Raw genomic sequence first — 43,536 nt, forward strand, 5'->3', positions numbered from 1 at the left:
GCTATACAACGTGACAGGATCGAGGCAGCAGGGCTCCAACGTCCTTGTCTATGATTCCGCAACGCCCAACAGCGTCTCGTTCACCGCATATTCGCTGACTAACGGCAACACGTTCATGTTCGAATCGGTATGCACCGATTCCTCACAACAGCACATTGTAACCGTGAGCAACCAAATGCCCGTTGTGGTGAATGCTGGGGTGATTCAAACCAGCAAATCTCCCACAAGGGTGATGACCAACCTAGTCACATGGACAAACAGCAATGGATACTCATCGATACAGTGGCAGGACATAACAGAGCTCGACGTTTTTCATCTTATGCCGAATTACGACGGCTCGCTTTCCAGCGACGGTACACTTTCCAATCTCGCCGCCATAATAAGCAACGCCCATTCCCACGACGTAAAGGCACTTGTTGCAATAGGCGGGTGGGGGGTAAGCACAGATGCGATAAACAGCACGATATCGAACCCAACATACAGGGACAATCTTGTCAACAACATAGTCAATGAGGTGCAGGCCAACGGCTACGATGGCGTGCAGATAGACTTCGAGGGCAGCTTCAACAGGGATGCATTCACCGCATTCATGCAGCAGCTCTCCGCAGCGCTCTGGTCCAGGAACCCGAACTACGTAATAAACGTGGAATTCGCCAATTGGGACATATCCAGCTTCAACCTTCCTGCGCTTGCGCCTTATGCAACGCATTTCGACATGATGTTCAACCCCTCGATTAGCGAGCTGAACTACTATGCCGGACAGGTTGGCAAATCCAAGCTATCAGCAGGCTATGATCTAACGGATCCGAGCGGGGCGCAAAACATAGCCCAGAATCTGGTCACTGATGTACAAAACGGATACGGGATATTCTTCTGGCAGGCGCAGTTCATGAACTCTACAATATACAATGACATATCTGCAGCACTTGCCTCAAAATAAGCAGGAAAAGTTGACTGCACAAGATGGCCAGGAGCCTACCTCCATGCGTACAATGTACCGGATCTCTTGGACAATATTCCGTTCAGCGGCTTGTATGCCGTCTTGAAACCGTTGCTCTCAAGCATCGTCTTCATCGCATTCTCCGTGCCGTATACGCTTATCATCAGCTTGTGTATTCCCGAGAGATCGCCGCTTTGCATGTTGCTGAAGAGCTTTTCCTCGCTTCCGCCTATGTCGCATCTCATTATGATGGGCCAGTGGAAGCTGGAATTATGCGTAAGGTAATGCCTTAGTGCTGTCGGATTTTCAGGCCTCAAGCCTACCGCAGTATTCTCTATTTTCCTGCCGTGTGCGTATCCCTCTATGCTCCTCTCGGCCCTTTTGTGGTCGTGGCCGAGGACATATACCCTTGATATGTTTTCGAATTTCGCCAGGTACATCGCGGAATTGGCAGCATCAGGCCCTATCTCTATCGCGACTGTATTGGGCTTGAGGTCCTTTGTAAGCCATAAGTACAGAGAGCCTATAGACTCCTGGTCTAAGGCTGCGTCTTCCCTTGTGCTGAAAATCTCTTTTAGTGCCAATTTTACCCCCTCATGGCCATGAGCCTTGGCATCGCCCTATGAACCATGTCCTTACCATATACTTGTTGTCAAAACCCCTATATATACTTTTCCCATTTGCGGCATAAACCCATGTTCTGCACCGGTAAACCAAACTAATGGGTCAGCCTTATAAACCTGTAATCTAATTGGTAAATGCAATGGCGGTCTAATGTCGGAATACGACGAGCAGGAGGAGAAGCGCAGGAAGGCAAAGCAGAAGGAGCGCGAGCAGGCCGAAGCTGCGGCAAGGGCCGAGATGGAAAAACAGAAGAAAAGCGAGCTTGAGCTCAGGATGAAAAAGGAGGAGGAGCTCAAGAGGAAGGTCAAGGAGGACCTCCAGGTGCAGCAGGAGCTGGTGAAGAAAAGGCAGGATGAGGCCAAGCAGCAGCAGGAGGAAAGGCGGAAAAGGCACGAGGAGGACCTCAGGCGCAGGGAGGAGGAGCAGCGCAGGAGGAACGAGCGTGAGATGACGAACCAGAAGCTTATGGGAATGATAATGAAGGAGAACGCCAAAAGGAAAAAACTGGAGGCGGAGAAGAGGATGAAGGAGGAAATAGAGAAGAGAAGGCTGGAGGAGGAAGCGCGCATTAAAAAATACGAGGAGGAGAAAAAGAAGGCCGAAGAGCGCAGAAGGAAGCAGGAGGAGGAGGAAAAAAGAAGGCAGGAGGAGCAGAGAAGGGTAATGGAGGAGCAGGAAAGGAGGAGGCGAGAAGAAGAGAGGTAGTTGCGGGATGGGGGGCAATAGGCACGTAATGCTGAACCTCATAACGTGGAGCGCAGATAACGGATACGATTCCATAGACTGGAATGCCATAACCGAGCTGTCCGTATTCAGGATGGTGCCGGCCAAGGACGGATCCATACAATATGACGGCGATGCCGTGGATGTGAAAAAGGTAATAGGGAATGCGCACGACAACGGAGTCAAGGCAACGGTGGCCGTTGGCGGGGCAGGCATATTCCCGAACATCGTGAACGGCATACTCTCAAGCCAATCGTCAAGGGCGGCGCTGGTTGACAGCATAGCCAACGAGCTGGAAGAGAAAGGCTACGATGGCGTGCAGATGGACTTTGAGAATACGAGTCCGGGCGATTTCGACAAGGAACAGTACGCTACACTTGTTAAGGAATTGCACGATGCGCTGAACCGATTGGGAAAGGACTACACGATCTCGGTAACGTTTGCAAGGTGGGAGGACAAAAGCATAGATCCAAAGCTGCTGGAGCCATACGCAAACCATCTTCTGCTGATGTTCGACCCCTCAGATAATGACATAATCAGCTATTCATCGAAGCTGAAGGACAAATCCAAGTTGTCCATAGGGTACCAGCTCTTCGAGGAAAAGCCAGCCGAGTTGTCGAAGAAACTGAGTAAAAACATGGGGGACGGATACGGGGCGTTCTTCTGGGAGGCAAGCGCATCATCCGGCGGGTTTTACGATGCGATAAAATCCGCTCTCGGAAAATGAATGCGCATTCCCGATGGGCAAAGTGCTTTAAGCAAATTGATGTTAATAAATATGGAGAAAATGAAAATGACGAAGAAGGGGAGCATACTCCTGGTCCTGTTGCTGGTTGCGTTCATAATATACGACATAAAGATACTGTCAAGCGCGCAGGTTTACGTCCTTTTCCTCATGGTTTCAATAGCGGTTTTCATATACGCCTCGTACAGCATATCTGAACTGTTCCACAATTACAAGAGGCTTGCAAATGAATACCAGGAGGAGGTGTTCTTTTCCTCTTTCGTGACAAATTCCGAGATCTGGATATTCGTAAACGGGTTGCTGCTTGCGATAACCGCTGCGTTCATACTCGACATCCTCGGGTTCGCAATAGGTCTTCCTATACTGCTGTTCTCTTTCTTCATAGTTGACAGGCTCCCGAAGAGCGACACAGACCTTGAAAAGGCATACAAGGAGGAGATGCGCCACGAAAGCGGCCAAAGGCACGCAAACATGAAAAAGGAGGACAGGGGACTTGGGAAGAAAAGGGATCTTAACACGATAATAAAGGTGCTGCTTTTCATATTCGCGGTGCTTCTCATGTTCCTGTACATCGTCAAGTCCGCCACAATCCCGGATTACGTGAAATACACGATTCTACTTTCGCTGGGGCTCGTAGGGGCATTGCTGTTTGAGGGCCTGCTGATCAAATACACCAAGAAGATCAAGGCATTCTACATAATACTGTTCATAAGCTTCATAGTATTCGAGATACTGAGCCTAATAACGAGCTATGCAGCAAGAAACTATTACATAACGCAGACAAACGACGCAGTGCTGTTCGGTTCCATACTGGTGTTTTTCGTAATAGTGTCATTGTATCTTTCAACTTATGTGCAAAATAATGATAAGGGTAACTAATCCTTGCGCATATGGTACTCGGAGTGGATAACTACACTGTCCCTATCTTGCCCTGCTGCATTGTAGCTCACTGTGCCGCTCCTGCCAAAATCCATGCTAATTGCAGTTAGGTCATTCGCATCACAGTATCTAGCAAGCAAACGTGCCATCCTAGTAGCTTCCTTTACCGCCGCCTCGTATTTCTCAGGGTGTACATTCTCAGATGTTTTTGTTTTCAACACATTATCACCAGGAAAGATATATTTAAACCGAATGCTTTTAATTACAATGTACTGCTAACCTGAACAAGGATTCAAGCACCAAAATAATCCGGGCCTGGTGGGATTTGAACCCACGACCTTCACCTATCTTCTAATCCAAACCGCTTTGAGAAGTTTAGAAGGGTGCCGCTCTATCCAAGCTGAGCTACAGGCCCATCAAAAACGCATAAGCGCATCTTTTGCATATATGTTGAAGAACTTAACCGTATTATCGGCGAGCAATCCCGCGGCCTTGTTGAAGTCTATCCCTTTTGCCGCCGAAACTATCCTTATTGAGGTTTCTACGTCCTTGGGCGAGGATCCAACAACAGGCGCATCGCTCTCTGCCATTATATTATCTATTGCTATCTCCTTTATAACCTTATTTCTTTTTGATGTTTGGACCGGCGGCACTGATATCATATACCCCTTTTTCTCCACTTCCTTGGCCTGCTGTGCATTCCCTTCGAAGAAATGTATGTGCACCATCCGCATTTTCTTGCTGTCCAGTATGTCAAGTATGTCGGAGATTGATCCCCTGGAATGTATGCTCACCGGCAAGTCCAGCTGCTTGGCTACGTCCAAAAACCTTCCAAACACCTCCTTCTGCCTTTCCACAGGAACGCTCTCCTTCACCCTTCCGTAGTCAAGCCCTATCTCGCCTATCCCGACTATCTTGTGCGCATGCTGCCTTATCATGCTGATGTTGAATTCTATCTCCTCGTCGGTGGCATCAGCATGCTCCGGGTCTATCCCGAGGAGCGCGAAGACGTGCCTGTTGTCCGCGAGCTCGACGCACCTGATGTTCGACTTGGTGTCGACCCCGTTGGTCATCATGAACTGCACGCCATGGATTACAGATTCCCTTATTATGCCCTGGTCTTTTATCAAGTCAAGATGGCAGTGTGCATCCGCCATCTTTGCGCTCTGCTTGTACAAGCGCCTCTCCTTGACAACCTGCGCAGTTCTCATAAAAGAAACCTATATACTTTTGTTGCAAAAGATTAAATACGTAAATTGCGATATTAGGAGCGCATGTGGTTCAATGGCAAGAATGAAGCAGATCATACAGCGGCTTGAGGTTATAATAGCGCTCCTGGTTGTTGTTGTGGCAGCCCTTGCGGTGTATATCGCATACCCGTCAATAAAGCTGTACACGCAAGGGCAGCCCTTCGGAAAAAGGCTTACCGGAATAAACTCGCCCCTTAACAGCCAGCAGCTTTCGGTGATAAACTCCGCCCCTGACAGCAATTACGAAATAGCCGGGGAGAAGCTGCTCAATTTGTCAATACCCGGGGAGCAGGGCCAGAACAACACGTACGTTGGGCCGCTGTTCCAGGTCTCGCTCAACCGTCCACCTCAATACAATTCCCTTGTCATAGACGGCAAGCCCAGCGTGGTCTACATAGGCGCCATATCCTGCATATACTGCGCCGAGAACAGGTGGGCTATGGCTCTCGCGCTCTCTAGGTTCGGATCCTTCGGCAACCTGTACGTTGGATACAGCTCGATGGGCGACGGCGACGTCCCAACCCTGTACTGGTACCCGCAGAACTACACTTCAAACGCGTCGGTTATTTACGGTAACGACTATCACAGCAACTACATAAACTTCTTCAGCGCGGAATACGATTCCCCTATAAGCGCAGGATTCGAGTTCCCCACGCTGCAGGACCCGATATCGTATTTCGTTGAAGGTGCAAGCAACCAGAGCTACAAGGCAGCCATGCAGTTCATGGACGCCAAGCACATATTCCAGGGCACCCCGTACACGTTCTGGGGCACCTCCGCAAACATAGGCGCGGATGCGGTGGTATTCGGGAACGGCACCAGCCAGTCAGCAATATCAAATTACCCCCCACTGACGTACATGACGCACAGCCAGATACTGGGCCTGCTCAAGCAGGCAAACAGCACTTTCGCATACGAGGAGTATGCGGCCGCGGACGTATACATTGCAGAGACATGCCCATCAATAAACAACAGCGCGCCAATATGCTCTCTTCCCGCAATAGCCGCGATGGAAAGAAGGATGGGGCTCGCATGAACTTTGCAAAATCCCTGAGAAGCATATACGGGCCAAAGTACATAGCAGCAAATGTCGCCATAGCAGTAGCATACTACTACCTGATAGAATACCTGCTTTCGGTGCAGCAGAGGGGCATCCCGGTAACATCCGTGCCTGTGTATCTGATATACGCCCTGGTAATAACGTCATCCATCACCTTTACTATAGCGATCTATTCCATAAGCAACACCAGGAAGAACTATGCAAGGGTTTCTGCTTCGTCCGTAAGCGCTATTACCGCGGTTGCCGGCGGCATACTATCGGGCTGCGGATGCCAGGCGGCAATCCTGTTCAACGTGCTTTCCATATCGATTGGCACCGGGGAGGCGACAATGATAAATACAATAGCATCGGAGAACGCGCCGATAATTTTCGGTGCGATGATAATAATAAATCTCTTTGTTTCTGGATATTATCTTGAAAAGCTGTCCAGCGACTCATGCAAAATAAAAAGGGCCTGAATGGTTCATATGAAAGCAAAAAAGAAAACAAGAAAGGCGCCAAGATCAAGCCGCAGGGCAAGGCCGGCGCAAAAGCCCGGAATTGCGCGCTATGAAATTCCCATAGGGGAAAGGGAGCTCCTCACCAGCATAATATCCAAAAAGGCAAGGGGCCGCACCACTGAATACCCGCTTCTGCTCGCATCGGTGCTCTCAACAGTCACACCAGGGCTGAGGAGCCTGTACTACAAGAGCGGTATATCCGCAGGCCGCGCCCTGTACGACATACGCAACAGCGAGAGGCACTACATATGGTACGAGGAAGGCGTTTCGGACCTTGTCTCGTTCCTGCAAAATGCTGGATACAAGGGAATAACCTACAACATCTTCAATGACAGGATAGACATAAGGCTCAGCAGGGCCGAGGCACTGGACCTTAGCATACCGATTCATGTGTTCGAGGCCGGGCTCATGTGCGGGTTCCTCACGGCGGCGCGGCAGCAGCACGTCAGGGTCGAGGAGGAAAAATGCATCTGCAATGGTTCCCAGTCATGCAATTTCACCACCTCGAACGTGCTTCCCCTGCACCAGCACGGCGGCAAGGAGGTCCTTGACAGGTTCGCGTCATCGATAAAGGAGCGCATGGGCGCCAAGCAGCGCATGCAGGGAAACTTCCCCGAGGAGTACTACGCGCTGTCGTCCTCGATATTGCTTAGCGGCGAATATTCGGAGCACATGGGGAGTATAGTGTATTACCTTGGCAACCAAATAGGCTCAATGGTATACGTGCCAGATCAGAGGCGCCTCAGAAAGGCAACGGAAAGGCTCTACTCCATTCTAGGCCTGGGATCCATCAGGTTCATCTCATCGAAGCCCATGAAAATCGAGATTAGGTTTGACAGGACAAAGGCTAAAAAGGAGTTTGTTGATATATCTATCGCCTTCCTGAAAGGCCTGATGAAGGACAGGCTCAAGAACGGCCTTTCGGTGAACGTTTCAAAGAGGGGCGGCTCGTATATAGCACGCATAGTTGAATCCGGCGTTTGATGGTCCTTATGGCTCTTGAATTTGTAGATGCGATAGAGCAGTTCATACCCAGCATAAGCCAGCCCTCCAAGCCGCTATCGCTCAAGGAAAAGATGTACTGGACCGGAGCCATACTTATCGTATATTTCATGCTTTACAACATATACGCCATAGGCGTGAACTCGCAGTCGGTGCAGCAGCCCTTCCTCCAGCTCATAAGCATAATATTCGCGGCAAAGATAGGGAGCCTTATAACTGTAGGGATAGGGCCCATAGTGCTCGCAAGCATAATACTCCAATTGGTCTCCGGCTCCGGGCTCATAAACATAGACCAGAACGATCCCGTCCAAAAGGGGCGCCTGCAGACCCTGCAGAAGGTGTCTGCAATAGGAATAGCGGTAGTTGAGTCGTTCATATTCGTATATACCGGATACGTGCCGGTATCATCCCCTGCGCTCATAGGAATAGTGGTGGCGCAGATGGCCGTTGGCGCAATAGTGATAATATACCTCGACGAGATGATGACGAAATACGGCATCACCTCCGGGATAAACATGTTCATAGCAGCTGGCGTGTCATACGCGATAGTCGCGGGAACACTGAGCATACTGCTCCCTGAGGCCATAACCGCGCTGCAGGCTGGCGGCGCCGCAGCCATATCCAACGCGCTAATAGCCTTCGGCCCTCTGTTCTTCGCCATAGTGGTATTCCTGGCGAGCATATATGCATATGAGATGAAGGTTGAGCTGCCGCTGAGCTTTGAGCAGTTCAGGGGAGTCGGAGGAAGGTTGCCAATACCCTTCCTTTACGTGAGCGTATTGCCGGTAATACTCGCATCCTCGCTTGAGCTGAGCTTCACCGTGTGGTTCAGGTTCATAGCCAATGTGAAGGGATCGCTGGCCAATTTCGCCCACTTCATAGCATATTACCAGCCTGTCGCATCAACCGGGGGTGCGTCATCTCTCCAGCTGACAGGCGGCATAACATATCTCATATCCCCTACTTTCCCGCTTCCCTATTCCGCAAACTACGGAGGCATAGGAGGCTATGGCACATACTTCACATACCTGGTTAGCCATACCACTTCGCTTTTCCTGCCATGGGGCGGTGTGGTGCAGGTCCCCGAGTGGATACACGTCATCGTATACACCGTGGTGCTGATAATCCTGTGCGTGATATTCGGGAAGTTCTGGGTTGAATTGACGGGCCAGAACCCAAGGGCGCTGGCTGAGCAGCTCGGGGAAACCGGGTGGCAGATACCGGGGTTCAGGAGGGATCCGAGGATAGTCGAGAACGTGCTAAACAAGTACATACCGACGCTTACGGTGCTTGGGAGCATATTCGTAGGGCTGCTTGCCGCGTTGGCAACCCTTACCGGGGCCATAGGCACCGGCATGGGGATACTGCTTACTGTTGGGATAATCTACATGCTCTACCAGCAGCTGGAGCAGGAGCGGCTCTACGAAACATATCCGTTCCTCGAGAAGATTGCCAAGTGATTCCGATTACAAGGGATTCGATGCACATCTATGACAGGATAAAGCCAACGCTGCACGTGCACAAGACGGTATACAGGCCGATGGAGGATGCGCGGATGCTGGGAAGGTGCGTCGAGCAATACGCGTTCGGCAAGATGCTCGACATGGGCACCGGAACCGGAATACAGGGAATAATAGGCGCGATGAAAGGATGCGAAGTCACATTTGCGGACGTGAATCCCAATGCCGTTGAGTGCGCCAGGGAAAACGCCGCAACCAATGGAGTATCCGGAAAGTTCGTTGTATCAGACCTGTTCTCCAACATAAAGGGGAGATTCAACACGATATCCTTCGATCCGCCGTACCTGAGGTCAAGGACGCTGATTACCGGTAAGACAAACCCGTCAACGGACGGCGGGCTCAGGGGGAGAGAGGTGATAGACCCGTTCCTTAGGGCGTACAAGAGGCACGTGATGAAAGATCACGTAATACTGATGGTGGAAAGCTGGTGGAACGATTTCAAGGAGGACATGGAAAGGCTAGATGCCGAAATAGTTGCAAGGCAGCATTATCCTCTTCTGGGCGACATAGTGGTAATGAAATTCGAATAAAATAAGTTCGCCCTCGCCGGAAGCCTGTCATAAGGAGTGAATCTCAGATGATATAAATGATAATAAATGAAATACTATCTAAATAATGTGTATTTTCTAATCGTCTTGAATCGTCCAGTAGGAGTTTCTTCAACTATATAAATGGAATTTAATCTATGTACTTTTTTGATATTTTTAGAACTTACTTCGTTAAATGCATTATGAAATTTGCTCTTTTGCACTTTATTTCCAACTGCAATGTGTGGAACCCATAATCTAGGTTTATAATCATTTGCAAGTTTCTTACCATAAGATTTAAGGATATTGTTTATTATCCGATTTAGGCTAGCCAATTCACTTGTTTTCTTAATTTTGTAGTATATCCACTCTTTTGACCAATTGGTTAGCCTGGTAATTTCTATTTTGATTGGCTTTTTTTCAGAACTTATTTTTTTAAGCTCTTTTTCGATTTTTTGTAGATTTTTCGTTTCTCCGCTTTGAAAAGTTATATGGGGATAATTGTCTGAAACATTTTGGACTCCATTGTACTTCCTCTCGAAATCTTTGAATAGTTTTGTAAGCTTTTTATCGTCATTTATAATAGATAATATAAAGATTTTTGGCATTTTATTCCCTTTTTAATCCACTAACTAAATAATAAATTCTCATTAAAGACGGGCGTTCGACTCTTAGGTTATTAAATCCTTTATCGTCCATCATTGCTTTGATATATTCTTCACTACGCGGTACTCCCAACCTGCTTTTTTCGGTTGGATTTTTTAGGTTTCCAGAAACAAGTAGTTTGAATCTCTCGATCGTAAGTTCTTTTGTTGTTAGATTAAATGGTCCTGAAGTACCATGAAATAATCCGATTGGGTTCCTGTAATTTGGAATCTGGAATACTATAGCACCATCTTGCTTAAGAATTCTATGAGTTTCTTCTATATACCTATTTAAGGCTTTATTATCAACAAAACCAAAAGTCCCATACGAATAAACTAAATCAAAACTCTTATCAGGATAGTTTAGGGTTCCATCTCCCGTAACTTTCTGTATTGTTATATTCTTTAGATAATTTAAATTCCTAATTGCTATACTTACCATTTCTTCGGATACATCTAATCCAATTGCCCTCTCGTATAATGGTGCAAAATGTTGAACCAATCTACCTACTCCACAACCAATTTCGAGTATTGATTCTCCACGTGTTGGTATTTTACCTGCTTTCATAAAGTTGAGCAGTTCCTTTACAGGTGTAAAACCAGAGGTAAAGAATGTAAGTTCATCCCCTGCGAAGTTACCAGAAAGCGAACTCAAACATATCTCCTGTTTTCTTGGCTCGTTTCTGGTAATCCGTCTCTGCAATGCCCAAATCTTTAATCAAATCTGCAAAGCATTCATTAAAGAACTGGTGGGTAGTTTTCGCCTTAGAATAATTACGTTTAATTATCCCATAAAATGGCTCTGGTATATCCATAAAAGCGATGGGAAGCCAAATTATTTAAAGCAACCGAATGCGACAGATTAGTCTAACAACCGATTATGCGACAATACCGAAAAACAAGGAGATGCAAAGCTAAGCTTACAGCTCTCCTACCCTGAGTCTCTGCGCCCTCTTCAATCGCTTTCTTCGCTTCTTCAGCCATTTCCAGCGCATTCTTCCCTTCTTTTTCCATTTCCTAGGTATGCTTCCCAGATTAGCACCAAATAAAAGTCTAATACAGACTAGACATTAGATTAATAATAGATAAATATTTAACCTGAATTAATAAATAGATACCAGTAACGGTGCATTGATGAATAAAGCTATCATAATCTATGTCGTGGCGCTCGTGGCCGTAATAGCGGTGACGTACGGACTTACGGGATTCAGGTTCCTGGGCCCTACAAAAGGCACAACCTCAACCATAGCAATACCCGTTGCAAATACATCAACCTCGACAGTTTCACAATCCTCAACACCCTCTACTTCGATAAACTACACGCAACCAACAGAGCAGGAGTGCTCCAGTATACAGATCAGCGAGCTGGCCTTCAACGCAACGTACACCGAGCAGTGCAGGTCAACCGGTGGGCTGCTTGGCCTGTGGGTTGCGGCAGGAAACAGCGGCAGCGCATCCGTAAAAATCGTCGGCACCGACGGGAAAACGTACCTCAACAGGAGCTCGGCATACAAGTGCATGGAATTCCTGCAGAACTTCACGCTTCCTGCGCAGTCTTATAACGTGACTTTCAGGACAGGCCCTGGCGGCGGCTTCTGCGGCACACCAAAAATGGCGATAAACACGACAACCACGCCATCAATATTGGTTTACGACTTCATCTACAACGGGAATTTCAGCGACGGAACCTATATCGGATGGAACGTGACGAACCCCGGATTCGGCAGGGCGCCGCTCAACATAACATACGCTGATTCGAAGCTGTGCTACCAGGGAATACCATGGAACAACTACGCCGGCGATTACTTCGCAACCACGTACAACTGCGGAATCAGCGTCGCCCCGGGCAACATAACCTCCTCATTCTTCACCGTAAGCCCGTCGAAGCCCTTCCTCAATTTCAGGCTCATAAGCCCGCAGTCCAACAACCTGTACATAGAGATCCTCAGGGCCAACTTCAGGACCGTAAACGGAAGGAGCGTATATGTGAACAGCACCGTAGTAGCTATTGCTCACTACAACACATATAACATCTCGATAACGCCCAATTCGGGGGCAACGTTCGCGAATGTCACTCTGCCGCTAACGGAGTACATACTGAATACGGTGCAGGTTAGGGTTGTCGCGGCAGATACGTCGAACAAATACATGGCTGCAGGGGACTTCAACATGTCGAGCAGGCCAAGGCAGGACAAATGGGCCTCAGCGAACATAACCACTTCCGGCTGATAAGCTGCATACTGATATTCGGTGCAATGCATTGGAGATATACAATACCTTAACGCACAAGAAGGAAAGGTTCAGGAGCATCACCAAGGGAAAAGTTGGGATGTACAGCTGCGGCCCGACGGTATACAACTTCGCCCATATAGGAAACCTAAGGCCCTACATATTCTCCGACATACTGAAAAGGATGCTCATGCGCGACGGCTATTCCGTGACGCATGTCATGAACATAACGGATGTCGGCCACCTTGTAAGCGATGCCAACCTCGGAGAAGACAAGATACGCCTTACTGCGGAGCACGAGCACAAGAGCGCGCACGAGGTTGCCGAGTTCTACACAAAGGAGTTCGTCAAGGACATAAGGAGGCTCAACCTCATGATGCCTGACGTCATGCCAAAGGCCACGGCGCACATAAAGGAGATGCTTGGGCTCATAGCAACGCTTGAGGAAAAGGGATACCTTTACAACGTCAGGACTGGCGTGTATTACGACACGTCCAAATTCAAGGATTACGGGCAACTCATGGGCCTGACGTTCGACAAGCTTAACGATTACCTTATAGCCGGCGCAAGGGTCGAAAGGGCGGCAGGGATAAGGAACACTACAGATTTCGCCGTATGGAGGTTCGCGAAGGGCGATGAGAAGGAAATGGTGTGGGAAACAAAGTACGGCAGGGGATTTCCAGGCTGGCACATAGAGTGCAGCGCCATGAGCATGAGATACCTCGGGGAGCATTTCGACATACATACCGGGGGAGTGGACCACCTGCCAATACACCATACGAACGAGATAGCGCAATCGGAGGCCGCAACAGGCATGAAATTCGTGAATTTCTGGATCCATGTCGAGCATTTGCAGGTAAACGGGAAGAAGATGTCAAAATCCCTAGGCAACGTATACACGCTCCAGCACCTGGTAGACAAGGGCTATTCCGTCAACGCCTACAAATACCTCATAATATCCGGATACTACAGGAGCCAGATGAATTTCACTTTCGAGGCCCTCGAGAATGCCACCAATACGCTGAACGGCATATACTCATTCATAGAAAAGGTGTCCGAGGCTTCAAGGAAGGGGCATGGCAACGGCAATAGCGAATTCACCGGTACGATTGAAGGGATAAGGGACGCATTCTTCTCCGCCCTCAACAACGATCTAAATACCCCGCTTGCGCTCTCAAAGCTGCACATGCTGATAAGCGAGACCAACAGGGCATACGAGGCAGGGTTGAGCAAATCCGGCGCGAAGAAGGCCCTGGATGCGCTGCTGGAGTTTGACGAAATACTTGGGCTGGATTTCGGCAAATACACCAAGAAGAAGGAGCTGCCTGAAGGCGCAAAGGACCTAATCGACGAAAGGAACAGGCTCAGGTCCGAGAAAAAATTCAAGGAAGCGGACAGGATAAGGGAAAAACTGAGGAATGAGTACAGGATAGATATCGAAGATACCGAAGGCGGCACTGCATGGCATAATATATGACAAAGCCCTAATACGAATAGGAACTTGACGTATGGACATGTCAAATTTGCAAAAGGTAATAATCGGAATAACTATCGGTTTTGTAGTTAGTATTATTTTAGCCGTCACAATTTTTATGTCACATTTCTTTTATACATACTCTCCTAATTGCATAATACAAAATTCCTCAGCAATCCTTTATGAATATTCCCTATTTTCTATTCTTATAGCTTCTTTAGTAGGTAGCTTTATAGCTGGATTTATATCGAATAAATTAAGTTCAAGTGTAATTTCAAGTATATCTATTGGTATTATAAATCGTATTTTCATGTTTGATATTCTTTTAGTTATTTTTTTACACGCTAACACTAACTTAAATTCTACAGGACTGCCCAAATGCGTTGCAAGTATTAGTTTTCCCTTAATAGCATCATTACAACAATATTTTTCATTTTCTCCCATCGGTTTGATTTTATTTTGTTTCGTGTGTGCTATTAGTGGTATTATCGGTGGTGGCATTAGCAACTTAATAAACCGAAAGCTACCTCAATGACTGATTTATAGGGTGTGAAATGGCCATCGGCGATAAATATGTAAATGTCAAAGCCCAAATATGAAACATACCGATAAGTCTATATTCTTTTAATTCGTTAATTATTGATAGGCAATAGGAGTGGTAAACATGACAAGCAAAAACAGCAACATGAACAGTGTCAAGGTCCAGACGGAGAACTGGATCAAGGAGATAACGTCTCCAAGGCCATTGTACATGCCGCAACCTATCGACAACGCCACCAGGGAAACCCTTGAAAAGTGCGCAAGCGTTTTCAAGGGCAAGTTGGAGGAGCCTGACGTGAAGCTCTATCTCGGGTCCATATTCAACCTCACGGACAACAGCAGGGAGGCGATTATGGAGTCTGCCGAGACCCTGAGCACGGTAGGCAAGAACGACGCCAGGAGCGCAAAGGAGATAGGCGGCCACCTCGCCGGCATAGCAAGCGAGAGCAGGAATCCCGACGTGGTGAAGGAGGCGGCGCGCAACGTGGCCTCAAAGTACATGGCCGCGGAAATGTCCGGGAAGAACGTGGCATCCGAAGAGGCGGTAAGCGAAGCAAAGAGCATATACGAGTGGCTCAAGGCAAAGAATGAAGGCATAAGGTCTGACCTCAAGGAGAGGATGCAGAAGAACACGGACATAGACGGATTTATAAGGTACTGACAGGAACAAGCTGCTATTCGTGCGGTTTGCACCCGACTGCAGTGTCGGGCCAGTTGCACGAGTCTTTTTTATTTTCCTAGATATACGTACTTCTGGGGACCTGAAACGACCTGCTCCAGGCCGTTGCTGTAGTTCGTGTTTATGCCCCCTGCTGATTCCGCTGTATCGAACCCGAAGTTGTAATACGACGGAAAGGCCATATAGCTGCCGGATGAAAGGTTATAGTAATTCAGGGACAGAGTGGCATTGATGCTGCCGAATGTGGTCTCTGTTCCGGAGCCCACGCCACCGAATACGAGCTCGGCATCCTGCGCAACCAGTGTATTCCTTGATTTTATGTAATCGTTTCCATCCACTGTGAAGTATGCAGTGCTTACGTTTGTGTCGTTTATGGTGAAGCTGTCGTTTCCTGAAACCTTCGAGTATGCGCTGTACGGAGTTACGTACTCTGCATCCTTGCCCGTGGTTGTCCCAACGTATACGAGCACGCCCTTTCCGGGAACTACGAAATCAGCCATGTACAAGTCTGCCGACAGCGGAAGGTGCATTCTTGTGGCACCAGAAGTGCAGACAACGTATCCGGAATCCTGCTTGCAGTAGCTTCCGGAGTTGTTGATTATCAATATGCTGCTTACGTTGCCGGTAAGGTTCGTTATGGATCCCAAGGACGTGAAAGTGCCCGTATTGCCTATGAATTCAATTCCGTGCTGTATCCAGTATTCCTTTGTGGTGCCGTCCTTGTCATGCACCACAAGCACCCCGTTGAGCTGCAGGCTGGACGAGTTCTGCGGTGCCATGCCCTGCTGGTTATAGGAGCCAATCCTGCTTATGCTCACGCTGCCCAGCAGTATGGTGGTATCTATGGTGTATGTCTTGGGATTGGCGTCGCCGTATATCCCGTAGGATGCAAGCCCTATGGGTGCGCAGCCGTTGGAAGGGCTGCCGGGGCCGCCGCAGCTCGATATCTCGTAATACGGGTTTATGTGGTTGCCCATGTACTGCAGCTTGGGAAACGCAGGCTCCATCGCCTTGAGTATGATGCCGATTCCTGAATTGTTGTTTGCAGAAGGGCCTCCGAAAGATAGCGACACCAGGAACGGCAGCATGAACAGGCTTATTATGCCAAGCGCCACCGGCCATATCACCCTGTTGCCCTTCGGGTGCGCCTGCTCCCCATTCCTGGTAGGCCCTAGCGCATGCGTAAGCGTATCGTCCATTTTATCACTCGGTTAAGGCTGTTCCGCAAAGTACTGAATCCTGCAATCGTTCGGTGCTTTGCTCTATCATTCGCTTACGAGCCCTGAGATATAAATAGGTTCTTCCCTGTGTACGCCAATCGGCGTTGTCATGCAAAACTATATATATTAGGAAACGCTCAACGCCGACAATCATGGGAAAAACAATGCAAAACAGCTGTAACAAGATTGTTGCACGATCAAGGATTTGCTTCATCCTTCTTTTCAAGCAGCTTTTTTCCTGTCTCTGTCCTGTTCTCCAGCTGCGTCCTGATGTTCTCTATGTCCTCTGGCTTGAGCACCTTCTCGAGTATGTACTTTGAATAGTCTACCGATATCTGCGACAGGTCCATCAGCATCGCCTGCAGCTCGAATATCTTGAAAGACATCGTGTTGCTCGGCTTGAGTATCTCTATCCCTGCAGGCGCGTACCTGAACGCGACGCCGACCAGCGGCTGGAACTTGTCGAACAGCATCGTCACCATCGCGCTTGTTATGTATGTGCCCTCCTTTTCCAGCGGCTCCTCTACCGAGCCGTAGCAGTACACAACCCCCGGCTCCTTCATCAGCCTCTCGTTTATCAGATCGACGAGCAGCGGCTGCAGCTTGTCCTTCTCCTTGTGCTGCATGTCGAAATACAGCTTTACAAGCACACCTCCCTTTGCTATCTTCTCTTCAGTTACCTTCTCAACGTCTGATTTTGCCATCTATTCGCCTTTAACTATCTTAACAGCATCATCCACGGAAACGGTTTCCTCGTTCCCGTCAACAAGGTTCCTTAGCTTGAGCTTGCCCATCTTCTCCTCGCTGTCTCCAACTATCGCAACGTATTTTGTTTTTATCGCATTCGCATATGCCAGCTGGTTGGAGAGGTTCCTCGAAGCCATATTCATGTCGACCGCAACGCCCTTCGCCCTGAATGCAGAGGCAATACTTATGGCATATTTGTAATTGCCCTCCTTGACGTTGGCTATGAAAACCTTTGCATACGTGTATTCTATGGAAGAGGAAAAGTCAAGCGCCTCAAGTATCCTGTCAATCCCAAGGGCGACACCTACGGCCGTCATCGGCTTCGTGCTGAATATCCCTATAAGGTTGTCGTACCTGCCTCCCCCGCCCAAGGATGCGTCGCGCATCTCCATTTTCCTGTACTCGAATACTATCCCAGTGTAATAATCAAGTCCCCTGACCGTTGAAAAGTCCACCGACGGCTCGCCCCTGATCCCATAGCCCTTAAGCAGCTCAAGCGTTGTCTTCAGGTCCTTAGTCGCGTCCTCCCCTACCAGCTTTTCTACGTAGGACATCCTGTCCTCGTTGGTGCCTTCCTGGCCTACGAATTCCATTATCTGGTCCACAGCCGCGCTCTCTATTCCGAGCTCGTTCAGCGCCTTGACAACCCCGTCCTCGCCTATCTTCTCGAACTTGTCCAGCGCCCTCATCACCCCGATAACCTTGTCCTTCCCTACTCCGAACTTCTCTATAACTCTGTCCATGAGCTGCCTGTCGTTTATGCATATCTCGTACTTTATGCCTATGCTGTCGAGCACCGCGCCAGCGGCAGCAATGACCTCCGCATCCGCCATCGCCCTGTTGCCGCCTATTATGTCCGCATCCGCCTGGGTTATCTCCCTGTACCTAAGCCGCTGCGGCTCCTCCCTCCTCCAGCTCTTCCCTATGTAATACCGCTTGAACGGCATCGGGAGCTCCTGGTGCATGGCGATGTACCTTGCAAGCGACATCGTGTTGTCGTACCTCAGCCCGAGCTGCTCGTCCTTCATCTCGTATATCAGCTTCGTGTCGGCGCCTATCGCGTCCTTGGCCTTGAGCACCTTCAGCGACTCGAACGACGGTGTGTCTATCGTCAGGAAGCCGAACAGCCTGAAGACGTTCTCCACTTTCCTGAGCAGCTCGTTCCTGAAAAGAGCCTCGTTGGGCAGGAGGTCCCTCACTCCTCTTGGAAATGGGATGTCTGTCATTTTAATACACAAAAAAGATTACATGTTCTTGTCTATCCACTTCTTGAGCGTCTCCTTTGGAACGGCGCCAACGCTCATGGCCTTGAGCTGCCCGTCCTTTATGAGCAGCGTAGTCGGTATGCTGCTGACGTTGAATTTTGTAACTGTAAGCTCGTTCTCATCGGCGTTCACCTTCACGAACTTCAACTTTCCTTCGTATTCCTTTGCAACATCGTCTATTACCGGGCTGTACATCCTGCACGGGCCGCACCACGGCGCCCATATGTCGACTATTACCGGGGTTTTTGACTTTATGACCTCATCATCAAAATTAGGGTCTCCTACTTCTGTTACGCTCATTTTTACACCATATAATTATCTGTATCAGCTATAAATAGATTTGCGGTGGGCGCCGCAGAAAGGCGTAAAAGATGGAAAACAATCAGGTTTTTATATTAGGCAGTGCCTAAAATATCTGAATCATACAAGTGATAAAATGATTACTAAGGAGGGTTCTATAGCAAGCTCCTCGGTCTGCCTCGGAAAGGGCTACCTGCAGGTAGAGACCTGGTACAGGGGCTCAAGCCTCAAGTCAACCGCCAAATACACAGTAAGGTTCAGCTCCAACAACGGGATGGTTGACGAGATGATGGACTTCGTGAAGGATTTTTCCAGGGCCAACAACTTTTCAGTGCCTGCAATGGATACGCGCCAGGTTTCCGATTCCGGGAATGGAAAAACGGTGGACCTTCTCCTCAGCATCACCACCAATGACAGGCATTCGACCGATCTCATAGAGCAGCAGATGTCGAGGATAGGGAAGGCGCTTGAAAAGGAATACTTCTCGCCATCCTCGCAGATGAGCCTGCAGTTCGCAATGCTCAGGGACTAACCAGCCAGCGATACCCTTATGAAGCCGTCCTTTCTGGCTATTCCCTTTACCTTCATCCCTGTTTTCCTGGCTATGCCGCGCATCTCCCTTTCCGATACGGAATGGGGTGAAACGAGGCCTCTACCCATGCCCTTTGCGCCATCCCTGTCGAATTCGTATATCCTTATCTCGCCGCCCTTCTTGAGGAAGCCGCTCAGGTACCTGAGGGATGATTCCCTGTTCTTCCAGTGATGGAAGGAAAGAGTTGATATTATAAGGCCGAATTTTCTCCTGAACGGGATCTTCCTGCTCGATCCTGTCGTGAAGATTATCCTAGGATTCTTGTTCCTGATCCTGGCTATACTTACCATGTACTTTGAAGGGTCTACAGCCCCTATGTGGCTGAAGCCTCCGGCCTCCATGAGCATCGTGGGTATGTAGCCAGGGCCGGTCCCGACGTCAAGCACATCCGAGAATCCAGAACCCTTAACGTCATCAATCACGAAGCCGTAGAATCTCCTTACCTGCGGCATTTTCGAGGCGAGCCAGTATCCGAGCGAAAGCAGGAACCCGAACCTCTCCTCGCCCCTCAGGTAATAATCATCCATCGCACCACGCAGAACAATGCAAAACATGCCTAATATAACACCATAGCAACATATTTATTTGTTGGAAGGGATATGATACTCAAGCGTGATGATTTACAAGTCCGAGCACTTTGCTATGAGGAGGATCTTGAGTGCTGAAAGGTGCACATATGCGCAACATATCAAAAGCAACAATAAAGAAGATAGTGAAGAACGGCTCAAACCCGAACGTCATAATCAGCGACAAGGCCGCCGAGGCCATAGCGCGCATACTGGAGAGCAAGGCCAAGCGGATAGCAAAGTATGCAGTCAAGAGGGCAAAGGCGAAGAAGAGGAATACAATAACGGAAGACGACATAGACACCTATACAATAATGCACGGGGATTGAATGAAAGAAGGTAAGGCCCTGATATCGAACAACGGGAAAGGCAACATAAGGCTCGAATACGGGAATGGGATTGAACGCAGGATAAAGCTGTGGGAGGCCCGCAAGGATGCGGCTCTGGAAACCACGTTTGACGGAAACGGCTATGTCCTGAACCAGGTCCTCATAAAGCCGGATGCCGATACGATAAAGCAGCGGGTTGCGCTTGCGCTCAGCGAGGCAGGCATAAAGGAAACGGATGAAACGGAATACTCGGAAGTAAGGATAAACAAGCCCTGCCCTAAATGCGGGCAGTTCAGGCTTTCAAGGTATGTCGAGGCGTTCTCTAGCAGGAAGGACGTGCCGGTGATGCCGATTTACCACTGCGGCAACTGCGCCTCAAAGAGCTACTATCTTACGAAGGACTACCTAGAGCACCTGGTCCTTGAGAACAGGTCCCTGTTCTCGGAATCCGAAATTTCAGAGCTTGAGGGCGACAAACAGGCCGTGATGGGCGAACTGGAGGGTTACATAATAAGAATCTTTGCATCCAAACAGATTATGTGTATTAAGTAGAGAACGTGATGATTATGGTTGACACTCTTTTGCTTTCAGAGCTTTACGGCAAGCAGATAATAAGCAATACCGGGAGCATACTTGGATCCGTTGAGGACATAGTGGTTGATTTCGATGAGGGGAGGATAGCGAGCATGCTTCTCATGAGGTCCGAGCAGCTCATAAGGAGCGACCACACCACAAGGGACTTCGCAAAGAACAGCGTGCGGTACGAAAGGGTCAAGAGCGTGGCGGAGACCATAATAGTCGGCGCAGAGCAACAGCAGAAGAAGTGACGGCGCAGCAATCATCCTTCCGTGATTATCCTTATTTTATCCTTTTCAAACCCGAACCTCCTCAATTGCCGTATCACCGGGCGCATTGAATTGCCTTCCTCCTGGTAATTGTCAACCACGATGGCGGATTTTGAGGAGCTGCGCCTCAGGAACTCGCGGTCATGACTGCTTATGAGCAGCTTGCCCTTGAAGCCGTTGATGTAGTGCATGCTGTTCGAAAATCCAACGAAAGCAAAACCTGCCGACCTTTTCCCAAGGTACTGCTGCACAGCTGCGCCGCCGACGATTCCCGTGGTCATTATAGGTATTACGACGTGGTACCCATCTGGCACCTGCCTCACAAGCCTTTCCAGGCTGCCCTCCGGGCCGCGTATCATGCTCCTGTTCATCCTCAAATCGAGGTTGAATATCCAGGAATAGTTGACGTAATTCAGGTCGCTTTTCACGAACACGTCGAATATGCCCCTAAGCGCCTCGCGGCTCGTATCCACGCTTGTTTCCGTGGAATGCGGGCTGAACATGTTGTCCCATATGGCCGAGGTGGTGTCCTTTATCTTCTCTATGACCCCGTCATCCCTCCTAAGGATGTTGGATATGGCCCTCGCGCTGCTTGCCGCGTACTGGTGCCTCTCTTTTGCATCGCTGATCATGGGATCAACAGGATTAGTCTAGTTACCATATAAGGTTTTCCTGCAACGCATCAGTCAGTGCTTATCTCCCTTGACAGGTTGGGCCTGCTCTTGGCGATCATCCTAGAGCCGCAGTAGCTGCACCTGACGTTGTTGTCGAGCTTGTTCTTTTTCCCGCATTTCGCGCAAATGTATGCCATCTTATCACATTATCTTTTGTTTTTCAACCATTTAATCATTTCCATATGGAGCGGCGAACTGGACGTGTCTATCACCTTTATGTGCATAGTGGCCTTGTACTGCTCGTCGCTCAGCTCGACAACGGGCTCGTATTTCTTCATGTCGCAGTAATGCACCTCCATCCAGTGTATGGTGCCGTCAAGATAGTCCTTTATGACGTCCCTTGTCATCGGCATGGAGTTGAAGCTGAAAAGTATGCCGTTGCACCAGTACAGCGGCATGTTGCCTGCCGGCGTTATCCTGCTCATGAGCAGGTCCTCGTACCTTACCATAACGGTCTCGTGCACCACTATCTCCTTTATGGGCGAATATGTTATCTTGACCATCGCAGCTCACTTCATTTCCTCTATGAACCTCTTGGCGCCCTGGCCTGCAGGGGTTGTCATTGTGTACGCGCCGCCAGCATATGTCGTGCCGCAGTGCCTGCACCTCCATATCCCTGTGCCTATCCTTTTCACAGAGGTCTTGCCGCACATGTCGCACACGTACCTCGCGGTCTTCTCGTGCTTTATCTTGTTGTAGCGCTTCCTTATGCTCGCCCCGTATCTTATGCTAGAATTTGCCACTTCATCATCTCTGGCTCTTTTTGATTTTATTACTTAGCTCCCCGTGCTTATTAAATGCTACGTCTATGAGCTCCTCAATCTCGCTTACGGACAATCCGCCGCTCATGCCCTTCTGCATCGCCCTGACGTTTTCCTTGTCAACCGCTATTGTCAGCCTGGAATCCGCGGCCTTCTCCTCGTTTCCGGTAGGGTCAAGTATTATGCTGCTGCCTACCTTGGCGAAAGTCGTGGAAGTGACCATGTTGTCTATCTTCAGCTTCGTAGGCCTCTCCTCCCTTATGACCTTGCCGTCCTCGTACTTCGGTATCCCGGTATCGAGCAGAGCGCTCATCGCGGCTATCCCCCCAGCATCGAACAGGTTGCCGCTGTAATTGAGCACGTAAAGGTCAACGTACACGCTCCATGCCTTGCCCTCCTCCACAAAAAGGCTCTCGAGGTCCACGCAGTTGCCCGCGCGTATTCCCCTGTCGACCACACGCGCGAACTCTATCGCTTCGGGGCTGGGTGGCCCGGTCTCGTAGGATGCGGATGCAAGCGGCAGCAGCTCTGCCGAGCATATGAGGTTGCCCTGGTTCGGGGTGTCGTCCATGGGCTCGTCAAGCGAGAGCTTGACCCCTGCAAGCACCCTTGTCGCGCCAAGATCCACCTGCGCCGATCCTTCCGCATTCTTTATCAATCCGGTCTCTATGTCTATCTTCCTGAACGCCAGCAAATCCCTTGCATCCTCACGCTCGCCCCTTTCAAGCAGCTCCTTTATGTAGCTTGCCTTTACAATGTCTATAGCTTCCATTATAACACCATCAATTCTTCGGCTCCGAGGCATACGCCTTCCTGAGCGCCTCCTTCTGAACCTCGCTAACCTTTTTCCCAGATTCAAGCACCATACTGAGCGCCTTTGACATCTGGTCCTTTGTCATTCCGCCATCCATCTGCAGCAATAGTATCTCGTTGTTGCGCGGCGCAACCGCAATTGGCATGTCGCTGTCAGAGTAGTTGTCCTCTATCATGTTGAAGTCAATCGCAAGCTTGTCGTCTATCCTGCCCACGGATATCGCATAAGGGAGATCCCTCATGTGTATGCCTGCGCTCGCAAGTGCCACCGATGCGGCAGTAATCCCCGCGGCCCTAGTGCCCCCGTCGCCCTGCAGCACCTCTATGAATATCGCTATCTCGCTGCCGGGGAAGTCGTTGACCATGACAACGTTCTCGAATACCTCCTTTATGACCTTGGATATCTCTATTGCCCTCCTGTTAGGGCCTGTCCTCCCGTGCTCCGAAAGGCTCGAGAAGGGCGCCATCGCGTACCTGCACTTTATGATCGCCTTCGTCGAATCGGAGAGGTGCCTCGGCGTGGCTTCCCTCGGCCCGTATACGGCTGCAAGTATCTTGTTGTTGCCCCACTCTATGTATGCGGAGCCGTCGGCGTTCTTGAGCGGGGATGCCACTATCTTTATCTCCCTTGCCTCGTCAAAATCCCTGCCGTCCACCCTCTTGCCGTCTATTATCAGTTTCGGTTTGTTCAATGATGATGCCATTCTCTCACTTGTTCTGCTCTAAAAATATCTTAATAGCCTCGGTAAGCCCCTGCATGTGCGCCTCCCTCTCGATTTTCAGCAGCGCCTTCACCGCAAGGGCGGTGTTGCCACCGTTGAGCCACACGAGCCCGTTCATTCCCACGACTATGTGCGTGCCGGTAATATCCGCTATCTGCTTTATCATCGTGCTCTTCTTGCCTATTACCCTTGGTATCTTCTTGGGTCTTATGTTGAGGAGCGTGCCCCCCTTCAGCGGCTGCGGCTCCTTGAGTATTATGGTCCTCCTTCCCTCCACGTCCTTTATTATCGCGCTGAGCATGTCCCCCTCCCTTAACTCGTAATTGTCGTACTTGCTGGGTATGAGCAGCGCCTTGCCGAAATACGACAGTTCTATTATGTATACCTTGGCCTTCACTTCCGAGACTATGCCGACTACTGAATCGTCAATGCGCGGGCTCCATGAGCCTGCAAGCGGTATGACGTCGTTTGCGGCGCTGTCCTTCATACCGAGAACCTTGGAGTAGGTCTTGCCGTTGCTTATGTAAGTGTTTTGGGACCTTACGGGCGTCTCCCATACAATCTCCCCTGGCGCTACTATCTCTCTCATGCTCACAACACCTTCACTGTTGCCTTGCCCTGCGTGGCGCTGTTTATCCTGTCGAAGAACTCCGTCTGCATGCCAGCAGGGAATTCGAGCGATGCCTGCAGGCTTCCGTTGGGAAGCCACTGCTCCGACTTCAGGCCGTACTTCTTAAGCGTTCCGTACGACCTGTTTGCATATTCGGCCGGAACAACGACTTCCATCTTCACCGTGGCGAACTTTATCGGCATTATGATGTTTATCTTCTTTACTATGTCGTCTATCTGCTCCGTTGCGCTCCTGAACGGGTCTACGGAGGCCTTGGCCTCCCTCATCGCGTTCTCTATCCTCAGCGGCGGGTTCGGGGCGTTGGTCCTCGGGTCTATGGAATTCCTCGCTATTATGTCTATTACCTGCTTCCTCTTCTCCTCTATGAGCCTGTTCCTCTGCTCAGTCGTTATCGGCACCTCGCCGCTCTTCAGCATTATCTCCGCTATCTTCGCGATGTCGTTGGTTCCGAAAGCCTTTTTTATCTTGTCCTCGCTCTGCCTCTCGCCCTTGCGCGCGTCCTTGAAAACCTCCTCCGCCTCAAGAACCGTGAGCGCATCGCTCCTCTTGCCGGTTATGTAATCATAAGCGAGGTCGGAATTCACGAATATCTCGAACTCATTCCCGTCTCTGTGCAATTTCACGATTACCGTCTTTGAAGACATGACATCACAATGAAGCTAAGAAGAGACTACAGGTACTTTGCTACCTTGTCAGTCTGGAATATCTCGAATCCTATGTCCTTCTTTATTGTTGAAATATCAATATTGTTTTCGTTCAGCTTGCCCTCGTTGACCTTCCTTATTATGCTGACGCCAAGGTTTATGCCGTCTTCTACGCTCATGTCCTCCTTCCAGTTCTTGACCAGCATGTCCTCCGCAACCTTCTTTCCAGAGCCTATCGCATCCGCCTTGTATCCAAGGTACGAGGCTCCGGGCTCTATCTCGAAAAGCTTCGGGCCCTTGTCTATACCTCCTATCAGCAGCGATATCGCGTATGGCCTTATGCCGCCGTACTGCGTCGCCATCTGCATCTCCTCGGATATCTCCCTTGCTATCGTTTCAACGGATTCCGTCTCGTTGTATATCATCCTGTGGGTTTGGGTCTTCCCCCTCATTATGTTTATCACGTGGAGGCCGTCGGACACGAGGCCGCTGTAGGTTGCCCCTATGTAGGAATCGACGCGGAATATCTTCTGTATGGTGCTCGGAACCGCAAGCGGCTCAAGCACGTTCTTGTGCGCCACCAGAACCACGCCGTCCTTTACTATTATTCCTATGGATGTCGCCCCCCTCCTGACCGCTTCCTTGGCGTATTCCACCTGGAAAAGCCTTCCGTCAGGGCTGAACATCACTCCTCTATCATATGCTTGTACGTTCGGATACATTATTTCACCATTTGAGTACTACTATCAATTTAGGATCTTAGAACAAAGAGAACCCAACAATCTAGTAAGATAATATTGAGAATAGAACATTTATAACCTTTTCTCCGCAAACCAGGGCGGTGCTGCAACACTCTGCTTCGGCAGCCACGCTAGGTTTTAATGCCATGCCCCTCACAAGTATTCTGCCGCTGCCTTTGGAAGCATCATATCTGCTGTTATTGCCTCCACATGTATCCCTTCACTTCATCAGCGCCCTTATGGTCCCCGAAGACTTCAGCGTGTAGAATCCTACTTCCCTCCCGGAAATCCTCTTTATGAACGTAAGCGCTATTATGGTCTCGCCGTATTTTGCAAGGTTGCATTTCATTATGAAATTGCAGCTATCAAGGTACTTCACTATCTTCGGGTTTGACCTGAAGTAGGAGTATTCACCTATGCTACGCAGCATTTCCCTGTAAAGCTCCTGCTCGAAATCCCTCCTTTGCATGTCCTGGATGCCCATCGTGGACCTTACGAGCAGGTACCTCCTTTTCTCCCTCATCATTTTACCACCAGCGAGCCGTTCACCCTGCCTATGCTGTCCCTAGCGTCTTTCTCCCCGGATCCTATGAGCTTGGCGATCTCCACCAATTGCATGTAGGAGCACAGGTGCGCCGCGCTTCGTGCGAGCGTTACAATAGACACATCAAGCCCAGCCTTCCGCGCGTATTCCAGAAGTTTCCTTGCCATGTACATGTTCCTTGATCTCTGCAGCCCGTAGGAGGATGTTATTATGCTCGCAGGTATGCACAGAGCAATGCCCTTGTCGCGCATCTGCTCTATCGCCTTCTTGTTTATCCTGAAATCAGAGAATGCCACAGCAGCCGGGGACATGCTAAGTATGCCGAACAGGTTGCTCCTTCCCGCATCCATGAATATGCTGCCCTCGACATCCTTGTTCCTGTAGCTGCTCCCGTCAACAACGTTGAGGTCCTTTCCGGCTATTAATATCTTCCTGTAGCCCAGGGACTTCTCCAAATCGCCGCCAATGCCGCATGTGTCATACGCAACGTCGTAGTAATCCAGCAAAACACCTTTTGGTTTACTTGTGCACGGGATTCTGCCCGAAAAGCTCGGTCTCCAAAACCTCCTTGGTCTTTTGCGGGGGATACATCAGCTTTATCAGCTTTGTGTGGCCCCTTATCCCCTTGCCCGATTCGAACGATGCAACAAGCCCCTGCATCTCCAGCTCAGAAAGGTACTTCCTGTACCACCGCTCGCTCTTCGGCTCCCTGTGTAGGCCCTCCGCTATGCTCTTGTACCTGTTGTATACTTCGCCGCTGAATAGGTACGTATCAATTCCGTCGGTAAGCTTCTTGTAGGAGCCGCCGCTCTGCGTAAGCATGGCTATCGAGTAAAGGACAAGCTTGTGGTGCTCCGGAAGAGTGCCTATGAGCTCGTACACTATGTCGTTGTCCGCAAGCTTGGACGCCTCCTCCGCCTCCTTCATCGTTATCCTTTCCGATTCCTTCTCCTCCGCCAGCTCCCCGGCCTTGGAGAGTATCTTGAGCGACAGCCTTGCATCGCCCCCTTCCCTTGCGGCTGTCGCGGCGATGAAGTGGAGAACCTCGTCGCCTATTATGCTGCTCTTGAATCCCTTTGCGGCCCTTTCCCTGATTATCTCGTAAAGCTCTGTTGCGTAATACGGCGGGAATACGAGCTCGGACTCATACAAAGTTGACAGGCTCCTGGGATCTAGCGATTCCTTGAAAGAAACGCGGTTGGATATGCCTATTATGGTCACGCCGCCCGCCTTTATGTCGCTGTTTATCCTAGTAAGCGTGTATATCAGGTCGTCAAGGTCCTTCACTACGTCGACCTCATCGAGTATCACAACCAGTATCTTGTTGTCCTCCTCTATCCAGCTGGTCAGCTTCTCGTAAAGATCCACTGTCCCATAGCCGCGCTTTGCGTACGTGGGGAGATGGTCGCTGACTACCTTGTTGAGCACCCTGTATCGCGAGTTGTATATCTTGCAGTTTATGTAGCTTATCTTGGCCTTTGTGTTAGGTATGGCCTTTACCTCATCAAGGACGTACTTCGTGCACGAGGTCTTTCCGGTGCCTGTTTTCCCGTATACGAAAAGGTTGCGCCCGCGCTCCCCCTTCAGCGACGGTGCAAGCGCACGCTCTATCCCGTTTATCTCCCTGCTCCTTGATATCAGCTTCTTCGGTATGTAATGAGGGGAAAGAACCTCTCGGTTAGCAAAAATCCTTGATTCAGAGAGCATTTCGTTAAGAGATTGCACGTACCCCACCAGACGTCCAGTATATATTGATGTGCTGATTTAAAACCTTTTCTTTATTGCACAAGCAGAAATCTGCAAATTCCGATGATAATCATTATTAACAAAGGTTTAAATTTCTGACATACAAAGTAATTAGAACGCGTAGAAGGTATTAGATGCGGGCTAGATTTTGGAATGTGCTGTTGCTAATTGCCGTAATGCTAATAGTCGCAGCCACGGCGCTGCCGCACGGGCAGGCGGTCACGCTTACGCCCACAAATACAGTACTTGATTCTGGCCAGACTGAAAAGCTGATGGCTTCGCTTTCAGGCGGCACAGGGGCATTCACCGTAAACTTCTACAACGTAAGCTCGGGAACCACAAGGAATTCCCTTTCAACCCTTGCCGTTGGCTGGTCGAATTCAACCCCTTACTTCTCAAACGTGCCATACAAGGGCGTGGTGGGCGAGCCATGCGTAATGGACGCGAGCAACAACATATACTGCATAGGTGGGGACAACAATAATACTGCGTTTTACGCCCCGACCAGCAGTTCAGGCATAGGCAACTGGATAAGCACCAACAGCTATCCATTGTTGAAATGGTCAAACGGGGGAATTGTCGGGGGCTACATGGGCTGCTCCCTGTACAGCGGCTACATATACTGCATAGGCGGCCATTTCACCGCCGCAGGCTCGGTAGGCACGAACGACGTCTATTATGCACCGGTCCTCGCTGGAGGCGGAATAGGTGCATGGTCATTCACGTCCAACTATCCTGCAAACGTTTACGACCTGTCATGCCCCACATACAACGGCTACATCTACTGCGTAGGAGGGGCCAGCACGGTGGCGAATTCCATTTACTATGCGAGCGTAAGCGGCTCTGGCATAGGCACGTGGGCCGCGACAACGCCATACCCGGATGTGATGACATCTGGCGCCGGAACCAAGCACGGCGCAATCGATCCTAAATGCGTGATATACAACGGCTACATCTACTGCCTTGGCGGGTTGAACGTTGATACAACTTCAAATGTGTTCTATGCACAGGTATCGTCATCCGGTGTCGGCTCTTGGTCAATTACTAGCAACTATCCTGTAACGATATACGACAACACCTGCGCCGTTTCCGGGAATTATCTTATATGCTCTGGGGGCAAGGTTACCGGAGTGGCATCCCCGTACAGCGGGACATACTTCACGTCGCTAAGCTCAACAGGGGTAAGCGCATGGCTTCCTGCGGCAAACTACATACTCCCGTTCTACTCTGGCGGCTGTGCGACGTCCAATTCCTTCATATATTGTGTCGGCGGCGGCAAAAACGGATTTCCTTCAGTTACGACAAATACCACATATGCGCGCGTACTGTCCAACGGGATAATATCTGCGCCCATCGTTACAAACACGTTCGTGGTGAGCTCCCAAACAAACGGCAACACGTTCACGTACAACATCATAGCATTGGATACCGGGACATCCACAACGTTCAACAGCATACCAAACACGATAACGGTGAACCAAAAATTGGGCACGCCAACGCTCTCAACTGTAGGCATAGCGGATGCGGGCCAGACAACAACATTCACTGCGAACCTGCCTCCTTCGCAAACAGGAACAAGCCCATACACGTATAATTACGTGTTATCGGGTTTCCTGACAACCAATGAACTGTACAAGGGGGTATCCAGCACAACAAACACCCTTGTAGTTACAATCAACTCGCTGGTAAATGCCGCGAACGTCACTGCGAGCGTCAAGATAAACGACAGCGCAAGCACCGCAAGCACCGCAAATTCTGTTACATCGCACACGTATGTGTATACCGCGCCAATCGCCTCGATAAGCTCCAACAACCCCTCATACACTACGGGCCAGCAGGAAAACATCAACGTGATAATCACTAACGGCGCAGGCCCATACTCTGCAAATTTCGTATACAGCAACGGGATAGTCGCAAACACCGTGTCAAACCTTGGCCAGATATGGACTCTTGATTCGAACAGCTATCCTGGCGATATATTTTTACAAAGCTGCACGCCGCAAAACGGCTACATCTATTGCGTAGGAGGGGAAAACGGCTTCAACTCCGATTCGTCCAACAGCGTCTACTATTCGAAGGTGCAGTCCGACAATTCAGTTGGCGCGTGGTCAATTACTAGCAATTACCCGCAGCAGCTGCAGGAGATGCCGTGCGTATCAACAAGCACAGACGTCTACTGCATAGGCGGATACAACGTATTCAATTTCTACGACGTGAACAGCGTCTACTATTCGCCGATACAGCCTGATAATTCCCTAGGCGCATGGCAGACGACGAACAGCTACCCGATGCTGATAAACGAGCAGAGCTGCATAACCTCTAACAACTACGTATACTGCATGGCAGGGGTAAACCAGTCGACCAACTTCGTATCGTTCAACGACGTTTACTACTCGCCGATATTGTCCGACGGGTCCCTTGGAGCCTGGGCAGCAACAAACAGCTACCCAGCAAACGTTGAAGGGCTTAGCTGCGTTACCTCCAATTCCGTGGTATACTGCATTGGAGGAGACCGGTATTTCAGCTCAGACTACGGAACAAATGTGGTGGCATACGCAAACGTGCTCGGGGCAGGGGGCCTGAGCGCATGGACGATAAGCCCCAACTACTACCCGATAAACATGCCGTTCGCACCATCGTGCGTTACCAATACCGGATACATCTACTGCGCAGGTGGCGCATATTACGGTAACAGCGTAAAGCTGAACAACGCTTACTATGCAAAGATACTGGGCGGCGGCGCTGGAATGGGCGGCTGGAACGCAACTACATCGTACCCGATTCTCGGGGTTGATTCAGGAGGCCTGGACTCAACCGCAACGCATCCGTGCGTCGCTTCAGGAAGCTACGACTACTGTGTAGGGAACGACGCAACGAACGTCATCTACCACGCGAAAATGTCGAGCTACGGGATCGCGGATCTGGCAAACTATACGTTTACAACTTCGCAAAGCTCATATACGTTTAATGCAGTGGTGACAGACACGGGAACCACAAGCCCATTCGTATTCAGCTCTCCGTCAAACACCATAAGCTCTGGATCATCCCCTTCAGGGCCATTGACCGCAACGCCCAACCCGACATCCATAACCAACGCAACAATACCGATTGGCAAGACCTCATACGCGAACACCGTAATAAGCGGGGGCACAGGATCATACAAAGGTGAATGGACATGGGTGAGCACAAATACAACGGAGCAGTACCTTGGCAAAATAAACCTACTTCCAAGCGAGCCGGAAGACGGTGCATTGAACCCTGCAGGCACGATGCTGTACGTGCCAAATTACGCCGGCGCAGGAGTCAGCATCATAAACACTGCAACAAACACGCTGGCCAATACAATACTTATTGGCGATTACAACGAGCCGTTCGGCATCGCTTTCGATCCTACCGGGAGCTTCGCATACCTTACAAATTCCCTGGGCGCGATAAGCGTCATTGACACATCAACAAACACAATAGTGAAGACCATACCCAATGCCTGCGGCAGCAGCCACATAATAATGAATCCTGCCGGAACATATGCGTATTGCATAGACGGCTCAACAATGAACGTGATAAGCCTGTCTACGAATGCCGTGACAGGTATTATTCCATTGCCGGGTGGCGCAAACAACTATTTTGCCATAAACCCCTCTGGGACGCTGTTATATGCTGTGACTTCTGGCTCGAATACCGTTGAAGTGCTAGACCTTTCGACCAACAAATTAGTAAACCACATACAAATAGACGGGATAGGGACTACGGTAGCGGGCAATACCGGAGGAGTTGCATTCAACCCCGCAGGAACGCTGGCTTACGTAACCTCATGGTATACTGGTACAAAGAACTACGGAAGCGCAAACGTGGTCGTGATAGACGTCGCATCCAATTCCATAGTGAATACAATAAACCTTGGCGCTGCAGGATACACCGGGGACATAGCCATAAACCCCGCAGGTACGATGCTCTACGTGCCGCTGAACAACAACGGCACCGTGGAGGTAATGGATCTTGCCACAAACACCGTTGTGAAAAACATCCCTACCGGGGTCATAAACCCCTGGCAGATCGTAATCAATTCCGCAGGAACCGTTGGGTATGTGATAGGCGGCGCATATGGCATGAACGGGACAGTGGCTGTCATGAACCTTGTCACGAATTCGGTTGCATACACGTTCCCGACCCAAATACTGGGTGCGGATGACGTGGTATTCGGGCCTTCAGGGCAGTATGCATATGTAACAAGCAACGGGAACGACACTAGAACCGGCGCCTCGTACAAATCGCCTGGAATACTTAACATACTCGATGCATCATCAAACACCATAGCGCACCAGGTATTTGTCAGCAACAACCCCGAGGGCGTAGCAATAAACCCCGCGGGAACGCTGGCTTACGTGATGAGCAACCCTACTTCTACCCCTTCAGCTGCAAGCACGATAAGCGTTGTGGATCTTGGCACTAGCACGGTAATTGCAACGATAAGCACGGTTGTACAGGGAATACACGTGGAATTCACGCCTAACGGCAATCTAGCATACGCAAGCAACGGCGTAAGGACCGACGTGATAAACGTCGCAACCAATTCCGTGATCAACTCCATAAGCACAGGAGGCGCCGTGGCATTCACCCCGGACGGCACGTTCGGGTATACCAGCGACGGCACCGTAATAAACGTGGCCCAGAATGCGATAGTGAACACGATAAGCGGCTTCACCGGATACTATTGGGGGAGGAGCATAGCAATAAACCCGCAAGGCACGTTCGCATATGCTGTCGGTGGCTCCGGCTCGACCAGCTACCTCAAGGTGGTGAATCTTGCGACGAATTCAATAGTAAACACCATCTACGCGCCCGCGCTTGGCGGAACAACTCCCTGGGCCATTGCCATATCTCCATCAGGAGTATTGGGATACATAACGTATGGCGACAACGATTCGCTTGGCGTTGTGGACCTCATTACAAATACCCCAATAGGCGCTCCGATAGCGGGGCAAAGGGGCAACATAGCGTTCAACCCCAAGGGCAATTACGCTTATGTCGTGCAACTTGCAGGGGCATTCGACAACGGCGGCGTGATGATAGTGCCGGCTCCTGAAACCAACGTCCAAAGTATTCCTGCAAACGGCATGCTCTCACTGACCGTAACAGCTACATCCAGCACCAGCGTAGGATTCAACTTAGGCGGCACTAATTATGTTGACGTGCCTTCATTATCCCCCCACACGACATTCGGCAAGTACTTCATCTATGGATCCGTACAGGACACAGGGACTAATGCATTGGTAATCCAAACAACGTGCAATCTTACAATTGTTTCTACAGGAAGCGTGCAGAGCTGCGGGACCACAACTACTACAACAACCACCTCAACGACAACCACAACAACCACGTCAACAACGGCTACTACAACCACAGTGCCCGTGGTTTCAACAGGCGGCGGAGGAGGCGGAACAGGGGGCAGCTGCACGCCAACCGTGACGCAGGAGCCGAACAGCTGCGTGCTCATAACCTGCTTCACCAACCCCCAAACAGTCAGGTTCGTAATCAACGGGCAGCAGTTCAATATAACCGACAACTACATTACCTCGAATTACACTGCCGTTGTAGTGAACAATGTGTGCTACATACTCTATCCCGGGATACCGCAAACGCTGGTCAGCATGACGCTTGGAGGAAACAGCACGGCTTCGCCGTACTGCGCACCGGTATCAAGCACGCAGACTACAACGTCCGCTACTACATCAGTTACCTACACTACAACGACATCGTCATCAACAACATCCACAACGAGCTCGTCAACAACATCCACAACCAGCACCGTATACACAACATCGTCCACAACGCTAACAACTACATCCACATCTATACCACCGACATCCTCATCGTCCACAACATCCTCCACTACCATACTGAGCGTGTCAACGACATCCATACCGTACAGCTACTTCACGCTTACGGCGGACAACAGCAGCAAAACACCTGCATATATTCCAGACGTTTCGCCGTTCAAGGCTTGCGCAACAATAGAAAGCCCCAATGGCACGGTGAACCCGCCATTATGCGTTAATACGAGCAGGGGCGGCGTGACCATTCCGATGCTTCCTGGCAGCAAGCTGACGTATCTGTGCGCGACATCTTACGGAAAGCCAGGGTCATGGGTTGAGTGGTACCAGTGGGTTGGCTCAACGCTGAACCCAGGGGGCACTTACGCCAGGTGGTTCAACAGCTCCGCGCTTGTACCCGGATCAAACATCACCACACAAACAGGATCTACAGTAATGTTCCAATCCACGCTGGTGTCGTTCACTGCATACATACAGACGGAAACCTCCTGCTGGTTTGGACTTGAAGGCATATGCATATTCTACAACACAGTTCCGAAGCCCGCGACAAACCCGAACGCCACGATAGCAAACTGCCCGCCCACGGCAAACGGCGGCACTACAGTTTCAACGACAATCCCTGCAACCGCATCGACCACAATCCCGGTCACGGGGCAGTCCACAGTATCAACCACGGCCCAAACAACGGTACCCACAACGCCGCAGACAACAGTAACCCCGACAACTACAATAACCCAGAAGGTCTTCACCACAGGAAACTACCTGTACTGTGTCTCGCCAATAAATGATTCCGCACTGACATTCTACTCAACGCTGTCAAACAACGGCATAAGCAACTGGACGCAGACGACAAGCATGCCTCAATTCAAAAATGACGGAGGCCTGGAATGCTTCTCCAGCGGCACCTATCTTTACTGCATGAACGAGGGCATATACGGGTCCAACACCCTTGGAAACCCGGTGTCCTTCTACACGAATCTTACAACAACAGGGGTGGCTGGCTGGAGCTCCACAACCCCATACCCGACAAATGCAACGCTCCAGTCCTGCATAGTGCAGAACGGATACGTATACTGCGTTGGAGGATTCAGCAACACCAATGCAGCATGCAACAACTGCGTTGATTCGCCCAAGGTGTACTACGCCAACCTATCCGGCACGGGTATAGGATCATGGGTGCGAACAACAAAATACCCGAGAAACGTTACCGATACAACGTGCTCAACCAGCAACGGCTACATATATTGCGTAGGGGGCCTGATGGACCCGCTTGTTGGAAGCGAGCCCGGCATAATATCCAGCCTGGCCTATTATGCTCCAATATCTTCAAGCGGAGTTGGCGCATGGGTGCGCACAACGAATTATCCTCTTAACGTATCGCTTGCGCAGTGCGGCATCAACGACAGCTACATATACTGCACCACAGGGCAGAAATTCAGCGTTTCATATTCGGCATCCTACTATGCACCGATATCCAGCTCGGGCATAGGCCAGTGGCTCCCGACTACGCGCTATCCGGTAACGCTGGAATCAGCAACGAACCTCACAAGCAAGTACTACGACCCGACGTGCTACGTAATGTTCGGATACATATACTGCTCGGAAAGCCCGTTGAACAAGGCATCAAACGTGAGCAGCTACTACGCCCCATTGTCAAAGGCAGGCATAGGGAAATGGATGCCGACCGCACCGTCATATTATCCAATATACTACTCGCCAGGAAACCCAGGATTCAGGGCCTGCACGCCAGCAACAGGGAAATCGGCGATTACCGTAACTACGACAATACCATCAACTACGTCCTCCACATCGATCGCAACTACAACCTCTGTCGCCACGACCACGTCATCCCCAACAACCTCAACAATACTGACAACATCGACACCAACGACTTCTTTGGCCACAACCACGATACAGCAGAAGACGTATAATCCAATGGGTCCTAACTTCGTTGCATTCACCCCATCAGGAAACGCGGCATATGTTACTGACCTATACAGCAACACCGTAAGCATAATAGACGTTCAGACAAACACAGTTACTGGATACATACCTGTGGGGCTTTCGCCCGGCGGAATAGCGGTGAATCCCCAGGGCAACCTTGCGTATTCGGTTAACTTCGGAAGCGGAAATGTAAGCGTAATAGACACCGCGACAAACAAGGTTATCAAAAGCATAAACGTGGGCACGAACCCATCGAGCGTGGCATTCAGCCCTTCAGGAAAGGTAGCATACGTGCCGAACAGGGGCAGCGGCACCGTAAGCGTAATCAACGTTTCAACGAACACGGTAACAAGCTCGATAGGCGTTGGATCTGCACCAGACTTCGTGGCATTCGACCCCTCTGGTGCCATAGCATACGTAACAAGCGGCCTTAACAGCAACGTGATCGTGATAGACGTATCTACCGGATCAGTTCTCAAGAAGACGTACGTACCTTACGGCAATCTTGGCGCTGAGCCAGAGGGCGTGGCATTCAGCCCATCAGGCTCTTTCGCATATGTTGCGGACATGTACTCTAGCCAATTTAGCGTGATAAGCACGTCGACAGACACCGTTACAAAGACGATAAGCCTGTATCCACCTACAACTCACTCAGAGTTCGTGGCATTCAATCCATCCGGAACCCTAGCGTATCTTACCGGCGGGGGATTCTTCGGAAACGTAACTGTAGTAAACGCAGCAACCGATGCAATAGAATACAACATACCTGTAGGCAAATACCCCGCGGGCCTTGCATTCCATCCTTCAGGATCATTCGCCTATGTTACTAATGAGGAAAGCAACACAATCAGTGTCATAGAAGTTGCAACTGGGAAGCTTGCGAGGACCATACAGATCCAATAACAGCCCTGTTCTATATAATATAAACAATACCTGCCTGTTTTCCATGTATGAACTTTTGCCGCAAACAGCAGTTCTGCGATACCAAAAAGATGAAACTAAAGGTTTAAATTAATGCCTTGCCAAGTAATTAGAACGCGTAGAAGGTATTAGATGCGGGCTAGAACGAAATTTGCATTGTCTCTAATCGTAGCTGTGGCTCTGGTGCTCCTGCTGCATAACAGCGGCGTAATAAAACTATTGCCCGCAGCCAACGCAAACTCCGGCTCGGCAAACCTCCAGCTCCAAACTTTCGATGCACCGGCAAACAACACTTATCTGTTTTGCGTAGGCGGAGGATACGGCGGGCCTACATCATATTACGCGCCTCTAACGGCAAACGGGATAGGCAACTGGAGCTCCACAACGCCCGTGCCCCAAGGATTCAACACATATGGTGGATATCTTCAGACAACCTGCACCACCAACGGCAACTTCATATACTGCATCAACGACAGCGACTTCACCCCAAGCTCTTCCTACTATGCACAGCTTTCCACAAATGGCGGCATAACCAACTGGCAGTCCAGTTCCCCATTCCCGTACAACGACGTTGACATACCAGGCTGCGTGCAGTACAACAACTACATGTACTGCGTGGGCAGCGGCGCCGACAGTTACGGCACGGGGGCCTCATGCGGCTTTACGTACAAGTTCGACTGCGCATTCATAAAGCAGGTCTATTATTCGCCGCTCACTTCGGGTGGGATGACTGGCTGGAGCGCGACCACGCCATATCCAAGGGACGTATGGGGCACCGAGTGCGTTGCGGATTACGGGAACATATACTGCATAGGCGGAACCTTCGATCCTGTAGTTGTCAACAATTGCGGCTCCGGATGCCAAACTGGAGGCACGATTGTATCCAACCTTGCATATTATGCGCCCATATCAGGCTCAGGCGTCGGAACATGGTCCAGGACTACTAGCTATCCTATAAACGTTACGGAGAGCCTATACTGCGGCATCAACGACAGCTACGTATACTGCACCCAGGGCCAGAACATAGGGGTAACTTATACTGCATCCTACTATGCACCGATATCCTCGGGCGGAATAGGCCAATGGCTTCCCACAACAAGCTACCCCGTTAACGCGATAGGGGACGGTTGCTACATAAACGGCGGCTACATCTACTGCCTTCAAACGCCCGGAACTTTCGGAATCCAGAGCTACTATGCCCCATTGTCAAAGGCAGGAATAGGCAAATGGAAGCCGACTAACAACTATCCAGCTTCGGGCCTGATGCCTGCATGCATAGTCGCAACCCCGCAATACGTATCGACGCTTAAGGTTACCGTGACGCCTGCAAGCGCACTCATAAACAGCGGCCAGACAGCGCCTCAGTTCACGGCATTCGCAAGCGGCGGCAAACCCCCCTACTCGTATTCATGGTCTGTAGGATCAAACCTTGCGGTAGTCAGCGGCTGCACGACCGGCTCGACGACATGCACAGTATCAGGCACAAATACCGGCGCATCAGCAATATCATCGCTTGTAACCGTAACCGCAAAGGACAGCGTGCCTTCCACGGCAACGGCATCAGCAGTAGTCACGATAAATCCCCCGTTGCCACTTAAGGTGGTGATAACCCCTACTAGCGCAACCGTCAACAACGGACAGACAGCGCCTCAGTTCACAGCAACGGCATCTGGAGGAACAACCCCGTATTCGTATTCATGGTCGATAGGGTCCAACCTTACGGTAGTCAGCGGCTGCACCACAGGATCTACGACATGCACAGTATCGGGGACAAACCTGGGCACTTCGGCGATTTCCACGAAAGTCACCGTAACCGCAACCGACAGCGCATCCCATACCGCATCCGCATCCGCAACCATAACGATAAACCCTCAGCCGCAATTGGTTGTCACGATAAGCCCGACAAGCGCGACCATCAACAGCGGCCAGACAGCGCCGCAGTTCACAGCTACTGCAAGCGGCGGATCCCCTCCCTATTCCTATAAGTGGGTACTGGGGTCCGGCCTGGCAATAGTGAGCGGCTGCACTACATCTTCAACTACGTGCACCGTATCAGGAACAAACATAGGCACCGCTCCGGTTTCCTCCATTTTGACCGTGACCGCAATAGACAGCGCATCGCGCACCGCATCCGCATCTGCAACCATAAGAATAAACCAGTCAACGACAACCACCTCCACTACATCATCCACGACAACATCAACCACCTCATCCACTACCTCCTCCTCGACATCAACATCAACCTCAATCACTACAACCACATCGGTTACCACATCCACCACCAGCACTTCAACCATAATAACTTTCACAACAACCTCAACGTCCTCGATATACACTACATCCTATACAACAACATCCATCTGCCCGCCAGGATACACGTCAACACTGTACCCTGTAACCACAAGCGCTAACCCGACGACAGCAACGACAACGGCATTCCCATCGCCCCAATCAACCACGTCAACCATATCCTCAACGACAAGCTCCACAACAACTTCCGTATCCATTCCTACTACAACTTCGATATCAACTTCAACAACATCCTCAACCACAACCACCACAACAAGCACGACAACATCCATATAGCGCATAATGCTCGAACGCACGTGAAATACTGCATTTTTCGGGTTTTCAGCGCCAGGCCGCAAAGAAAAGCATTGATTGGCCGTTTTGATATCCAAATTCATGAAAATTCAGTGTATAAAATACTTTTTATATAAAAACGCATTTTGCGACACAAAACCGCAAAACTAAAGGTTTAAATTAATGCCTTGCCAAGTAATTAGAACGCGTAGAAGGTATTAGATGCGGGCTAGATTGTGGAATGTAGCGTTGCTAATCGTAGCTATGGCTCTAGCGGCACCACTGATCGCATCGCATATATACTCCGCATCTGCTACTCCGATAATCAACAATCCTGCGATGGTGGGAGCATCAGGATCTTCGGTACACAGGATAAACTCCTCCTTCTTCGGCATGAGCATAAACGGCGCTAATCCCCCATACAGCAACATAGGAACTCTGGGGAAGCAACCAGGGCTCAACTGGTACTACAGGGAGCCAAGCAAGAACGTTTACTCTTGGAGCGCAATGGACCAGCAGGTAGTGCAGGCGGAAAGCGCAAACGAAACGATAATCGGTTACATAGACGGCCCGCCGCAATGGGCATCATCGCAGCCCAATTCCGCATGCCCCGGAGGCATAACCGGATACTGCTATCCTCCAAATATGACCGATTACGTTAATTACCTAACAAATATGAGCACGCGCTACAGGGGCAAGATAAAATACTACGTAATCTGGATAGAGCCGGACAACAAGGCGAAGTGGAACGGCAGCGTGTCGCAGATGGTAAACATAACAAAGTCAGCATACGATACAATAAAGCTAAACGATCCCAGTGCTCAGATCATAATGCCTGCAGTTTCCGGATCCGGCGGAGTGCCTTACTTCCAGTCCTGCGGCAGATTCTGCTGGCTTTACTCATTCCTGCAGGCAGGCGGCGGCAAGTACATCGATGCGATATCCTTCCACGGGTATCTGGATAACTGCTCGTACTCGTATGAGCAGGTTCCGTGCTCGTATGGCCTAGGTTGTAGCGACGCGATTACCTGCGCAGGGCAGCCGCTAATAACCCAGATAAGCGACATACTTTCATACGAGAACAAATTCGGGATAAACAAGCCGATAATAGACGAGGAAGGCGGATGGGGCATAAACAAGGAGCTTTCCAACCCCAAGCTTGAGGCAGCATACATATCGCGATGGTACATAATTCAGGCAAGCGCCGGGGTGCGGACAGCCGTATGGTATTTCTGGAACCCGCAGAACGCCAATACTAGCTGGGACTACGGGAGCAACGTGTCAGAGGCCCTGCCCCTTCAGGCTTACAAGCAGACTTACAAATGGCTTGTAGGGTCTACGATGACCGGCACATGCTCCTTGTCCGCATCGCTATGGTCATGTCCAATGAGCCTAGGTTCCGGGCAGAATGCGCTTATCCTGTTTGCTAATTCCAACTCCTCCTCAAAAACATATTCCGTTCCAAGCGGCTATACTGCAATCCAGTATCTCAACGGGACGTCATCAAGTGTAAGCCCGGGCAGCCAGATAACTGTAACATACGCGCCTGTGGTTCTTGCCGCATCGTCAACCGCATTCGGCACACAACAGGCGAAACAGACAATTCAGTCATCAACCGCATCAACTACAGTTACCAGCACTGTTACGATAGCTGCCACAACCGGCTCAAACATACTGTACAACATACAGGTAACGGGGATACTCTACACCCCGATACAGAAGTCGGTTTCCATACTCATATGCCCGATATCAACTACGGGCTCAACTACCACAACAACAATACCTGGTGGAATATGCCTGCCTACATCAACATCCACTTCATCAACCACATCTACAACGTCATCCACCACTACGACGATATGTCCTAATGGCATAGCATGCAGGCCTACGACTACAACAGCCTCATCCACATCCACGTCAACCACGACAATACCAACTACGTCCATATGCCCGACAGGGACCATATGCGTATCGTCAAGCACATCAACTACCAGCACAACAACAATATCGTCTACGTCACTTACCACAACAACCATATGCCCGTCAGGATTCAGCTGCACCCCATCAAGCACCTCAACATCCACAACCACAAGCTCAACAGCAACCACCACATCCACGATCTGCCCGCCGGGCATAACCTGCAACCCATCAACTACATCCACATCGTCCACAACATCAACCACAAGCACGTCCACCACTACAACAATCTGCCCGTCAGGGTTCAGCTGCACGCCGTCAAGCACCTCAACCACTGCAACAACGACCTCCATATGTCCGTCAGGGTTCTCATGCATATCAACATCCTATTCCACAACAACCATATGCCCGACAGGGTTCACCTGCACCCCATCAAGCACCTCAACATCCACGACCGGATCGACAACATCAAGCACTACTACGACAATATGTCCGAAGGGAAGCGCATGCAACTCCACGTCAACCACATCATCCTCAACAACATCATCAACTACAACCATACCTACATCGTCCATCTGCCCGACAGGGACCACGTGCACCACATCCTCAACATCAACAACAACCACAACGATACCCACGACTACCTCGCTCACAACCACGACAATCTGCCCGTCAGGATTCACATGCACGCCTTCAACCACATCCACATCCTCGACATCCTCATCCACCTCAATAACTACTACAACAATATGTCCAACAGGGCTCACATGCCTGCCATCATCCACAACCACATTATCAACTACGTCATCCACCACATCAATACCCACAACGTCCATCTGCCCAATAGGGACCACGTGCACCACATCCTCGACAAGCACCTTATCGACCACATCATCCTCTACCTCATCACTATCCACATCAACCTCAACCAGTTCCACGTCGCTGACGACGCTCCCATCCACAACCACGATCTGCTTGTTCGAGAACGAACTGTCGGAAGGGTGCTCGCTATCCAGCACAACGATATCATACACAACCACGACAATCTGCCCGTCAGGATTCACATGCAACCCGTCATCCACATCCACTTCAACGGTTCCAACCACGTCAACCACATCGACCATATGTCCTTCAGGAACAACATGCGCCCCGACAACATCCACAACAACAGTCCAGACTACGACAACCGTGCCAACTACGTCCATCTGCCCGGCCAACTTCAACTGCATATCCTCAACCACAATACCCTCCACATCCACGTCAGTGAGTACAACATCCTACACAACAACCACGATCTGCCCAACGGGCAGCACATGCAACCCATCCACAACATCCACCTCATCATCATCAACGGCGCCAACCACGGCAACAACCACAATCTGCCCGGCAGGATTCACATGCCTGCCAACTACATCATCAACCACAACCACTACGTCCACAACCTCAACACCCACGACATCCATCTGCCCATCAGGAACCACATGCATACCATCAACAACGATCCCGGCAACCACAACCATACCAACAACAACATCCTACACCACCACAACGATCTGCCCGTCAGGGTTCATATGCACGCCATCAACCACTACAACTTCATCAACAACATCAACGCTCTCAACAACAACCACGATATGCCCAACAGGATTCACATGCAACCCGTCAACCACCTCAACAATACCAATTACGTACACGACAACGACAATACCGACAACATCCATCTGCCCGCAGGGCACTACATGCCTGCCATCCACTACATCCACTTCCATACCTACGACCTCGACTGTGCCCACAACTACAACAATATGTCCTTCAGGCAGCAGCTGCAACCCATCCTCAACCTCATCCACGACGTCCGTGACATC

At 50.2% G+C, this 43,536-nt stretch carries 43 protein-coding genes and 1 tRNA gene; 19 read left to right on the forward strand and 25 right to left on the reverse strand.

All coding sequences use genetic code 11. The features are described 5' to 3' along the window. The coding region (locus KGI06_04825; protein ID MDE1871531.1) for a hypothetical protein at nucleotides 1-940 on the forward strand (940 nt) is incomplete at its 5' end. Nucleotides 941-975: 35 nt separating this feature from the next. Here the strand turns inward: KGI06_04825 and KGI06_04830 are convergent. Continuing rightward, complete coding sequence (locus KGI06_04830) at nucleotides 976-1,524, reverse strand: hypothetical protein (protein MDE1871532.1); 549 nt, start codon at nucleotides 1,522-1,524, stop codon at nucleotides 976-978. Between the two features lie 190 nt (nucleotides 1,525-1,714). Between KGI06_04830 and KGI06_04835 the strand changes: the two genes are divergently transcribed. Genes KGI06_04835 through KGI06_04845 form a run of 3 tightly spaced genes read left to right on the forward strand, consistent with a single transcriptional unit; the run spans nucleotide 1,715 to nucleotide 3,911 of the window. Continuing rightward, a complete protein-coding gene (locus KGI06_04835; GenBank protein ID MDE1871533.1) occupies nucleotides 1,715-2,269 on the forward strand; it encodes a hypothetical protein in 555 nt (184 codons plus the stop codon). 7 nt (nucleotides 2,270-2,276) lie between these two features. Then, entirely contained in the window at nucleotides 2,277-3,014 is a 738-nt protein-coding gene (locus KGI06_04840) for a hypothetical protein (GenBank protein MDE1871534.1), read from the forward strand. Between the two features lie 51 nt (nucleotides 3,015-3,065). Next, a complete protein-coding gene (locus tag KGI06_04845; protein MDE1871535.1) occupies nucleotides 3,066-3,911 on the forward strand; it encodes a hypothetical protein in 846 nt (281 codons plus the stop codon). On the opposite strand, the gene KGI06_04850 is transcribed toward KGI06_04845, so the two are convergent. The 3 genes from KGI06_04850 to KGI06_04860 form a co-directional block, all read right to left on the reverse strand. After that, the gene (locus tag KGI06_04850; protein MDE1871536.1) at nucleotides 3,908-4,129 is read right to left on the reverse strand and encodes a hypothetical protein; all 222 of its coding nucleotides are present in this window, start codon (nucleotides 4,127-4,129) and stop codon (nucleotides 3,908-3,910) included. The genes KGI06_04845 and KGI06_04850 overlap by 4 nt on opposite strands. Nucleotides 4,130-4,221: 92 nt before the next feature. After that, nucleotides 4,222-4,326 (reverse strand) — tRNA-Arg (locus KGI06_04855). A gap of 1 nt (nucleotide 4,327) precedes the next feature. Further along, on the reverse strand, nucleotides 4,328-5,122 hold the full coding sequence (locus KGI06_04860; GenBank protein MDE1871537.1) for a TatD family hydrolase: 795 nt from the start codon (nucleotides 5,120-5,122) through the stop codon (nucleotides 4,328-4,330). Between the two features lie 73 nt (nucleotides 5,123-5,195). Here KGI06_04860 and KGI06_04865 point away from each other — a divergent pair, with 73 nt between their 5' ends. Genes KGI06_04865 through KGI06_04885 form a run of 5 tightly spaced genes read left to right on the forward strand, consistent with a single transcriptional unit; the run spans nucleotide 5,196 to nucleotide 9,773 of the window. Then, a complete protein-coding gene (locus tag KGI06_04865) occupies nucleotides 5,196-6,197 on the forward strand; it encodes a DUF929 family protein (GenBank protein MDE1871538.1) in 1,002 nt (333 codons plus the stop codon). Then, a complete protein-coding gene (locus KGI06_04870) occupies nucleotides 6,194-6,679 on the forward strand; it encodes a hypothetical protein (GenBank protein ID MDE1871539.1) in 486 nt (161 codons plus the stop codon). Before KGI06_04865 ends, KGI06_04870 begins: the two co-directional genes overlap by 4 nt. Nucleotides 6,680-6,688: 9 nt before the next feature. Then, nucleotides 6,689-7,705 (forward strand): 4-vinyl reductase, encoded by a 1,017-nt coding sequence (locus KGI06_04875; protein ID MDE1871540.1) that lies wholly within the window; start codon nucleotides 6,689-6,691, stop codon nucleotides 7,703-7,705. Between the two features lie 8 nt (nucleotides 7,706-7,713). Further along, the gene (secY, locus tag KGI06_04880; GenBank protein ID MDE1871541.1) at nucleotides 7,714-9,183 is read left to right on the forward strand and encodes a preprotein translocase subunit SecY; all 1,470 of its coding nucleotides are present in this window, start codon (nucleotides 7,714-7,716) and stop codon (nucleotides 9,181-9,183) included. 20 nt (nucleotides 9,184-9,203) lie between these two features. Beyond that, complete coding sequence (locus KGI06_04885) at nucleotides 9,204-9,773, forward strand: methyltransferase (GenBank protein MDE1871542.1); 570 nt, start codon at nucleotides 9,204-9,206, stop codon at nucleotides 9,771-9,773. Nucleotides 9,774-9,847: 74 nt separating this feature from the next. Here the strand turns inward: KGI06_04885 and KGI06_04890 are convergent, their stop codons facing one another. Genes KGI06_04890 through KGI06_04900 form a run of 3 tightly spaced genes read right to left on the reverse strand, consistent with a single transcriptional unit; the run spans nucleotide 9,848 to nucleotide 11,229 of the window. After that, nucleotides 9,848-10,378, reverse strand: coding sequence for a 2'-5' RNA ligase family protein (locus tag KGI06_04890; protein ID MDE1871543.1), 531 nt, complete (start codon nucleotides 10,376-10,378; stop codon nucleotides 9,848-9,850). 1 nt (nucleotide 10,379) lies between these two features. Continuing rightward, complete coding sequence (locus tag KGI06_04895; protein ID MDE1871544.1) at nucleotides 10,380-11,069, reverse strand: class I SAM-dependent methyltransferase; 690 nt, start codon at nucleotides 11,067-11,069, stop codon at nucleotides 10,380-10,382. Beyond that, nucleotides 11,050-11,229 carry a hypothetical protein gene (locus KGI06_04900; GenBank protein ID MDE1871545.1) on the reverse strand — a complete coding sequence of 60 codons (180 nt, stop codon included), beginning with the start codon at nucleotides 11,227-11,229 and terminating at the stop codon, nucleotides 11,050-11,052. Before KGI06_04900 ends, KGI06_04895 begins: the two co-directional genes overlap by 20 nt. 319 nt (nucleotides 11,230-11,548) lie before the next feature. Between KGI06_04900 and KGI06_04905 the strand changes: the two genes are divergently transcribed. Together KGI06_04905 and cysS are read left to right on the forward strand one after the other, a co-directional pair. Beyond that, a complete protein-coding gene (locus KGI06_04905; protein ID MDE1871546.1) occupies nucleotides 11,549-12,643 on the forward strand; it encodes a hypothetical protein in 1,095 nt (364 codons plus the stop codon). Nucleotides 12,644-12,674: 31 nt separating this feature from the next. Then, nucleotides 12,675-14,120: a cysteine--tRNA ligase gene (cysS, locus tag KGI06_04910; GenBank protein ID MDE1871547.1), complete on the forward strand. Its 1,446-nt coding sequence runs from the start codon at nucleotides 12,675-12,677 to the stop codon at nucleotides 14,118-14,120. A gap of 177 nt (nucleotides 14,121-14,297) precedes the next feature. Here the strand turns inward: cysS and KGI06_04915 are convergent, their stop codons facing one another. Beyond that, the gene (locus tag KGI06_04915; protein MDE1871548.1) at nucleotides 14,298-14,561 is read right to left on the reverse strand and encodes a hypothetical protein; all 264 of its coding nucleotides are present in this window, start codon (nucleotides 14,559-14,561) and stop codon (nucleotides 14,298-14,300) included. Nucleotides 14,562-14,781: 220 nt separating this feature from the next. Here KGI06_04915 and KGI06_04920 point away from each other — a divergent pair, with 220 nt between their 5' ends. Then, nucleotides 14,782-15,318, forward strand: a complete 537-nt coding sequence (locus KGI06_04920) for a hypothetical protein (protein ID MDE1871549.1) — start codon at nucleotides 14,782-14,784, stop codon at nucleotides 15,316-15,318. Between the two features lie 68 nt (nucleotides 15,319-15,386). On the opposite strand, the gene KGI06_04925 is transcribed toward KGI06_04920, so the two are convergent. From KGI06_04925 to trxA, 4 genes are all read right to left on the reverse strand, one after another. After that, entirely contained in the window at nucleotides 15,387-16,535 is a 1,149-nt protein-coding gene (locus KGI06_04925) for a thermopsin family protease (GenBank protein ID MDE1871550.1), read from the reverse strand. A gap of 218 nt (nucleotides 16,536-16,753) precedes the next feature. Further along, on the reverse strand, nucleotides 16,754-17,260 hold the full coding sequence (locus KGI06_04930; GenBank protein ID MDE1871551.1) for a hypothetical protein: 507 nt from the start codon (nucleotides 17,258-17,260) through the stop codon (nucleotides 16,754-16,756). After that, a complete protein-coding gene (gene hisS, locus KGI06_04935; protein ID MDE1871552.1) occupies nucleotides 17,261-18,529 on the reverse strand; it encodes a histidine--tRNA ligase in 1,269 nt (422 codons plus the stop codon). 18 nt (nucleotides 18,530-18,547) lie between these two features. Continuing rightward, complete coding sequence (gene trxA / locus KGI06_04940; protein MDE1871553.1) at nucleotides 18,548-18,868, reverse strand: thioredoxin; 321 nt, start codon at nucleotides 18,866-18,868, stop codon at nucleotides 18,548-18,550. Nucleotides 18,869-19,004: 136 nt separating this feature from the next. On the opposite strand from trxA, the gene KGI06_04945 reads away from it, so the two are divergent. Further along, on the forward strand, nucleotides 19,005-19,400 hold the full coding sequence (locus KGI06_04945) for a hypothetical protein (protein MDE1871554.1): 396 nt from the start codon (nucleotides 19,005-19,007) through the stop codon (nucleotides 19,398-19,400). Here the strand turns inward: KGI06_04945 and KGI06_04950 are convergent. Further along, nucleotides 19,397-19,987 (reverse strand): class I SAM-dependent methyltransferase, encoded by a 591-nt coding sequence (locus KGI06_04950; protein ID MDE1871555.1) that lies wholly within the window; start codon nucleotides 19,985-19,987, stop codon nucleotides 19,397-19,399. The genes KGI06_04945 and KGI06_04950 overlap by 4 nt on opposite strands. Nucleotides 19,988-20,136: 149 nt before the next feature. Between KGI06_04950 and KGI06_04955 the strand changes: the two genes are divergently transcribed. Genes KGI06_04955 through KGI06_04965 form a run of 3 tightly spaced genes read left to right on the forward strand, consistent with a single transcriptional unit; the run spans nucleotide 20,137 to nucleotide 21,182 of the window. Beyond that, nucleotides 20,137-20,355: an NFYB/HAP3 family transcription factor subunit gene (locus KGI06_04955; GenBank protein ID MDE1871556.1), complete on the forward strand. Its 219-nt coding sequence runs from the start codon at nucleotides 20,137-20,139 to the stop codon at nucleotides 20,353-20,355. Then, the gene (locus KGI06_04960) at nucleotides 20,356-20,907 is read left to right on the forward strand and encodes a hypothetical protein (protein ID MDE1871557.1); all 552 of its coding nucleotides are present in this window, start codon (nucleotides 20,356-20,358) and stop codon (nucleotides 20,905-20,907) included. It abuts the gene before it with no gap. Nucleotides 20,908-20,921: 14 nt separating this feature from the next. Beyond that, complete coding sequence (locus tag KGI06_04965) at nucleotides 20,922-21,182, forward strand: PRC-barrel domain-containing protein (protein ID MDE1871558.1); 261 nt, start codon at nucleotides 20,922-20,924, stop codon at nucleotides 21,180-21,182. An 11-nt stretch (nucleotides 21,183-21,193) separates the two neighbouring features. Here KGI06_04965 and KGI06_04970 read toward each other — a convergent pair whose 3' ends face one another. The 12 genes from KGI06_04970 to KGI06_05025 form a co-directional block, all read right to left on the reverse strand. Further along, nucleotides 21,194-21,832: a hypothetical protein gene (locus KGI06_04970; GenBank protein MDE1871559.1), complete on the reverse strand. Its 639-nt coding sequence runs from the start codon at nucleotides 21,830-21,832 to the stop codon at nucleotides 21,194-21,196. Nucleotides 21,833-21,882: 50 nt separating this feature from the next. Then, the gene (locus KGI06_04975) at nucleotides 21,883-22,011 is read right to left on the reverse strand and encodes a zinc-ribbon domain-containing protein (protein MDE1871560.1); all 129 of its coding nucleotides are present in this window, start codon (nucleotides 22,009-22,011) and stop codon (nucleotides 21,883-21,885) included. A gap of 9 nt (nucleotides 22,012-22,020) precedes the next feature. Further along, a complete protein-coding gene (locus KGI06_04980) occupies nucleotides 22,021-22,377 on the reverse strand; it encodes a hypothetical protein (protein MDE1871561.1) in 357 nt (118 codons plus the stop codon). A gap of 6 nt (nucleotides 22,378-22,383) precedes the next feature. Further along, nucleotides 22,384-22,617: a 50S ribosomal protein L37ae gene (gene rpl37ae, locus KGI06_04985; GenBank protein ID MDE1871562.1), complete on the reverse strand. Its 234-nt coding sequence runs from the start codon at nucleotides 22,615-22,617 to the stop codon at nucleotides 22,384-22,386. 4 nt (nucleotides 22,618-22,621) lie between these two features. After that, on the reverse strand, nucleotides 22,622-23,407 hold the full coding sequence (locus KGI06_04990; GenBank protein ID MDE1871563.1) for an exosome complex protein Rrp42: 786 nt from the start codon (nucleotides 23,405-23,407) through the stop codon (nucleotides 22,622-22,624). A 10-nt stretch (nucleotides 23,408-23,417) separates the two neighbouring features. Further along, nucleotides 23,418-24,152 (reverse strand): exosome complex exonuclease Rrp41, encoded by a 735-nt coding sequence (locus KGI06_04995; protein MDE1871564.1) that lies wholly within the window; start codon nucleotides 24,150-24,152, stop codon nucleotides 23,418-23,420. A gap of 4 nt (nucleotides 24,153-24,156) precedes the next feature. Continuing rightward, entirely contained in the window at nucleotides 24,157-24,759 is a 603-nt protein-coding gene (locus KGI06_05000; protein MDE1871565.1) for a hypothetical protein, read from the reverse strand. Nucleotides 24,760-24,761: 2 nt separating this feature from the next. Continuing rightward, complete coding sequence (locus KGI06_05005; protein MDE1871566.1) at nucleotides 24,762-25,445, reverse strand: ribosome assembly factor SBDS; 684 nt, start codon at nucleotides 25,443-25,445, stop codon at nucleotides 24,762-24,764. Between the two features lie 26 nt (nucleotides 25,446-25,471). Beyond that, nucleotides 25,472-26,167: an archaeal proteasome endopeptidase complex subunit alpha gene (locus KGI06_05010; GenBank protein ID MDE1871567.1), complete on the reverse strand. Its 696-nt coding sequence runs from the start codon at nucleotides 26,165-26,167 to the stop codon at nucleotides 25,472-25,474. A gap of 238 nt (nucleotides 26,168-26,405) precedes the next feature. Beyond that, nucleotides 26,406-26,711 (reverse strand): Rpp14/Pop5 family protein, encoded by a 306-nt coding sequence (locus KGI06_05015; GenBank protein MDE1871568.1) that lies wholly within the window; start codon nucleotides 26,709-26,711, stop codon nucleotides 26,406-26,408. Then, the gene (locus tag KGI06_05020) at nucleotides 26,708-27,235 is read right to left on the reverse strand and encodes a hypothetical protein (protein MDE1871569.1); all 528 of its coding nucleotides are present in this window, start codon (nucleotides 27,233-27,235) and stop codon (nucleotides 26,708-26,710) included. The genes KGI06_05015 and KGI06_05020 overlap by 4 nt, the downstream gene beginning before the upstream one ends. Nucleotides 27,236-27,248: 13 nt before the next feature. Further along, complete coding sequence (locus KGI06_05025) at nucleotides 27,249-28,454, reverse strand: AAA family ATPase (protein ID MDE1871570.1); 1,206 nt, start codon at nucleotides 28,452-28,454, stop codon at nucleotides 27,249-27,251. A 155-nt stretch (nucleotides 28,455-28,609) separates the two neighbouring features. On the opposite strand from KGI06_05025, the gene KGI06_05030 reads away from it, so the two are divergent. From KGI06_05030 to KGI06_05040, 3 genes are all read left to right on the forward strand, one after another. Beyond that, on the forward strand, nucleotides 28,610-37,153 hold the full coding sequence (locus KGI06_05030; GenBank protein MDE1871571.1) for a beta-propeller fold lactonase family protein: 8,544 nt from the start codon (nucleotides 28,610-28,612) through the stop codon (nucleotides 37,151-37,153). A 150-nt stretch (nucleotides 37,154-37,303) separates the two neighbouring features. Continuing rightward, entirely contained in the window at nucleotides 37,304-39,757 is a 2,454-nt protein-coding gene (locus KGI06_05035; GenBank protein MDE1871572.1) for a hypothetical protein, read from the forward strand. A gap of 219 nt (nucleotides 39,758-39,976) precedes the next feature. Further along, the coding region (locus tag KGI06_05040; GenBank protein ID MDE1871573.1) for a hypothetical protein at nucleotides 39,977-43,536 on the forward strand (3,560 nt) is incomplete at its 3' end.

The sequence above is a fragment of the Candidatus Micrarchaeota archaeon genome (assembly GCA_028866575.1).
Taxonomy (GTDB): domain Archaea; phylum Micrarchaeota; class Micrarchaeia; order Micrarchaeales; family Micrarchaeaceae; genus UBA12276.

Excerpts from the sequence above, each read along its gene's own strand:
- KGI06_04835 (MDE1871533.1), top strand. The coding sequence starts at position 1,715 with ATGTCGGAATACGACGAGCAGGAGGAGAAGCGCAGGAAGGCAAAGCAG.
- KGI06_04840 (MDE1871534.1), top strand. The coding sequence starts at position 2,277 with ATGGGGGGCAATAGGCACGTAATGCTGAACCTCATAACGTGGAGCGCA.
- KGI06_04845 (MDE1871535.1), top strand. The coding sequence starts at position 3,066 with ATGGAGAAAATGAAAATGACGAAGAAGGGGAGCATACTCCTGGTCCTG.
- KGI06_04860 (MDE1871537.1), bottom strand. The coding sequence starts at position 5,122 with ATGAGAACTGCGCAGGTTGTCAAGGAGAGGCGCTTGTACAAGCAGAGC.
- KGI06_04865 (MDE1871538.1), top strand. The coding sequence starts at position 5,196 with ATGGCAAGAATGAAGCAGATCATACAGCGGCTTGAGGTTATAATAGCG.
- KGI06_04870 (MDE1871539.1), top strand. The coding sequence starts at position 6,194 with ATGAACTTTGCAAAATCCCTGAGAAGCATATACGGGCCAAAGTACATA.
- KGI06_04875 (MDE1871540.1), top strand. The coding sequence starts at position 6,689 with ATGAAAGCAAAAAAGAAAACAAGAAAGGCGCCAAGATCAAGCCGCAGG.
- secY (MDE1871541.1), top strand. The coding sequence starts at position 7,714 with ATGGCTCTTGAATTTGTAGATGCGATAGAGCAGTTCATACCCAGCATA.
- KGI06_04885 (MDE1871542.1), top strand. The coding sequence starts at position 9,204 with ATGCACATCTATGACAGGATAAAGCCAACGCTGCACGTGCACAAGACG.
- KGI06_04890 (MDE1871543.1), bottom strand. The coding sequence starts at position 10,378 with ATGCCAAAAATCTTTATATTATCTATTATAAATGACGATAAAAAGCTT.
- KGI06_04900 (MDE1871545.1), bottom strand. The coding sequence starts at position 11,229 with ATGGATATACCAGAGCCATTTTATGGGATAATTAAACGTAATTATTCT.
- KGI06_04905 (MDE1871546.1), top strand. The coding sequence starts at position 11,549 with ATGAATAAAGCTATCATAATCTATGTCGTGGCGCTCGTGGCCGTAATA.
- KGI06_04915 (MDE1871548.1), bottom strand. The coding sequence starts at position 14,561 with ATGGGAGAAAATGAAAAATATTGTTGTAATGATGCTATTAAGGGAAAA.
- KGI06_04920 (MDE1871549.1), top strand. The coding sequence starts at position 14,782 with ATGACAAGCAAAAACAGCAACATGAACAGTGTCAAGGTCCAGACGGAG.
- KGI06_04925 (MDE1871550.1), bottom strand. The coding sequence starts at position 16,535 with ATGGACGATACGCTTACGCATGCGCTAGGGCCTACCAGGAATGGGGAG.
- KGI06_04930 (MDE1871551.1), bottom strand. The coding sequence starts at position 17,260 with ATGGCAAAATCAGACGTTGAGAAGGTAACTGAAGAGAAGATAGCAAAG.
- hisS (MDE1871552.1), bottom strand. The coding sequence starts at position 18,529 with ATGACAGACATCCCATTTCCAAGAGGAGTGAGGGACCTCCTGCCCAAC.
- trxA (MDE1871553.1), bottom strand. The coding sequence starts at position 18,868 with ATGAGCGTAACAGAAGTAGGAGACCCTAATTTTGATGATGAGGTCATA.
- KGI06_04945 (MDE1871554.1), top strand. The coding sequence starts at position 19,005 with ATGATTACTAAGGAGGGTTCTATAGCAAGCTCCTCGGTCTGCCTCGGA.
- KGI06_04950 (MDE1871555.1), bottom strand. The coding sequence starts at position 19,987 with ATGGATGATTATTACCTGAGGGGCGAGGAGAGGTTCGGGTTCCTGCTT.
- KGI06_04955 (MDE1871556.1), top strand. The coding sequence starts at position 20,137 with ATGCGCAACATATCAAAAGCAACAATAAAGAAGATAGTGAAGAACGGC.
- KGI06_04960 (MDE1871557.1), top strand. The coding sequence starts at position 20,356 with ATGAAAGAAGGTAAGGCCCTGATATCGAACAACGGGAAAGGCAACATA.
- KGI06_04965 (MDE1871558.1), top strand. The coding sequence starts at position 20,922 with ATGGTTGACACTCTTTTGCTTTCAGAGCTTTACGGCAAGCAGATAATA.
- KGI06_04970 (MDE1871559.1), bottom strand. The coding sequence starts at position 21,832 with ATGATCAGCGATGCAAAAGAGAGGCACCAGTACGCGGCAAGCAGCGCG.
- KGI06_04975 (MDE1871560.1), bottom strand. The coding sequence starts at position 22,011 with ATGGCATACATTTGCGCGAAATGCGGGAAAAAGAACAAGCTCGACAAC.
- KGI06_04980 (MDE1871561.1), bottom strand. The coding sequence starts at position 22,377 with ATGGTCAAGATAACATATTCGCCCATAAAGGAGATAGTGGTGCACGAG.
- KGI06_04990 (MDE1871563.1), bottom strand. The coding sequence starts at position 23,407 with ATGGAAGCTATAGACATTGTAAAGGCAAGCTACATAAAGGAGCTGCTT.
- KGI06_04995 (MDE1871564.1), bottom strand. The coding sequence starts at position 24,152 with ATGGCATCATCATTGAACAAACCGAAACTGATAATAGACGGCAAGAGG.
- KGI06_05000 (MDE1871565.1), bottom strand. The coding sequence starts at position 24,759 with ATGAGAGAGATAGTAGCGCCAGGGGAGATTGTATGGGAGACGCCCGTA.
- KGI06_05005 (MDE1871566.1), bottom strand. The coding sequence starts at position 25,445 with ATGTCTTCAAAGACGGTAATCGTGAAATTGCACAGAGACGGGAATGAG.
- KGI06_05010 (MDE1871567.1), bottom strand. The coding sequence starts at position 26,167 with ATGTATCCGAACGTACAAGCATATGATAGAGGAGTGATGTTCAGCCCT.
- KGI06_05015 (MDE1871568.1), bottom strand. The coding sequence starts at position 26,711 with ATGATGAGGGAGAAAAGGAGGTACCTGCTCGTAAGGTCCACGATGGGC.
- KGI06_05030 (MDE1871571.1), top strand. The coding sequence starts at position 28,610 with ATGCGGGCTAGATTTTGGAATGTGCTGTTGCTAATTGCCGTAATGCTA.
- KGI06_05035 (MDE1871572.1), top strand. The coding sequence starts at position 37,304 with ATGCGGGCTAGAACGAAATTTGCATTGTCTCTAATCGTAGCTGTGGCT.